This is a genomic window from Embleya sp. AB8 (assembly GCF_049739465.1).
Taxonomy (GTDB): Bacteria; Actinomycetota; Actinomycetes; order Streptomycetales; family Streptomycetaceae; genus Embleya.
The window spans coordinates 398,386-455,303 of sequence record NZ_JBMHHY010000002.1; the positions used below are offsets into that span (position 1 = coordinate 398,386).

The following is a 56,918-nucleotide window of genomic DNA, read 5'->3' on the forward strand; positions in this document are numbered from 1 at the left end:
TCGTCGAGCGGGGTGGTGCGCGACCCGGCTTCGCTCTTCGGCGTCGAGACCTCGATCACGGTCCCGTACTGAACGATTTGCTGGGACACCGTCAGCTCGGCGCGATCGAGATCGATGTCCGTCCAGGGCTGCCCGCACGCTTCGCCACGGCGAAGCCCTCGGAACGCGATCGTGTGGAACAAGGCGTACATGCGGTGCCCGGCCGCGTGATCGAGGAAGGCCCCGGGGACCATCCCCGCGTGCGCGGGGAGCAGCCGGAAGAGCTCGTCGAGACCAACACCCGCACGGGACCATCCCCGCGTGCGCGGGGAGCAGTCTCGATGACCTGCGGGTTTAGTTCCCGGGGAGTGCGGTTGCGACCAGTTTCATTGAATCGGTCATTAGCTCTTTTTCTCTTCTTTTAGTGCAAATGCGGCATGCGCGGTCATGCCCGCAGCATCCGCGTCGCCGGCAGCACTGACGGCCAAGGTTCAATGGACCCCGTGGTCGACCATCACGACCTTAGCTGCGGTCATGATCTCGCGACGATGTCGCTCGTCCAACTCGCTGCCGGCCAGTTTTCGCGATGGGCGTGTGATTACCCAGCGCCACCCGACGCCTCGTATCGCTTGAGTCCATCGGTGCGAAGCCCGTTTCCAGCCGGCACCCTACTCCGGGTGTGCCCGAGGTGTGCCCGGATGCTTGCGAACCGGGTCCCGGAGCTACGTACCGGACGTCATACGCACGTCCTCTGACCAGGGAAAAGGCGTACGGCGCGGCACCGTTGGGGCCGCGCCGTACCGTGCGTCACACGGGGGCTGAGACTTGAAAACTGCTAACAGGGGTGACTCTGTTCGTGGGTTCGAATCCCACGTCCTCCGCAGGGAGCGGTTGTGCGGTACGAGTACGCAGGTGGGCGGCGGTTCCCGGAGTGGTTCGGGGGCCGCCGTCCGGCTTTGTCGGGCTTGGGCGGGCGGGGCGGCGCGGGCTCAGAGGTGGGGTGGCTTCGGTTGGTGCTGTGCCTTGGTTCGGGCGGCTTGGGCGGCCTGGGTCCAGTGGGGGGAGTTCCACTTTCGGGCGATGTGTTCGGCGTGGGCGAAGTGCTCCTCGGCCTCCTCCGGGCGGTTCAGCAGGAGGGCCAGTTCGCCGAGGGACTGGGCCACTGGGCGCAGCGGGACCGAGAGGGTGATGGCGCCGGCCACGACGTCGCGGAGCGGGAGGAGTTGCCGGTACGTTTCGGCGGCGGCCTCGTGGTCGGCCAGGGCGACGGCCGCCATCGCGCGCAGGGCGGTGAAGTGGGAGAACATGAAGTCCCGGCGGATCGGGGCGCGTTCGGCGAACACCTCGCGGGCTCGGGCGGTTCGGCCGGCGGCGAGCAGGGTCAGGGTCAGCAGGTCGGCCGCCGTGGGCCGGTAGCGCTCCCACAGGGCCGACATCTGCGGCAACGCCTCGGCGAGTCGGCCCTGTTGCAGCCGCAGGCACAGGGTGAGGGCGACGCCGTTGTCCTCGGCCTGCAGGGTGCCCTGGCCGCGTAGCGCCTCGACGGCCTCGGCGAGTGCCTGTTCGGCGGCCGGGAAGCGGCCCTCGGCCATCGCGGTCATCGCGTGTCGGAAGCGGCCGATCGTACTCGCGCCGCCGAGCTCGTAGGTCTGTGCGAGCTCCTCCGCCCGGGCGCAGTGCTCGTGCAGCGCGGGCACGTCGTTGCGGGTGGCGGCCGCGGTCGCGGCGGTGTGGGCGGCCATCCACGCGTGCTCGGGCCAGTCGTGTTCCTCGGCGAGTGCAGCCAACTCGCGGCTGAGCTCCATCCGTTCGTCGTGCGCCTGCTCGAAGACGGTCAGCCGGGCCAGCGAGGCGAGGGTGAGCGCGAGCAGTTGCGGCTCGCCCACCTCGCGGGCCCGGGCCAACGCCCGGCGGGCGGTGTGTTCGGCGCGGCCGTCGGCGGTGTCCAGGGCGCCGGCGAGCTGGTCCAGGAGCAGACACCGGGTACGCGGGGCCAGGGACGGGAGCGCGAGCAGCCGGGTCAGATCGGCCTCGGCCACCGTGTCGGTGCTGCCGTACGGCCGGGTGATCCAGGGGGTCGGCTCGGTCCACGAGGTGTACGCCTCGATCATCAGGTCGTCGCGAGCGTAGGCCCGGGTCAGCTCGACCGCCCGGTGGCGGGCCCGCTGGGCGGCGCCGGTCGCGCCGAGCCGAATCCGGCAGTGCACCAGTCGGCCGAGCAGTGACACCTCCAGGCCGACCGGGTCCGTTCCGGTGAACGCGCCGCGATGCCGCTCCAGGCAGTCCAGGGCCTCGATCAGCAGGCGCTCCCCCACCTCCGGGGCATGTCGCCGGATGGCCTGTTCGGCCGCGCGACGCGCGTAGGCCACGGCGGACACCGCGTCGGTCGCGGAGACCGCGCACGCCTCCAGGAAGTGGTGGGCGATCGCGGCGACATCGCCGGCGCCGCCGGCCACCAGGCTGTGACCGAGCCGGGAGTGCATCCGGGCGCGGCGCAGCCGGGTCAGGTCCGCTTCGAGCGCGTCGCGGATCAGCGCGTGGCTGAACCGGACCAGGCCCGGGCGGGGTTCGCCGAGCAGGCCGGCCGCGAGCCCCGCGTCCAGCGCGTCCAGTACGCCGTCCTCGTCGGTGTCGGCGGCGGCGACCAGGACATCCACCGGGGTCTGCCGGCCGGATACCGCCATCAGGCGCAGTACCGCCGCGTGGGCCGGGTTCAGCCGGGCCAGCCGGCGCCGGACCACGTCCACCACGCCCTGCGGGACCTGGGCCAGCGCGGCCGCCTCGCCCTCCTCGGCCACCAGGCGGGAGATCTCGCGCAGATAGAAGGGGTTGCCCTCGGTGCGTTCGATCAGCGCGGCTGCGGTGTGCTCGCCGATCGGCATCGGGCAGGCCTCGGCCAACAGCCGCTCGGCATGTTCCGCGGCCAGGCCACGCAGGGCCAGCCGGGCCGGGTCCAGCCGGGCGAGGCGGGCCAGCGCGCCGGTCAGGTCGCCCTCGTCGGGGCGGTAGGCGGCGACCAGCAGCACGGGTGCGCGCCGCAGCCGCTCGGCGCACAGTACGAAGAGTTCGACGGTCTCCTGGTCCGCCCGATGCAGGTCGTCCAGGAGCAGGGCGAGCGGCCGTCCGGCGGCGATGGTCGCCAGCCAGGCGGGCAGCGCGCGGTGCAGCCGGAACCGACCGGTGTGGTCGGACCCGGAGTCCTCGGCGCCGGTCGACGGTTCGGCGCCCGCGGTCAGCAGCGGCGCGAGGTCGGCGGCGTACGGCCCGGGCGGCGCCGCGGCGGACAACGTGTGCACCAGGTCGAGCCAGGCCCAGCCCGGCGGGACACCATCCGTCTCCGGGCAGTGTCCGGTGGCCACCAACCAGCCCTGCTCCGGCAGTTGGCGCTCCAGCAGGTCCAGCACACTGGACTTGCCGATGCCCGCTTCGCCGGACAGGAGCAGTACGCGCGAGTGGCCGGCGCGTGCCCGGGCCACGGTGTCGGTCAGCGCCACCACCTCGGCCTGCCGACCGAGCAACGGGCCCGCGGTCAGCGTCAGCGTCATCGGCTCGGCCGGCCGACCCGGCAGCGGCCCGGCCGCCGGCGCGGTCCGCGCGAGTGCGGACGGGCCGGTGGGTGCGGACGGGCCGGTGGGCGTGCGCAGGTCGGCGGGCGCGGGCGGGCCGGCGGGCGCCGCCGGCAACTCCCGGTGCAGGACCTCGTGCCGCTGCCGCAGCACCGCCTGCTCCAACTCGGCGAGCCGAGGCCCCGGATCGATACCCAGTTCCTCGTTCAGCACGGATCGGGCCCGGCGCAGCGCGGCCAGCGCCTCGCCCGGCCGGCCGCCGCCCCACAGCGCCAGGGCCAACAGCCGCCAGCCCTCCTCGCGCAGCGGCTGCTCGCGGGTGAGCGCCTCGGCGTCCAGGGCCGCCGCGCCCGGATCGCCGCCGAGCAGTCGAGCGGAGGCCAGCATCTCCCGAGCGGTGTGCCGCAGTTCGCCGAGCCGGGCGCTCTCGTCGGCGGCCCACGACTCGTCGGTGAACTCGGCGTACGCGGCGCCCGACCAGTGCCGCAGTGCCGACTCGAGTCGCCGGGCGGCCTCGGCGGGGGCGGTGGGCAGGAGTTCCCGTAGGTACTCCACCTCGCGCTCGAACTGCCAGGCGTCGACGGTATGCTCCCCGGCCGCGAGGCGCAGCGCGTAGCCCGGCGGCGCGCTGACCAGCAGACGTGCGGGAGTACGCGGGGGGCGGTCGGGTTCCAGCACACGACGCAGCCGGGCGATGTAGGTCTGGAGGGAAGCGGTGGCCCGGGGCGGCGGGTCGCCCTGCCACAGCCGGTCGACGAGCCGCTCGGCGGGCACCACGTCGCCCCGCGCGAGCAACAGCAGGGCGAGCAACCGGCGGGCCAGCGGGCCGCCGACCTCCGCCTGCCGTGCCTCGACCTCGACGGTGAGTGGGCCCAGTACGCCGATCTTCACCATGATCGAGGCAGCCTAGCGCCGCGCCCTCGGCTCCCGCCGAGGTGCCGGTGGGCTCCCGCCGAGGTGCCCGTGAGGTGCCGATACGGTGCTCATGAGACCTGCAAGCAGATTGCAAGTGTGCTGCCGGCGCGGTGTGCAGACTCGGTGGTCCGGCGGCTGCGTCACTTCGAGGCCGCGACACCTGTCCGGAAAGAGCAAGGAACGTTTCGTGCGCATCGGTTTCGCAGTCCCCCAGTTCGGCGCGTTCGCCGATCCGGATCTCGTGCTCGACATCAGTCGTGCGCTCGAGGACCTGGGCTACGACAGTCTGTGGGTCGGGGACCGCATCCTCGGCCCGATCCGGCCCAGCGACCCCTATCCGGGCCGGGACGGGGTGATGCCCGAGCAGTTCGTCACCCACCTGGACCCGCTGCTCACCCTGACCCTGGCCGCGACCGCCACCGAACGGGTGCGGCTCGGCAGCAGCACCCTCAATGCGCTGTGGCAGCCACCCGTACTGCTCGCCCGCACGCTGACCACCCTGGACCTGCTCAGCCACGGGCGCCTGGATGTGGGCATCGGCCTCGGCTGGTTGCGCGACGAGTACACCGCGGTCGGCGTGCCGTGGGAGGACCGCGGCGGGCGTCTGGAGGAGACGCTCGACGTGCTGGAGGCGGTCTGGGGTTCGGATCCGGTGGCGCATCAGGGACGGTACTGGACGATTCCGCCGTCCCGGATCGGCCGCAAGCCGGTCCAGCGTCCGCGCCCGCCGCTGCTCCTGGGCGGCTTCAGCCCGGCGGCCCTGGAGCGGGTCGGGCGGCGCGCCGACGGCTGGTTGGCGGGGGCGATGCCGCTGCCGTACCTGACCGGCCTGTGGGGTCTGGCCACCAAGGCGGCGCAGGAGGCGGGGCGGGACCCGGGGCAACTGCGCCTGGTGGTCCGGGTGAACCCGACCGTCACCGCGTCCCGCACCGATCCGGCGCATGCGCACCAGCGCGGCACGGTCGGCCAGATCTGCGACTACCTGCGCTCCACCGAGGCGGCGGGGGCGGACGAGGTCTTCGTCGACGCCCAGCTGACCACCTCCTCGCCGGCCGAGTTCCTGGATCTGGCCGAGGAATTCATCACCACCCTGCGCGGCTGATCCGGGTTCGGGCCGCATCCCGGCGGCGTACGGCTTCGCGGCCCGACCCCGACCGTGCGGCCGAAAAAGTAGGCTGATCGGTATGCCCGAACGGCCGCAGCCCACCGATTCGTTCCGGGCCCGGACGCCGCACCGTGGTACATCCTGTTCTGGCTGCTGCTGGGCCTGGGCCCGATGGCCGTGGCCGGGAAAGGCGATCCCGGGGTGACCCGGCAGAGCGATCGGCGGGTACGCGCCCTGGACGGCGAACCGGAGAGCGCCCAGCGGCGGTTGGCCGAGGCCAATCAGCGCCGGGGTGCGGCGGCGGACAGGACCCGGACCCGCTGCGCGTGATCGTGGTGGACGACCACTCGGTGATGCGGGCCGGAGTGGTCGCGCTGCCGGCCTCGGAGCCCACCGTCGAGATCGTCGGCGAGGCGGGCGACGGCCTGGCCGCGGTCGAGCCGGTCGAGCGGTTGGCGGCCCGGGGGCAGACCGTCCCGGCCCCCAGGGTCGCGGAGCGGCTGGTCGCGAGGATGCGCCGACCCGCGCCGGTGGTGCCGACCACGCGTGAGGTGCAGGTGCCGGACGCGGTGGCCGACGGGCTCTCCAACGCGGATATCGGCAAGCGGCTGGTGATCGCCGAGGCGACGGTGAAGACGCACCTGCTGCGTGTGTTCGCGAAGTCGGATGTCAGCGATCGCACGCACGGCGTGGGCACCGCGAGCGAAAGTGGTCTGCTGCCTCGGGCCAAGGGCGGGCCGGGCAACTGATTCGCGACCGGCGCGTCGGACGCGCCGAGAGCGCTCTTGGCGCTCCTATATATAGGGGTGCGCGTGGAGGTGCGCCCGGGGATGCGCCGGGCGCGACTTTCGGCGCTCGGGAATCCGCTTTCCCGCTGCCACGCATCGTGATATCGGCGCGCTTTCCCGGTGGTCGGGCTTCCGGAACGCCGTCTTCCGGGTCGGTGTCGCCCGAAAGGGCGGCGAATAGCCCCACGCACGGGTGAAAGTGGCGCGGGTCACATGTTTCAAGGTGGCCGGGATCGCATTCGGCATACTTTTCCGGCCGGTGGCGGAGTGCTCTCGAAGAGTGAAAACACGCAGGCCGGCGCCGGTGTCCCGAGCGTTGTTCGGCCGGTTATACCCGGTGTGTATGCCGACTGTCATCGGCGAAATTGTGATGCCGCTCACCCCACACGTGTAAGCCGGACATAAAGGTACGTAAGGATCGGTGGAAATGCGGCCGCCGGGCCGGTGGTTCCGGTGAGCATCCGATCGCATCCGGTGATAATTCGACAGTGCGTCACGCGGCGATCGCAGATTGTGTAGAGCTGGGGGTCAAAAGGGGCAAAAGGTTCCCTGGTTTCGACCCCGGTAAACGCGAATCCGGCCCGGAAGGCGGCTCGGCGGGGTCGGCAGGGCATTTCTAATACCTATCCTGACCTGCGTAAATGCCCGAGCGGGTTGATAACGGCCGGATAACCTGTTTATGGTCCTGGCGTCGTGCAAATCGCACCTCCTGGGTTCCCGCCGGCAAGGCATGGCGGAACTCGCGGTCTGGGAGGGCCGCGGGGTAGCGGCATCGGACATCACGCTCAGGCGTGACCGTTCGGTTCCGGGCAGGGGTGATCCGCAAGGATCGCGCCGGTCCATCCGCCCCAGGGGAATTCCGAGAGGAATGTATGTCTCTCCGCAACGCTTTCGGTCGCAGCACCAACACGCACCGCGGCATGGGTCGGACCCAGCGTCGTCTGCGCACCGCGACCATCGTCGGCGTCGTCGCCGCCACCCCGCTCGTCGGGCTCGCGACCGCGACCTCGGCCGGCGCTGCCACGACTTCCACTTGGGACAAGGTCGCCGAGTGCGAGAGCGGCGGCAACTGGTCCATCAACACCGGCAACGGCTACTACGGCGGCCTGCAGTTCACGCAGAGCACGTGGCGCGCCAACGGCGGCACCGGTAGCCCGCAGGGCGCCTCGAAGGCGGAGCAGATCCGGGTCGCCGAGAACGTGCTCAAGACCCAGGGCCCGGGCGCCTGGCCGGTGTGCTCGAAGAAGGCCGGCCTGACCCGCGGCGGCGGCAGCCCGTCCGAGGACGCCGGCAGCACCACCCCGTCGAAGAAGGCTTCGACGCCCAAGAGCACCCCGAAGAAGGTCGACGCCACGCCGCAGAGCGAGACGCCGAAGAAGTCGGCCCCGGTCGCCAAGTCGGAGCCGCTGGCCAAGTCGGAGTCGGTGACCAAGTCGGAGTCGGCCACGACGGTGGAGACCACCTCGGTCGAGGGCACCTACGTGGTCAAGTCCGGCGACACGCTCAGCGGCATCGCCGCGGCGAGCCACGTGAGCGGTGGCTGGCAGTCGCTGTACGCGAAGAACCAGGGCGTGGTCGGCACCAACCCCGACCTGATCCTGCCGGGCCAGAAGCTGGTCCTGCGCTAGAACTCCCCCGGGACCCCTGCCGGTCCCGATGGTTCGGCGTACGCCGTGCGGTGCCCGCGACGCGGTGCACGGCGGTCGAGTGAACAGTGCGGACGCGGCGTGCTGCCGCGTGGATGTACCGCGCGCGGATGCATCGCGCGTCGACGGTCGGGGGCGGCCGTATCTCCTGTGCGAATACCGGGGGATGCGGTCGCTTTCGGCCGTTTTGTGGGTTCTGATGGCGAGTTGGCCGATCGGTCGACCGCAGTACCACGACGTGCCGTGGAGGGGACGGGGCGTCGCGTGGGGCCTGCCGGGCCCTACGAACGGCCCGGGTGGCACCGTCAGGTGCGGCTCGGGCCGCACTGCGTCGCGGCCGCCTCGGCGGCGCACAGCGACTCCAGGCGGCGGGCGATCGAGGCCGCGCGCTCGATCAGCAGCCGGGCACGCTCGTGCTCGACCTCGCTCCACTCGCCGGGGTCCGCGCGATTGGCGCCCGGATGATGACCGTTGTTGCCCATAACCGCTTGGTTCCCACCGGATGGGGGCGATCATTCACGATGTGCCGGTCCATCACTCGTGACGCCGATCACGTCCGGCGCCGGGCCGGCGCGTACATCTGTGCGGCAGGTCGTCGCTTCGGGCCACACTGACGACCATGACGACTCTGATCGCCGGGGCCAATGTCCCGGTTCCCGCGGGCCCGTTGACCCTGGTGCTCCGCCGCGCGGCCGAGGCGCCGAGCGCGGACGTCTCGGCGCTGCTGCTCGGATCGGACGGCAAGGTGCGCTCGGACGAGGACTTCGTGTTCTACAACCAGCCCGCCGCGGCGGGCGGCGCGGTACGGCACCTCGGCGCGGCGGCGGGCGGCGAGGCGGTCGTGGTCGACCCCGGCGCGCTGCCCGCCGACGTGGACCGGGTGGTGTTGGCCGCGTCGGTGCACGAGGGCACGTTCGCCTCGGTCGGCGGGTTGGCGCTGGCCATGTTGGACGCCGGGGGCGGTACGGCGGCCACCTTCGCGGTGCGGGCCGGCGCCGGCGGCGAGACCGTGCTGGTGCTCGGCGAGCTGTACCGGCGGCAGGGGATCTGGAAGTTGCGGGCGATCGGGCAGGGTTACGACACCGGGCTGGCCGGGCTCGCGACGGACTACGGCGTGGATGTGGGGGAGACGGATCAGGAGCCGGGCGCCGGGGCCGCTTCGTCCGCGTCGCGCGCTTCGTCCGTCGGTTCCGGGCTCCCCGCCGGGACGTTGCCGGTCGCACCGGTGGGTGCCACGCCCGGGTGGGCGCCGCCGCCGTACAGCGACGAGCCGACGATGCGGCTGCCCGCGCCTGCGGAGGACCCGCAACTGGCCGGTCTGCCGGCGGAGGTGGGCGCACGGATCTCGCTGCGCAAGGAGGCGGTGCGGATCACCCTGGAGAAGAAGGGCCTGCGCGACGTGGTCGCCCGGGTGGCGATCGTCCTCGACCGCTCCGGCTCGATGCGCGCGCAGTACGCCACCGGCGCGGTGGGTCGCCTGGTGGAGCGGATGGCGCCGATCGCGGCCCGCCTGGACGACGACGGCGAGTTGGACGCGTGGATCTTCGCCGACGAGTTCGCCCGGCTCGACCCGGTCCGGATCCCGCAACTGCCGGGCTGGATCGACGCCAACGTGTACATCGACGGCGGCGGTCGCAGGTCGCAGTCGCCGCCGCTGCCGAACGGGGCGCAGCGGGTGCCGGATCGGCTGTCCGGGGTGTTCGGCGGCAACAACGAACCGGCGGTGATCGAGGACATTGTCGAGCGCTACCGCCGCGAGCCGGGCGCGCCGGTGCTGGTGCTGTTCTTCTCGGACGGCGGGATCAACCGCAGCAAGCAGATCGAGCGGCTGTTGATCGACGCCGCGGGGTTGCCGATCTTCTGGCAGTTCGTCGGTCTGGGACAGTCGAACTACGGGATCCTGGAGCGGATCGACACGATGCCCGGGCGGCTGGTGGACAACGCCGGGTTCTTCCAGGTCGACGACATCGACCGGATCTCCGACGTCGAGTTGTACGACCGGATCCTGTCCGAGTTCCCGCAGTGGCTGACCGCGGCGCGGACGGCGGGCGTGCTGCGCTGATTCGCGGCGTTGTTTCTTCGTTGTTTCTTCGTTCGGATCCCCCACCTCCCGGTGATTGGGGGCTGACGCGACGTCACCAGGGCGGTCACAATGGGACATTGCGCCGTCCTTTCGCGCCACGTCGTCGGGCAGTCGAGGTACGGGGAGGGGTTCCATGCCGGTATCGGGCGAATTCGCCGATTGGGCCACTGAACTGACGTTGCGTCATATCCCGGTGACGGTACGGCGGGCGACCAATCGGCGGATCCTGACGGCGATCGCCGGCGGGGTCGGCGCGGCGCGCGTGGGCACCGTGGACTCGGCCGTGCATGTCGCGGTCGGGATCGGCGGCCCGCCCGAGGCCGAGCTGATCGGACACGCGGCGGGTCGACTCGGGGCGCCCGCCGCCGCGCTGGCGAACGGCATGCTGATCGGGGCGACGCGGGGCGGACTTGGCTCCGGGGCCGGGTCTGGTTCCGGCTTCGGGTCCGGCCCGGGTTTCGGTGCCGGTGCCGGCCCCGGTTTCGGGTCCGGTGCCGGTGTCGAACCGGATGGCGCCGGCGCGGCGATGGCCGTGGTGCTGCCGGCGGCGCTCGCGGTCGGCCAGGAGGTCAAGGCGCGCGGCGACGAGGTGTTGGTCGCGGTGATCGCCGGGCACGAGATGGCCTGTCGACTGGCCGGTTCGGCGGGCTCGCGCTCGGTCGGGGTGCTGGGCGCCACGCTGGCGGCGGCCCGATTGATGACGCTGGACCGGTCCCGGATCCGGGACGCGGTGGGCATCGCGGGGGAGTTCGTCGGCATCCCGATGGGCGCGGGCGGCGGCCTTGGGGTGGCCGAGGGGGTCGCGGCGGGCAACGCGATCATCGCGGCCCGACTGGCCGCGTCCGGCGCGAGCGGCCCACCCGGCGGCATCGACGAACTGTGCCGAACCGGACACCTGCGCCCGGAAGCGGTGCTCGACGGGTTGGCCGGCCTCGACGGCGAATGGGCCTGCGAGGCACCCCTGACCCCGGAGCTGACGGACTACCAATTCGACCTGGAAACCTGCGACCGCCTGGGCGGCACCCGCCGCGACGCCAGAGCCCTGGTGGCCGAAATCCGCGCCCTGGCCTTCGCCCCGTCCCTGGACTCGATCCTGGCCCTGACGGTAAAGGTCGCAGCGGGCACGTGAGCAGGGCGGGCCGAGCGCCCCCTCGCGAGCCGTCGCGCTCGCCCGGTGCGCTGCTACCGCCCGATCGGTCGCCGGTGCGACGCTGTCACGTACCGATCGCAATCGTCGTCAGGGAGCGTCATGGCCGAGGGATACACCACCGTTGTGCGCGGCGAGCGAATCGTATTGCCGAACACGCTTGCCAAGATCCGCGCGGCGTTGCCCGAAGAACGGCGCGCGGCGTTCGACGAGGAGATGTACTCGACGCCGCTCGATCAGATCCAGGCCCGAGCACTGCTCGGCTGGGCGCTGCCTCCGGAGGCCGACATCGAGGACGAGGAGAACGCTGCACGCGCCCGCGCCGGCGAGAAGTTCGGCTTCTTCGACAGCGAGGGCAAGCCACGCGAACTGGGGGACTGATGAGCTATCTCGTGCAGTACGCGGGCCTGGCGGAAGCCGAACTGGCCAAGCTGTCGGCCGCTCGACAGCGGGAAGTGCGAGCTGTGGTCGACGGTTCGATCGGCCGCGATCCGTATGGTTGCGGATCGGCGTCGGTCCGAGGTGATCGAGACCGACGTGAGGTAGCCGTGGCCAACGTGGTCCTGCGCTACGAAGTCAGCCCCGGAGTGCTCGTCGTCACAGTCCTGCGCCTGGCGGCTCCGTTCGGCTGAGCCTCGGAGATGGGCGCGAGATGGGCGTTCGAAGACGGAACGCAAAACAGGTCGGATGCCCTTTCGGGGATCCGACCTGTACTGGTGTCGCACTCCGGGTGCGCTCGGCAGGATTCGAACCTGCAACCTGTTGAGCGCCTACCGGTCGTCTACCACGCCCACCCCGCCGCCGCATGGCTCGCCTGCTCGATCAGCACGGCTTCGTCGTCGAGAGACGGTTCACGTCCGTCGACTCGCCCAACCTCGTTATCGCCGCCCGCAAACGCGACGGGTGAGGGTCCGGTCAGGACCCGGGAGGCCCACCAAGTGACGAGGGCGCCGCTCGTCGTGAGCGCTCCGAGAACCACGAACGCCGAGCGGGGCGCCCGCTCCACGAGCGCCGGCAGCACCAGCATCCCGGCCATGCACGCCGCGTGCAGCGCGGTCGACTGCACCGTGAACAACCTCAGGCGCTCCGCGCGCGCCGACACCCCGATCCGCGCTTGCAGAACGATCGACCCGACGGGCGACAATGCGCCCGCGACCACGCCCACCACGAGCAACCGAGTCAGGCTCCCCGCGACCGCGAACGCGGCGAGAGCCAACCCTCGGCCGATCCACACCGCGCAGTACAACTCGGCCCAGCGCGCACCGACGCGCACGTTCCCGGCCACCAGGTTCCCGAGCAGACCGCCGGCCGCCATCGCCGACACCACGAGCCCGTAGCCGCCCAACCCGGCATCCATGCGCGTGGTCAACAACACCATCACGCCCACGTTCAACGCACAGGCACAGAACTCGCCGAGCGTGGCCAGACCGATTGCCCAGCCCATGATCGGCTGTTTCGCCATCACGTGGCGCGCGGACAGGACTTCGACTTCGCCGCCGTCCGTCGACGCCTCGGCGGCACCCACGTCGGCCTTGCGGCCGTCCCCGGCGCGGCGACCGAGCAGCATGAACGCGGCGGCCGAGACCAGGAACGTCGCCGCGTCCACCAGGAAGAGCCCCGGAACGGACAGGACCGTCAACAACGCACCCGCCGACGCCGGACCCAGGATCCAGGTCAGCCGTCCGGTCAGGTTCACCAGACCCGTGACCGCCTGCACCCGGTCCTCCTCAACCAGGTCCGGGACCAGCGTGGACAAGGCCGGTTCGGTCACCGCGTCGGCGGTGCCGACCAACGCGATCACGATCATGATCCCCACGACGCCGAACGCGTTCCACAGCCAGGGCACCGAGGCCACCACGCCCACCTGTGCGACCTCGATCACCGCCAGGCGCCGCAGCCGCGTCGCCCACGCCACCAACCGTTGCCCGAAGGCACCGATCACCAGGTGCGGCACGCCCTCGACCATGACGACCAACCCCATGGCCACCGCGCCCGAGCGTTCCCACGCCAACCAGGCCAGGGCCAGCGTGAAGAACCGGTCCCCGAAGGCGCTCACGGTCTCGGCCAACCACAGGAGCAGGACGCGGCGTTGCCGCAGCAGTCGCAAATAGGCCACGACGCGCCACCCTACGAACCCGCGAGCGCGACCGACCGGCGAACCGCCGATGTCCGCTCGCCCGGATGAATCATCGATCGGGTACGCCCAGGTGGCGTTGCGTCGGGTGGTGGTTCCGGCCGGGCGGACGATGGCGGCTCAGGTGGCGGCGATCGGGCTGTCGTCGGTGGTGGTGTCGGTCATCGGCTGTCGTCGGGGATGTGGAGGCGGCGGGCGATGGCGCGGTCGGCGATGGCGGCGCGGGTGCGGGCGTCGTCGAGCCATCGGGTGAGGTGGTCGTGGAGTTGGGTGACCTGGTCGATGGTGAGTCCGGTGATGGGTGTCTGGTCGAGGCGGAGTCGGGGTTCGGGTGCGGTGGTGGTGGGGAGCAGGTCGGGGCGGTGCCGAGCGATGTCCTTGAGGAGGATCTCCCGGTGGTGTTCCTCGATGTGGACGACGGTGCGCGGTTCGGGGCGGTCGACTTCGTCGCCGTCGACGGAGTCGACGAAGACCCGCAGCCGCAGGCCGAATCCGTCGCGGATCAGCAGGGCCCGGCCCGGCGGCCGGTCCTGCGGACGCGGCGGGTGCAGCAGCGTCCCGGCGAAGATGCGGACATCGGTGTCGGTGAGGTGGAGGGCGACGCGCGGGTGTGCCGTGGGGGCGCTGTCGGAGGCGGAGGCGACGGCCAGGCGCCACGGCCGGGGGTGGTCGACGGGTTCGAGGTGGATGGTCCGGGCGGGCAGGACGACGGTCTCGGTGACCGCCTTGCTCTCGGTCACGAGGGCTCCAACGGGTATGTGAACGTGGGTGGTTGGCGCGGGGCTGGATCGGTCCCGCCATCGGGGCGGCACGGGGGCCAGCGGCAGGCGGGCCCTGCCGACCCCGCCCGTGCGGGACCGGAACCGGCGCCGCTTGGGGTCGGCGGCCCGTCCGAGAATCCGAGCCGTTCGGCGTGGGCCAACGCGCTGTTGTCGAGCGGCGGCGGTCTCGGCGGTGGAGCCGGGTCAGGTCCAGGCGGGCGCCTTGAGGATGTCGGCGATCCGGGACACGCTCACGGCGACGAGGTTCGCCATCTCGGCCCTGGAGAGTCCGTCGGTGCGGCCTTCGATCACGGCCTTACGGACGGCGGCGTCGGCGGCCTGGAGTTGGCGGCGGGCCTCGCGCTGCGCGTAGGTGCCGGGTGGGCTCTGGTGGTAGGTCGATCGGACCGTCGCGCGTACGAGTACGGCCCGCTTCAGACGCTGCCGCGCCGCGTCCTTCGTGTCGTCATTCATGAAACTTCCTTGACTATCCGGGGTGTTCGTCACCAGATCCGGGCGACGCCGCCGTACATGTCCACTTCGTGCGAGGTGCGCCGGTATGCCGGTGAGCCGGCGGGGCGCCATCGGGAGACCTCGACCATGCCGGGCTCGACGAGGTCCATCGGGGCGAGGAAGCCGTCGACCTCGCGGCGCTCGCGCACGCGTCCCCATGCGCCGCCGGTGGCCGTGGTCATGTGGTGGGTGTAGCGGCGGCGCAGGGTTGCGTCGTCGGCGACGAGGTGGCTTACGGCGACGAAGCTGCCCGGGACCAGACGCCTGGTGACGGCGTGGATCAGTGTGGTGGGGTCGGCCGAGTCCGGGACGCAGTGCAGGACCGCGAGCAGGAGCACGGCCACGGGGCGTTCGAGGTCGAGGAGGCGGGTGGTCTGCGGATCGGTGAACACGGCGTCGAGGTCGGTCAGGTCGGCGAGGACGACGCCCACGCCGTCACCGTCGTCGAGGACGAACCTGGCGTGGCCCCAGACCTGCGGGTCCCGGTCGACGTAGACGGTTCGGGAACCGGGATGGACGTCGCGGGCGATCTCGTGGACGTGCCGGAAGCGACGCCCCTCCCGGGCGGCCGGGGTGGGCAGGCCGCACCCCAGATCGAGGAACTGCCGTACACCGCAACGCCCGGCGAGGAAGTGCACGACGCGCTCCAGGAAGCGCCGGTTCTCCTGGGCGAGTTGGGGCAGGTCGGGGACGAGGTCGTGCAGCGGCCCGAGGGCGGCGAGGTCGGCGGCGTACGAGTCGGTGCCACCGAGGGCCCAGTCGTACATACGCGCGTCGGCCGCCACGCTCACGTCGATGATCGGCATGCGAGGGCCGTCCGAATCGGACATGGGGTTGCTCCAGGCAAAGAGAGAGCCCGGCCGGGCGCGTGGCGTGTATGACGGCACAGCGTGCGCACCCGGCCAGGCGGCCGAGGGTAACTACGCTTCGGCGGCCAGCGGTTCGGTCGCGAGCGTCGCCACTGGGCCCAGGCTCTCGGCGGGGCTGGGGATCGCGGGTTCGGCGGGTGCGTCGAGCATTTCGGCGGTGAGCAAGTTCTCGTCGCGGTGGCCGCGTAGGGGTATGAGGTGCATGGCGATGGTGCCGGTGACGAGGTCGGGGTGGACGCCGCTGGCGAGGAACCAGGATGTCGGGCCGCCGGTGCCCGGTAGCCATCCGCACTCGCCGCCGGGCCAACCGGCCACGACCTGGGCGACGATGCCGAGCCCCTGGCCCCGAACGAATCGCCGGGCGGGTAGGAGGGGTTGGACGTATCCGTACGGGGACCACGTCGCCCGGGGTACGACCTCCTGTACGCCGACCAGCAGCACGTGGGTGAGGCCGTCGCCGGTGTCGAGCATGGCGTACATGGTCCTGACGTCGACGGTCAGCCAGTCGACGGTGGAGTGCAGCGTCGCGTCGGTGGCCAGCTCGGAGAGCATGAGGATCACGTCCTCGCGCCATTCGCCGGTGAGTTCGATCTCGTCGCAGATCCGACGCATGGTCGCCCGCGCCAGGCCGGCGGATTCGGCGGCACGCGGGAAGCTCTTGCGGACGGCGATCTCGGTCATGGTGCGCACCCCTTCGGGTCTTCGCCGTCGAGTGCGCGGGACAGGCCCGCGTACAGCAACTCGGCGCTGGAGCCGTCGAGCAGCAGGTTCAGCCGACCCACGGGCGCGGCCTGTGCGTCGCGCATCGTCAGAGGGACGGTGATGAGGCCGGTCGCGGAGTCGCGAACGATCGGAAGTCCGCGATCGGCAGTGGTGAAACGGATGGTCGGCAGGTCGTCGCGCATGACTGTCTCCCTTGGAGCGCGCGAAAGATGATCACTCACCCGACTTGAACCATCACGGGAGGTGACCTAATCGAGCGTACGCAGCTCGTGAGGAAATGCAACTTGAACATCTGAATGCATAGTTGCGTTCCCTGGTACGCCCGATCACACTGTCGCTACAGTCCGTGATACGACGTCCTGGGATCCGCACACGAAGGCAGGTATCCGATGGTCACCGAGCAGACCCCGACCGTGCGGAGGCGCCGGCTGGGCGAATCGCTGCGCGAACTCCGAGTGCAGGCAGGGCTGCGCGTGGAGGATGCCGCCCTCCGTCTGCAGTGCCACAAGGCGAAGATCAGCCGCATCGAAACCGGACGCAGCGGAGTACGAACGCGCGACGTCCGCGAACTCCTCGACCTCTACGGCGTACTCGACCCGGATACGCGCCTGGTACTGGAAGCGCATGCTCGCGCTGGTGCCCAGCGCGGCTGGTGGCAGGACTACGGAGACGCGATTCCTCCCCCGTACGCCGACTACATCGGCTTGGAGGCCGCCGCAACGTACATCCGCGTGTGGCAACAGAGTTTGGTTCCGGGCCTCTTGCAGACGGAGGACTACACGCGTGCAGTGCACTCCGCCTTGCCCGCTGCGACCACTGCGCCGTCCAAGCTGGAGACTTTCCTCAAGGTTCGAGCCGAGCGTCAGAACATCCTGCGACTGACGCCGGACGTTCGGTTCTCGGCGATCCTGTGGGAACCCGTCATCCGCACGCCAGTCGGCGGCTCCGACGTGATGCGCAAGCAACTCCTGCACCTGCTTGCGGCAGCCGAGCGACCGAACCTGACGGTCCAGATACTCCCGCAGCGCGAAGGCGCCAACGCGGGCATGTCCGGCGCGTTCGTGATCCTCGGCTACCCGCTGCCGCCGGATCCCGATGTGGTGTTCCTGGAGAACCTGACGAGTACGCTCTACGTCGAACAGCAGCACCAGACCGACCACTACACACTGGTGTACGACGAGCTGAGATCATCGGCCCTGAGTCCGGAGGACTCGGCAACGGTGATTCGCGAGGCCGTCTCCGAAGTGTAGGTACGAGGCGAGGAGAGACACATGCAGTCGTTCGATGTGAACGCAACGCCGTGGCGCAAGTCGACGTACTCGGGCGGGACCAGCGAGTGTGTCGAGTCGGCGGTCATGCTGTCCGGCCGCGCCGGCGTGCGCGACTCGAAGTGCCCTACGGCCCCTGGGATCGCGTTCCAAGCACAAGCGTGGGCAAGCTTCCTCAGCGCTCAGCGCTGAGCACGACGAAAGCCGCCCCGCCCGGGTGGGTGAGGCGGCCTCGTCGATTCGTGAGCTCCCGAAGTTCAACGCCGGAGAAGACCGGACTTGCGCACCGCCCTCGAAGCACACGGCGGCCATGGGGGCCGCGAAGACGCGAGCGAGGAGACATGCAATGACTCCCGACACGCCAACTCCGACCCCGTGGCGCACGTCTTCGTACTCCGGAGGCACCGCCCAGTGTGTAATGGCGGCTGCTCTCACCGACGCCGGCGCAGGGGTCCGCGACTCGAAAGCGGAGCCCACGGCGGCTGGTCGCACGTTCCACATCGGCACGTGGTCCACCTTCCTCGACCAGGTACGCCGGCTACCGACGCAGCCAGAGCACATCGACCTGGCCGCACCGTTTCGCAAGTCGTCGCGTAGCGGCCCGACCAATGACTGTGTCGAGGTTGCGCCGACTCTCCTTCATGGAGCGGCAATCCGTGACAGCAAGGACTCCGGCGTCGGCACAGTCCGCGCCGGCCAGGGGTCCTGGGTGATACTCCTCGCCGAACTCAATCGCGCCTGAAGCAGGCAAAAACGGCCGCCCCGCCCATGAGGAGCGAGGCGGCCTTGTGCCACGGCGAGTATGAAGGTGGCTACGTGCGGAAGTGAGCTTGTGGTGGACGGCTCGTCGTCCGTGCACGGAGACCGCGACCGACGCGAAGCCACCCCGGCCGACGCGATGGTCTCCTGGACAGAAGCCCGAGGGTCGCTACCGTGACTGTGCCGTACGGCTGACCGTGCTGGGTTGCTGCTGGTCGGACTCGGAGTGCACCCGTGCTTCGTGATGGAGATCATGCAGCGCACGTGGATCGCGATCGCGATCTACAGCCGTGTCGAGTGCGGACACGCCGGCGGTACTCAAGCAGTTGGGCGACAGCCCGGCCGGCGTTGCTGTACTCCGCTGCTACAACCGGTATGTCAAAGGCCCTCTCCGATTCCCCGGAGAGGGCCTTTGACCTGCTGTGCGCTCGGCAGGATTCGAACCTGCAACCTTCTGATCCGTAGTCAGATGCTCTATCCGTTGAGCTACGAGCGCTTGGTCGCTTTGACCGAGGTCAACAATACATGCTCCCCGGCCGGGGGTGAAATCCATTGTTCGAGGGTGGTGCATACCCTGGCAATTGGTGAGCAAAGGGCTTCATTTCGGTGGGGGTTGGGCCGCCGGATGGGTGATGGTCGAGTGGGTGGTCGGGGGCGCGACGCGCGCGGGGGTGGGGGTGGAGTGTTCGCTGTGAGCTGAAATGGGCTTTGCGGACATTGTGGACAGTCGGGGGATCGGCGGGTGTTCGTGGGTCGTGCCGAGGTGTGACTTGCGCGGTGGGAAGTGGGGTGGGGCGCGGGGGTGTGGGGTGGTGGGACGCGGCTTTGGCGGGTCGCTCGAAGAAGAGGTTTATATCGGACATCGTGCCCTGTGTCGTGACCCCGGGTCGTCGGGTGATCACCGAGACGGCATGTCGTGGACGCGAAACAGCCCGTCTGGTGGGACCAGACGGGCTGTTCGGGGAGCGGAGGCTCCGGGATTTGAACCCGGGATGGGGATGAACCCAAACCGCATTAGCAGTGCGGCGCCATAGACCGGACTAGGCGAAGCCTCCATCGGTGTTTGCCGACGAGGAACAGATTACTAGGCTCGTCAACGTGACTGCAAAAACAATGGGATAGTCGGTCGTGACATGCCCCGGCGGCGACGGGCAAGATGGCCGTCGCGCAGTCCGAGGACCGGAGGAGGTACGCGCTTCGTGAGCAGCAGGCCATCCCGAGGCGCTGCTCGCCTCGCCGCCATACTCGACGCCCTGCCGGATGCTCTCCTGCTGGTGAATCGCAACGGCACCGTCGTCAACGCGAACGCCATGGCACTTGAGGTCCTGGAGGCGCCGGGCACTCCCGTGGTCGGGCGCGGTCTCCTCGACCTGTTGCCCTCGTTCGACCATCGCCGGATCCCGGGTTCGGTCCGTGCCAACGACTCGCGCGACACCCGGACCAAGCCGACCCGGATGTCCGCGCATCGCACCGACGGCGGCGTCTTCCCGGTCGAGGTGACCAGCGCGAACCTGCCCGCCGGTTACGACGACGAGTTGCTGATGATCGTCGTCCGCGACCTCACCGGCAAGATCGACGTCGAGGCCGAACTCGCCCGCCAGCAACGGCAGACCGAGATGATCCTGCGCGCGGCGAGCGAGGGCATCATCGGCATCGACACCGAGGGCCACATCGTGTTGGCCAACCCGGCCGCCGCCCGGATCCTGCGCCTGAGGGCCGGCGACCTCGGCGGGAAGAGCGTGCACGAACTGCTCATGCACGCACGGGCCGACGGCACACCGCTGCCTGCCGAGGAGTGCCCGCCGCTGGTCACCCTGGGCAACGGCCGCCGGCAGCGGCTGCGCGACCAGGTGTTGTGGCGCGGCGACGAGGGCTACGTCACGGTCGACATGATCACCGCGCCGATCCTGCTCGGCGGTGCCGTGGTCGGCGCCGTGATGACCTTCAGCGACACCGGGCGCGAGAAGCTGCTCGGTGAACGGCGGGCCCAGCTCGCCGAGTTGGTGGACGCCGAGATACTGGGCCGGCTTGCGGCGGTGCGCGGTCGACTGAAGAAGGTGGCCGACGGCGCGGCCGGCGAGGTCGGCCACGGCGCCCGGCGGATGGTGCGTCAGGTCGCAGGCGAGCTGGAGAGCCTGGAGGAACTCGCGGGCGAGGTACTCGCACACCAGGCCGCCGGTACCGAACCGGACAACGCCGACCCCGCGACCGGGCCGGACGCCGAGCCCGAGCGGGTGCCGACCACCGTGGACGATCTCGTCGATCGCGCCATGGAGACGGTGACCTACCTCGCGCGCGGCGCGGGTGTGGAGTTCGCGGTCAACGCGTCCCCGGTCGGGGTGCGCGTCGACGTCGACGCGATGACCCGCGCGCTCGGCCACCTGCTCGCCGACGTCGTCGCGGCCGGTCCCGAGGGCTCCACCGTCGTGGTCGCGGCGGCCCAGCGCGGCAGCGTCGCCCGGATCGAGGTGCGCGGCCCGGAGAGCCGGGGCAGCACGGTCCGGGTCCCGCTGGCCCGCGCCGTGGTCGAGGCGCACGGCGGCACGATCGAATCGCACACCGTGGCCGGCCGAGGCAGTACATACGTGGTCGAACTGCCCGCCGACGCGGAGGCCGCCGAACAGGTCGAAAGCTCCGGCGAACACCGAGCGGCCAAGGGCCGCCGAGCCCGCCAGACCGGCCGCCCGGACCCGACCTCCGACAAGACCGATAAGACGGACAAGTCTGATAAGACCGACGGCAAAGCCGAGGTGGACAAGGCAGGCAAGGCGGTCAAGAGCCCCAAGGCCGCGAAGGCCGCCGGCGGAGCAAACGCGAAGACCGACCAGGACGAAAGCGGCGCAGGCGACGAAGGCCACGAAGGCGAGGGCACCGCCGCACCGGGCGACCCCGCCGACGCCGGAACCGACACCGGTGCCGAAGCCGATGCCGAGACCGCCGTCGCCTCCACCTCCGCCGACCCCAAGCGCCGCCCCGGCCAAGCCGTCGCCCGCAGGTCGCCCCGCGACGAGGCGACCCCCGCCAAGCAGCCCGCCCCCGGCAGCGGCGTCGAACTCGCCGTCCGCGGCCGTGGTGCGCAGCCCCCCCGGGCCCGTCTGGAACCCGCCGGTTCGTCCACCCCGCCGGTACCCGCCCCGCCCCCGCCCGGTTCGGTCGCCGCCGCGCCGCAGGGCCCGTTCGCGCTGCCCCCCGGCACGGGCGCGTCCGTACCGCCGGCGCCCGCGAATGCGGCGTCGGACGACGGTCGGCACGAGCGGCCGGACACCGACGCGTACGATGAGGCCGAGGAGGCCGCGCGCAACAACAGCGGTGCGTTCGAGGCGGTATACCCGCCGCGCTCCCGGCGCGGCCGGCCCTCGCGGGACACCCACGAGGCCGCCGAAGCCGCCGCCGGCCCGTCCGGTTCGCATCGCGGCGTGGCCCACCAGGCCGCACTCGAAGCGCCCGAAGCAGCCGACCCGGGCAACGCGACCGCCCCGATCGACCCGACCGCCCTGCCCCAACGACCGGCAGCCGCAGCCACGATCCCGCCCCCCACCGGCCGGCTCAACGGCACGCACACCCCGCAGGGCGCCCAGGCCCGCCGCCGGCTGTCCACGCCCCCGGCCCCGATCCCGGCGCAGAATCGTGATGGCTCGGGACGAACCACCAGCGTGCGGGACCGCCCCGGCCGACCCGCCGCCGACGACATGCCCACCGAGGTGCTGCCGCCCATCCCGGCCGCGCCCGATCAGCCGATTCCGGTCCACGGTCGGCGGCCCGGCTACCCGGCCGAGCCGCCCGGTGACGGCGAACCGAGGTACGGCGAGCCGATGTCCGGCGCCGATCTGCCGACCATGGTCACCCCCGCGCCCGACGGGCAACCACGTCGGCTGCTGGTCTGGCCCGAGCCGGACACCGCCACCGCGGGTGCGCTGACCGCACGCGGGTGGAGTCCGCTCCTGGTGCGCTCGCGCGAGGAGGTCGACGCGAGCGTCCCGGTCCAGCCGGCCGCGCTGTTCGTGGATCCGCTGACCGGTCCGATCACCCGTACCGCGCTCCAGTCGCTGCGCACCGCCGCGACCGCCGCGCAGATCCCGGTACTGGTCACCGCCGGGTTGATGCAGGCCACCCGCGATGCCGCGTTCGGCGCCGACCCGGCCGTACTGCTGCGCTCCCTGGCGCCGGCGGACAGTGCCGGGCACGCCTCGCGCGTACTGCTCGTGGAGGGCAATCCGGACATCGCGGCGGCGTTCACCGCGTCCCTGGAACGGCGCGGGATGGACGTGGTGCACGCGGCCTCGGAGAGCGAGGCGGTGTCCAAGGCGTCCAGCGTCGAGCCCAACCTCGTGGTGCTGGACCTGATGTTGGTCCGCCGGCGGCGGATGGGCGTGGTCGACTGGCTGCGCAACAACACCCGCCTGCACTCGACGCCGATCGTCGTCTACACCACGCTCGACCTGGTCGAACACGACCTGCACCGGTTGCAGACCGGCGAGACGGTGCTGTTCCTGGCCGAACGCTCGACCCGCGAGGACGTACAACAGCGCATCGTCGACCTGCTCGGCAAGATCGCGTCACCCAAGTAGTCGCGTCACCCAAGTAGTCGGTCGCGTCACGCAAGTAGTCGCGTCACCCAAGTAGTTGCGTCACCCCAGTAATCGCGTTACCCCAGTAGTCGCGTCACTCGAGTGGGTGACCAAGGCACGCCCCGACCTACCGACACCGCTCACCCACAACACCGACGCCGCGGCCCCGTCCGACACCGCGGAATCGCGCACGCCCGCACCCGAACCGCCGGCACCCGGGGGCCGCACGGCACCCGCCGTATCCGCACCGACCCGCACCGCCTCACCATGCCGCCGGCCCCCGGGCGTGCAGTCGGCGGCTCATCTCGCCGACGGTCAGGGCCAGTTCGGTGCCGAGGTCGATCGCCTGGGGGTGGTCGTGGTGTTCGCGCATCCACCAACACATGACCTGCACGATAGGCCCGGCGGACTCCGGATGTCCGATGATCGCGGTCCGCGCGCACAACGGCCGCGGCGGCCCGTCGTTGCCGAGCCGGAACCAGTAGCCGTCCCGGAAGCCGAGCACGGGATGACCCAACGCGTCCGGCAGCACGACGTCGTACGGTCGGTGCGGTTCGGATCGCACCTCCAACGGGTACATGGGTGGCCCTCCAGGGGGAAGTCGAGGGCTCGCCGGTCCCCCTCCGGAAGAGCGGAAAAGCAGGAATCACGGAACGCGCGCGCGGCGTTCCGCCGACAACGATGTGCCGGACGTCGTGCCGGTCGGAGCGACCGGGACACCGTCGCATTCTTGCGCCCGGCTAGCCCGATCGGCCGATCGCCACGCCCGGTTCACCCGTATGGGCGCGCGGCAGCGCATCGCGGGCGGGCCCGGCGGCGCGTGGCCCGGGGACGAAACCCGTCGCCCCGGGGGCTGACAACGACCCGATTGGCGAGACAGAATCCCCTACACCTCGACCGGTCCCCGTCCGGCGAATGCAGGGAGGCCACACAGTGCTGAGCACGATGCAGGACGTGCCCTTGACGATCGCTCGCATCATGCGACACGGCACCACCGTGCACGGCGGTGCGGAGGTGGTGACCTGGACCGGCGGCGCGCCCCGGCGAACCACCTATGCCGAGGTGGGGCGGCGCTCGGCACAACTCGCGCACGCGCTGCGCGAGCTCGGCGTCACCGGGGACGAGCGGGTCGCCACGTTCCTGTGGAACAACCAGGAGCACCTGGAGTGCTACCTGGCGATCCCGTCGATGGGCGCGGTGCTGCACACGCTCAACCTGCGGCTGCCTCCCGAGCAGTTGATCTACATCGCGAACCACGCCGAGGATCGGGTCCTGGTCCTGGACGGCTCGCTGGCCGCGCTCGCCGCGCCGCTGCTGACCCACCTGGCCACCGTCGAGCACGTCGTGGTCACCGGTGCGGACACCGACCTGGCCCCGTTCGCGGACTGCGGCAAGCAGGTCCACCGCTACGACGAGCTGCTCGCCGGCCGGCCGACCGAGTTCGACTGGGCCGAGGACATCGACGAACGCCAGGGCGCCGCGATGTGTTACACCTCCGGCACCACCGGCAACCCCAAGGGCGTCGTCTACAGCCACCGCTCGACCTATCTGCACAGCATGCAGGTGTGCACGATGGAAGGCTTCGGCCTGGGCACCGCGGACCTGGTGCTGCCGGTGGTGCCGATGTTCCACGTCAACGCGTGGGGCCTGCCCTACGCGGCGATGTTGTGCGGTGCCTCGATCCTGATGCCCGACCGGTTCCTCCAGCCCGAGCCACTGGCCGCGATGATCGCCGCCGAGCGGCCGACGTTCGCCGCCGCGGTGCCGACCATCTGGACCGGACTGCTCGACTACCTGGACGTACACCGCACCGATGTGACCTCGCTGAAGGAGGTCGTGGTCGGCGGTTCGGCCTGCCCGCCCGGGCTGATGCACGCGTTCGAGGAGCGGCACGGGGTGCGCATCGTGCACGCGTGGGGGATGACCGAGACCTCGCCGCTGGGTTCGGTGGCCCGCCCGCCGGCCGGGCTCACCGGCGACGAGGCGTTCCCGTACCGCATCTCGCAGGGTCGGTTGCCCGCCTCGGTGCAGGCCCGGCTGGTCGGCCCCGACGGGGTCGACGTTGCGCTGGACGGCGAGTCGGTGGGCGAACTGCTGGTGCGCGGGCCGTGGATCGCGGGCGCGTACATCGGCGACGAGGGCTCGGCGGACGCGAGCGGCGGCGGCCGGTTCCGGGACGGCTGGTTGTGTACCGGCGACGTCGGCACGATCACCCCCGACGGCTTCCTGCGGTTGACCGATCGGGCCAAGGACGTGATCAAGTCGGGCGGCGAGTGGATCTCCTCGGTCGAACTGGAGAACACCCTGATGGGCCACGAGGACGTGGTCGAGGCGGCCGTGGTGGGCGTGCCCGACGACAAGTGGGGCGAGCGCCCGCTGGCCACGATCGTGCTGCGCGAGGGCGCGGAGAGCACGGTCGAGCAACTGCGCGACTACCTCGCGGGCAAGGTGGCCCGCTGGCAGGTGCCCGAGCGGTGGAGCCTGATCGCCGCCGTGCCCAAGACCAGCGTGGGCAAGTTCGACAAGAAGGTGATCCGGCGGCAGTACGCCGAGGGCACGCTCGAGGTCAGCGAACTCGACCGGGGCTGACCCGATCGGCCGGCCGGTCGGCGTCAGAACACGCCGACCGGTCCGTCCACCGCGTTGCGGTCGATGTCGATCCGCCGGCCGCCGTGGGTCTCGGCGACGTTCCCGGTGTACTGGTGCACCCGCTTGCCGTGCCAATACCCGTCCGGCAGCGCGCCGTCGCCGCCGGCGTCCGCCCGGTCGTTCCAGTGTGCGTACCAGATCGCGTCCGGGATCGAGCGGTTGCCGACCGCCTTGACCAGGTCGGCGACGCCGGAGTCGAGGCTGCTGTAGTAGCCGGCCACGAAGCCGCGCTCGCGGACCCGGTCGGACCACGCGGAGACGAAGTCCAGGACGGCGGTCCGGCAGCCGGCGTCGGTGGTGTCGTAGGCCTCCATGTCGAACCAGAGCGCGCTGCCCGGCTTGAACCCGAGCGCGCCGGCGCGGTCCACCACGTCGTTCGCCTCGGCGATGCCCTGCCGCGCGGCCCGCGCCGGGTCGATCCGGCCCGGCTTGTCCGACTGCGTGCACGGCGCCTGGAGCCCGACCTGGATGGGCAGGAAGTCCCAGCCCTGACGGTGTACGGCGGTCACCCAATCGCGGGTCAACCGGGGGCTCGCGCAGGCCCGGTTGGCGCCCGCGACGTAGATCCCGACCACCTTGTACGGCGACTCCCGCCAGGCCCGCATGGTCTCCACGGTGGGCGCCTCGCACGTGTCGAAGCCCAGTCCGGTGACGAAGAACGAGCGGCCGAATCGGGCCGTGGCGGCGTCGGCGAGCCCGGCCGGCAGCAGGCCGAGCACGGCGGTGAGCAACACGGTCGAGGCGATCCGACGAGTGGGCAGCGGACGCACGATTCCTCCTGGCGGGCGGGATGCGGACGTCCCACCACGCTGCGCACCCCGTCCGGGCAAACCGCCGGACCGTCCGGACGACGCGCCCAAGCGTCACCCGAACGGCCCAGGGAATTACCGCGACCGCAGTACGCCGACCGCAGTACGCCAACCGCAGTACGCCGACCGAAGGACGCCGCCCGCAGCGCACCGACTGCGATGCGTACGCCTACTCGACGCCCAACACCAGACCCGAGGTCGGCACCCCGGTACCGGCGGTGACCAGCACGTTGTGCACGTTCTCGACCTGGTTGACCGAGCTGCCGCGGATCTGCCGGACGCCCTCGGCGATGCCGTTCATCCCGTGCAGGTACGCCTCGCCCAACTGGCCGCCGTGGGTGTTCGTGGGCAACTTGCCGCCCAGCTCCAGGCCGCCGTTCGCGACGAAGGCCGGTGCCTCGCCGCGCCCGCAGAACCCGAACTCCTCCAGCTGCATCAGCACGAAGGGGGTGAAGTGGTCGTAGAGCACGGCCGTTTGGATGTCGTCGGGGGTCAGCCCGGACGTCTGCCACAACTGCTTGGCGACCACGCCCATCTCGGCGAGACCGGTCATCTCGTCCCGGTAGAAGCTGGTCATCTGGTCCTGCAACCGGCCCGCGCCCTGTGCCGCCGCGTTGATGATCGCGGGCTTTTGCTTCAGGTCCTTGGCCCGCTCGGCGCTCACCACCACGATCGCCTGCGCGCCGTCGGTCTCCTGGCAGCAGTCGAGCAGCCGCATCGGCTCGACGATCCAGCGCGAGTCCTGGTGCTCGTCCAGGGTGATCGGCTTGCCGTGGAAGTACGCCTTCGGGTTGTTCGCCGCATGCTTGCGGTCGGCGACCGCGACATGCCCGAACGCCTCGGTGGTCGCGCCGTATACGTGCAGGTAGCGCTGCGCGAACATGGCCACCCACGAGGCCGGGGTGAGCAGGCCGTGCGGCATGTTCCAGCCCAGGCCGACTCCCTCGGCGGTGGGGTCGCGCTGGAGTACGCCGGAGCCGAACCGGCGGCCGGAGCGTTCGTTGAACGCGCGGTAGCAGACCACCACGTCGGCGACGCCGCTCGCGACGGCCATCGCGGCCTGGGCGACGGTGGCGCAGGCCGCGCCGCCGCCGTAGTGGATCCGGCTGAAGAAGGTCAGCTCGCCGATCCCGGCCGCGGCGGCGACCGCGATCTCCGGGTTGGTGTCCATCGTGAAGCTGACCAGGCCGTCCACCTCGGACGGCGCGATGCCGGCGTCGGCCAGTGCGGCACCGACCGCCTCGACGGCCAGGCGCAGTTCGCTGCGGCCGGACTCCTTGGAGAACTCGGTCGCGCCGATGCCGACGATGGCGGCCCGGCCGCGCAGCTTGTCGGCGTGCTTGAGGCTCACGCTTCGGCTCCTTCCGGCAGCTTCACCGTGACCGTGCCGGTGACGTGGTTGCCGAGCCCGTTGGCGCCGACCACGGCGATCTCCACGAGCGCAGTGCCGTCCTCGGCGGTGGTCTTGGCGGTCACCGTGCCGGTCAGGGTCATGGTGTCGCCGGGGTAGTTCGGCGCGCCGAGCCGGATCGCCACCTTGCGCAGCTCGGTCTCGGGGCCCGCCCAGTCGGTGATGTAGCGGCCGACCAGGCCGTTGCTGGTCAGGATGTTCATGAAGATGTCCGGCGAGCCCTTGTCCGCGGCCAGCCGCGGATCGTGGTGCACGTCCTGGAAGTCGCGGGTGGCCAGCGCGGTCGCCACGATCAGCGTGCGGGTGAGCGGGATGGCCAGCGGCGGCAGTTCGTCGCCGACGGACACCTCCGCGTGGGTCCGGCTCCGCAGTTCCGCGGTGGTCATCGGCTGCCTCCCTGGGCGGGCACGTGGGCGAGCAGTCGGCCGAGTTCGGCGAGCTGCTGGATGCCACTGCCCAGGGTCACGTCGAGCTGACGGCCCCACAGGAAGTGGCGATGGATGGGGTGGTCGATGTCGGATCCGGTGCCGCCGTGCAGGTGCTGGCAGGCGTGCACCACCCGCTTGCCCGCCTCGGAGGCGAACCAGCGGGCGACCAGGGCCTGTTCGGTGGCCGCCTCGCCCTGGTCCAGCCGCCACGCGGCTTCCAGGGTGGTGACCCGGATGACCTCGGTGTCCATGTACGCGTCGGCGGCGCGCAACATCACGCCCTGCTTGGTGGCCAGCGGCTTGCCGAACTGCTCGCGGGCGTTCACGTGTTCGACCGTGCGGGCCAGGCCGCGCGCGCATACGCCGACCTGCTGGGCGGCCAGCGCGACCCGGGCGCGGTCGACGATCCACGCGGCGACGGAGGCACCGGTTTCGGCGCCGCCGACCAGCCGGGCGGGCGCGTCGGTCAGGTCGAGGTTGCCCGAGGCCCACGGCGCGGTGGTCGGCGCCGCCTCGATCGCCACGCCGGGCGCGTCGGCGGCCACCGTGAATACGGCGAGCGCGCCGTCCAGGGACGCGGTGACCAGGACCCGGTGGGCGACGGTAAGCCAGGCCACCGCCCGCTTCGCGCCGGTCAGCCGGTAGTCGGCGCCGGCGCGCCGCGCGGTGGTCTTCGGCACGGCGGGCAATCCCGCGCCGACCTCGGCGAGCCCGCCGGCCACGATCGTCGACCCGGCCAGCAGCGCGGGCAGTTCCGCCTCGACCTGCTCCGGCGTACCGAACCGCAACAGCGGCAGCACCCCGTAGACGATGGTGTCCAGGAGCGGGATCTGCGCGGTGAACCGGCCCTGCTGCTCAAGCAGCAAGGCGAGTCCGACCAGGCCCAGTTCGCCGCCGCCGTGCTCCTCTGCGAGCAGCGCGCCGACCAGGCCGGCCTCGGCGACCTTGCCCCACAGCTCGGTGTCCAGGTCCGCGCCGGACTGGGCGAGCTTCTTCAGCCGCTCGTCGGTGGACTGGTCGGCGAAGATCCGCTCGGCCAGCGAGGCCAGCGCCTGCTGGTCCTCGGTGAGGTTGAAGTCCATCAGTTCTCCCCGACCACTCGGAACGCGGGCACGGTCAGTTCGGCGTCGTGGGTGACGAACTCCAGTTCGACCGGCAGGCCGATCCGCACCTCGTCGGGCGGCACGCCGAGCACGTTGCCGAGCATCCGCACACCCTCGTCGAGCTCGATCAACCCGACCGCGTACGGCATGTCGAACGCCGGGAACTTCGGGTGGTGCATGGTGACGTGCGAGTACACGACGCCGCTGCCGGCCGACCCGACGGTCACCCACTCGAGCGACGCGCAGGTGTTGCAGCCGGGCGCGAACGGGAAGCGCGGCGTGCCGCAGTCGACGCACTTCTGGAACAGCAGCTTCCCGTCGGCCACCCCGTCCCAGTAGGCCTGGTTGTCCTTGTTGACCACCTTGCGCGGACGCAGCGGCCGCTCGGCGGGCGGCGCGGCCTTCGGCTTTCGCTGGTGCGGCGTGTAGCGCAGGATCCGGAACCGGTGCGTGCCGATCAACTCGCGACCGCCCTCGCCCTCGCCCTCGCCCGCCCCCGCTCCCGCGACGTAGATGTTGGTCAGCGTGGTGATGAAGTGGCCGACGCCCAGGCCGGTGGTCTTCTCCTCGGACACCGTCTCGATCAGTTGGTCGTACTGCACCACCTCGCCGAGCCGCAGCGGCCGTACGTACTCCTGCTCGCAGTTGGTCGCCACCACCGAGCCGAAGCCATTGTCGGTGAAGTGCTTGTACAACTCGCCGGTCACCGAGTTCACCGTCGCGCCGGCGTCCATCCCGCGCATGATCCACACCTGGAGCATGGTCGCGGGCGCGACCACCTCGCCGAAGTGGGTGCGGGCGGCGGCCTCGGGGTCGGTGTAGACCGGATTCGTGTCGCCCATGGCCTCGGCCCAGTGCCGGATCATCGGCCCGTTGACCGGATCGAGCGCGAGCACGCCCGACTGGTCGTGCACACCCTCGTACTTCCTGACGACCGCGAGGAAGGCGGCCTTGTCCTGCGTTTCCTGGCTGGTGGGGTCGGTCATGTCGTCCTTCACCGCTTCACTCGGGTCATGCCAAGGCGGACCATGGCGACGATCTCCCGCTGGACCTCGCTGACACCGCCGCCGAACGTGTTGATCTGCGCGCGGCGGTTCATCGCCTCCAGGAGGCCGTCGCTGAACGCGCCGGGCGACCTGGGCCGCAGCGTCGCGTCCGGGCCGACGATCTCCATCAGGTTGCGATACACCTCGATGGCACCCTCGGTGCCGAAGAACTTCACCCCCGACGCGTCACCCGCGTTGAGCGTGTTGTTGCCGACGTCGTGCACGAGCCGCCAGCTGAACATCCGTACGGCGGACAACCGCGCGTAGGTCTCGGCCAGTTTGAGCTGGACCCAGGGCTGATCGACGACCTTGACACCCGGCTCGATCTCGGTCTCCCGTGCCCAGGCCAGCACTTCGGCGAAGAAGTCCTCGGCCTGCATGCCCAGCGCGGCGAGCGCGACCCGCTCGTGGTTGAGCTGGTTGGTGAGCAGCTTCCAGCCCGAGTTCTCCTCGAACACCAGGTTGTCGTAGGGCACCCGGATGTCGTCGTAGTAGGTCGCGGTCGTGGTCATCCCGCCGACCGTGACGATCGGGGTCCAGGAGAAGCCCGGGTCCGTGGTCGGCACCAGGATCATCGTGATGCCCTGGTGCTTGGGGGCGTCCACGTCGGTGCGACAGGCCAGCCAGATCCAGTCGGCGCCCTGGGCGGTGGAGGTGAAGATCTTCTGCCCGTTGATCACCCACTCGTCGCCCTCGCGCACCGCGCGGGTGCGCAGCGAGGCCAGGTCGGTGCCGGCCGAGGGTTCGCTGTAGCCGATCGCGAAGATGATCTCGCCGGCCAGGATCCTCGGCAGGTAGTAGCTCTTCTGCGCCTCGGTGCCGAACTTCATCAGGGTCGGGCCGACGGTGTTCAGGGTGACCATCGAGACCGGCGCGCCGGCGCGGTACGCCTCGTCGAAGAAGATGAACTGCATCTCCGGGCCCCTGCCCCGACCGCCGTACTCGACCGGCCAGCCGATGCCGAGCCAGCCGTCGGTGCCCAGTTGCCGGCGCACCCGTCGGGTGGTGGGACCGCCGGCCTCGCCCTCGCGGTCGAGTTCCGCGCGGACGTCGGGGGTGATCAGCCGGGTGAAATAGTCCCGCAGCTCTGCCCGCAGAGCGTCCTGCGCCGGGGTCGGGGCGAGATGCACGTCGCTGCTCCTTCACGTGCGTGGATCGCGTGGATCGCGACGCGGGTCGCCGCCCGCCGGGCACGGAAGGGTCGCGGTCGGGGCCGCCCCGCGTTGCACATCGAGATGGACCGGGAACGCGTGTCGCCCGGCAACATCGAATCTCTCCGACTCGGGATCGCTTGTCAATATCAAGCATTTTTGGATCGGGCCCCGAGCGCCGAAAACGGGTGGTTCGGTGCGGTCGGCACCGACACACTGCGGGGATGGAAATACCGAACCGGCAGATTCGCGCGGTTTATTGCGATGAGACCGTCACCGTGTACCAGGCGTACAAACCGCAGATCGCCGACGCGGCGGTGCGGGACCAGCGATTTCCGGCCACCTGGAGCCGGGAGCGGATGACCTGGGTCAAGCCGAGTTTCACGTGGATGATGTACCGCTGCGGGTGGGCGACCAAGCCGCGGCAGGAGCGGGTGCCGGCCCTGGAGATCAGCCGCGAGGGCTTCGAGGCGGCGCTCGCGGGTGCGTGCCTGAGCCACTACGAGTCGAAGACCTACCGGGACCGCGACGAGTGGGGCCGACGGCTGCACGCGACCACCGTGCGGATCCAGTGGGACCCCGAACGTGACCTGGGCTTGCGGCCGTTGGCCCATCGGTCAGTGCAGCTCGGGCTCGCCGGGTGGGCCACGCGCGCCTACGCCGACGAGTGGACGCGCCGGATCACCGACGTGACGGCGCTCGCGCATCGTACGCACGACCTGGTCCGCGCCGGCGATCTGGACGCGGCGCGCGCACTGCTCCCGGTCGAGCGGGTGTATCCGCTGCCGGCCGAGCTGGTCCCGGTGATCGGCGCCACACCGGTCGGCTGAGCGCGGGCCGGCCGGATTTCGCCGCCCACCGCCCGCCGCCCTTGCTCGGTCGCCCGGTCGCCCCGGTCAGTGCACGGTCAGCCCGCCGTCGATGCTGACGATCTGGCCGGTCATGAAGCTGCCCGCGTCGGATGCGAGCAGCAGCGCCAGGCCGGTCATCTCCTCCGGCGCGGCGATCCGGTTCAGCGGCGCGGCGCCGCGCATCCGGGCCATCGCCTCCGGACCGGTCTTGCGGACCATGTCGGTGGCCACGGCGCCCGGGGCCATCGCGTTGACCCGGATGCCGTGCTCGGCCAACTCGCCCGCCATGGTCCGGGTGAACGCGACCAGCGCGGCCTTGCCCGCCGCGTAGAGCCCCTTGCCCTCGGCGCGGGTGAACACCGCCGCGCTGACCACGTTGAGCACGGACGCGTGCCCCGAGGCGATCAGGTGCGGGAGCGCGTACTGGACCAGGAACACCGGGCCGCGCAGGTTGACCGCGAACGACTTGTCCCACGCGGCCGGGGTGATGTGACCCACCGGCTGGGCGAGTTCGTTGGCCGCGTTGTTGACCACGATGTCGATGCCGCCGAAGTGCGCGACGGTCGTGTCCACCAGTGCGGCCAGTCGGTCGAGTTCGCCGCAGTGTGTGGGCACCGCGAGCGCCCGGCCGCCGGCCTCGGTGATCTCCTTCGCCACCGCGTCGCACGCGTCGGCCTTGCGGCTGGCGATCACCACCGAGGCACCCGCCGCGGCGTACGCGTGCGCGATCGCCCGGCCGATGCCTCGGCTGCCACCGGTCACGATCGCGACCCGGCCGGTCAGCTCGAACATCGTGTTCGCGTCCCGTACTTCGCCCGCACCGCTGATCATCGGCCACCTCGTCGTCTCGAACGCCGCGCGGGTCCGTCGGCGCGACACATGTGAGATTTGTATTGCACAGTCAACTACTTCGGTGCAAGGTGTCGGGCGACGCAACGACCGGCGGAAGGTGGGCAGATGAGCGGGACGCGCCCCTGGTGGATCGTGGCCCCGAGAGTCGCGCCGAGGTCCGGGCGCTCTATCGTGCCGTGGTCGAGCCGGACTGTGGCCGACCGGCCCACCACATCGACCGGTTGACGGTGGATCAGGACACCGGGCCGGCCCGGGGATCCGGCGGATCGCCGACCCGGGTCGGGTGTCGGTCGGGCTGGGGCGGCCGGGGGTCTGACGGCGTGTCACCGGGGCGCCGGGGGTAACGCCCGCTCACCATGGGACGGGGTTGGGCCCGTTGCTTGGCCCAGGCTTGTCCACAGGGAAGTGTCGTGATCCCCCGAAACTTTCCACAGCCTGTGGACAACTTATGCACATCTCCTCTCGAGCGTGTGGCGATCAAGTGTCGATTCGACCCAATCTGCCCGCTATGCGAACTCGATCAAGCGGAATCTGCCGAGAATGGCAGGAATCCATCCATGGTTGGCGTTTCCGCCACTCACTCTGATAGGGCGATACCGAGCAGAATCGGTGTCGAGCCGGAAGCCCCGCTCACATCCCGGGCCCCCCAAGACCCTCCCGGGACGTGACGCACGCCGAAGGTCGCTCGATCCCGTCGGTCACGGGGGCCGATGGGCACGAGCCGCAACGGGGATGGGCCTTGCGAGCCCGGCCGCGGCCCGGATCCGATCCCGCGGGATCAGGTCCGGGCCGCGGAGGCTCCGAGATCGACCGGGGATAGGTTGCCGCCATGCGTCGCGTGGGGATTCTGTTGTCCGACCCGGTGCGGGTCTTCGAGTACGCGGTGGCCTTCGAGGTCTGGGGCGTCGATCGCACCGACCGGGGCGTACCCGAGTTCGAGGTACGCGTATGTGGTCCGCGCCGCGCCGGTGTGCATCTGGGCGCGGGGGTGATCTGCGTACCGGACCACGACCTCGACGGGCTCGACACGTGTGACCTCGTGATCGTCCCGGGCAACGAACACCGCACCGAACCCCGCCGGGAGGAGTACCCGGACGACATGCTGGCGGCGCTGCGCCGGGCCCATGACCGGGGCGCGACCATCGCGTCCCTGTGCTCCGGCGCCTTCGTGCTGGCCGCCGCCGGACTCCTGGACGGGCGGCGGGCGACGGCGCATTGGCTGGACACCGACGATCTCGCCCGCGACTACCCGAACGTCGAGGTGGACGCCAATGTGCTCTTCGTCGGCGACGGCTCGATCTGGACCTCGGCCGGCTCCGCGGCCGGCATCGACCTGTGCCTGCACCTGGTCCGCCTCGACCACGGCGCCGCCGTCGCGACGGAGATCGCCCGCACGATGGTGACCGCGCCGTTTCGCCCCGGCGGCCAGGCCCAGTTCATCGGCAACCCGGTCCCGGCCTCGCCCGCCGACCCGGGCGACACCCTCGGCCGGCTGCGCGGGCGCGTCCTCGACGACCTGCGTCACCCGTGGACCGTGGCCGAACTGGCCGCCCTGGCGGGCATGTCCGAACGCAGCTTCGCCCGCCACTTCGTCCGCAGCACCGGCACGTCCCCCCGGCAATGGTTGTCCACGCAGCGGGTCCTGGCCGCCCAACGCCTGCTGGAGATGGGCGACCTGTCCATCGCCGCCATCGCCCGCCACTGCGGCTTCGGCACCGCCCTGACCCTCCGTCAACACTTCACCCGCCAGGTAGGCGTGGCGCCAAGGGACTACCGGGCGGCCTTCCGCGGCGCCAATCCGCGCATTCCCGGCACGGCCGCGCGCCGGGAGTGAAGCCCCGGTGGCCGCCGGGCCGAATGGCTGAATCACCGTTCGCGCACCGCGCCCGGGGGCACCCCTCCCTCTCAGGTCATGTTCTCCAGGGAGGCCGGATTGCCCGCCAGCCATGCCGTACCCCGGTCGCGCCGGGGAGTGCTGCGGACGAAACCCGTGGACGCGATCCTCGCGGAGAGTGCCGGCGGCGAGGGCGGTGGGCTGCGGCGCACGATGGGACTCCTCGAACTGACCTTCTTCAGCGTCGGCGCGACCCTGGGCACCGGCATCTTCGTGATCCTGGCCGAGGCGGTGCCCAAGGCGGGCCCGGCCGTGGTGCTCTCCTTCGTGGTCGCCGCGATCACCGCGCTGTTCTCCGCGCTCTCCTACGCCGAACTGGCCGGGACCATCCCGGTGTCCGGCTCGTCCTACTCCTACGCCTACGCCACCCTCGGCGAAGGCATCGCGTGGGTGTGCGGGTGGTGTCTGCTCCTGGAGTACGGCGTGTCCATCTCCGCCGTCGCGGTCGGCTGGGGGCAGTACGTCAACGAACTGCTCGACTCCGCCTTCGGGGTCAGCCTGCCCGCCGCGATCAGCCAACCGCCCGGCCACGGCGGCACGTTCAACATCCCGGCGGTGATCGTCGTACTGCTCGCGGTGATCCTGCTCGTGCGCGGGGTCTCGGAGAGCGCCGTGGCCAACACGATCATGGTCTTCATCAAGCTGCTCACCCTCGCCTTCTTCTGCGCCATCGCGTTCACCGCGTTCAAGCACGGCAACCTGTCGCCGTTCACGCCGCTCGGCGTGGCCGGGATCAGTGCCGGTGCCTCCCAGGTGTTCTTCTCCTACATCGGCTTCGACGCCGCCTCCACCGCCGGCGAGGAGGCCAAGAACCCGCGCCGGGACCTGCCGCTCGCGATCCTGATCTCGCTCGCGATCGTCACCGTCGTCTATGTCGCGGTCGCCCTCGCCGCGCTCGGCGCGTTGCCCTGGCGGCAGTTCGCGGGCAGCGAGGCCACCCTCGCGAAGATCGTCACGGATGTTACGCACGGCTCGTGGGCCGCGACGATCCTCTCCGCCGGCGCGATCATCTCGATCGCCAGCGTGGTGCTGACCGTGCTCTACGGACAGACCCGGATCCTGTTCGCGATGTCGCGCGACGGCCTGATCCCGCCGATCTTCGCGAAGGTGGACCGACGTACCCAGAGCCCGGTGGCGAACACACTGATCACCGGCACGTGGGTGGCCGTGCTCGCCGCGCTTGTCCCGCTCGGCCAACTCACCGAGGCGACCAGCATCGGCACCCTGTTCGCCTTCACCCTGGTCAACATCGGGGTGATCGTGCTGCGTCGGACCCGTCCGGACCTGCCACGCGGCTTCACCGCCCCGTTCTTCCCGATCACCCCGCTGTGCGGCGTGGGCTTCTGTATCTATCTGATGGCCACCCTCTCCGGGATCACCTGGGTGGTCTTCCTGTTCTGGATGGCGGCCGGCGTGACCATCTACTTCCTGTACGGCTACCGCCACTCGCGCTGGCGGGCCGAGGCCGTCGCCGAGGTGGGCCGGTGAGCGGGGACGGCGCGCGGATGCGGATCGTGGTGGGCTGTCAGCCGGAGCCGCGCGGGCAGGACGCCCTCGCGCTGGGCATGGTGCTGGCCCGGCAACTGGGCGCGGGTGTCCTGCTCGCACACGTACGCCCGCCCGCCTCGCCGGGCGCGGGGGTCGGGGCGGTGGACGCGGAGTGGCGGGCGTTCCTGCGCGAGCAGGCCCATCGGCTGCTCGACGATGCCGAGGCCCGACTGTGCGGCTGGGCGCCGGACCTGCCGGTGGAACGGGCGATCACGAGCAATCGGGGCAGCGGTCGGGGACTGGCCCGGATCGCCGAGAAACACGGCGCCGCGCTCGTGGTGCTCGGCCCGGCCCCGGGCGGCCGGGCCGCGCGCGTGGCCGTGGGCAGCACCGCCGATCAACTCCTGCACGGCTCGCCGGTCCCGGTGGCGCTGGCCCCGCGCGGCTTCGCCGACCACCCGCCGGCCCGGATCGCCCGGTGCACGATCGCCTGGCAACGTGACCCGAACACGAGCGGAGTCCTGGGCTGCGGCGCCGAGTTCGCCCGCCGACTGGACGCCGACCTACGGCTGCTGACCCTGGTGCTGCGCCCGGTCCGGCTCTACTCGGGCAAGCAGCACCAGGCGGCCGAGCACCAGGTGTTGCGGGCCGCCCGCGAGCAGGCCCGGCAGGACCTGGGGGCGGCGATCGCCGACCTCGACGTGTCCGTGGACGGCGAGACCGCCGAGGGCGACGACGTACGAACCGCCCTGGACACCGTCACCTGGGCCGACGACCTGCTGATCTGCGCATCCAGCACGGTCGGCCCGGTCAAGCGGGTGTTCGTCGGCGACGTCTCACACAAAATCGTCCGCAACGCCCGCACCCCGGTAATGGTCCTGCCGAGGGGTGTTCGGGCCACGATCTGGAACGGGGCTTGAATGGGCGGTTCGCCACCGCCGGCTCGCGAGTGCGGGCGTGCCGCGAAGCCGCGTCGCGAGCGGAGCGAGCGGGGTGGGCCAGAGTCGGTTCGGGAGCGTTGCTGCTTGTTGGGCGGCTTCGCCGCCGGCTCGCGAGGTGCCGCTTTTTTGCTCCCCCGCTTCGCTCCTCCGCAAAAAAGCGGCACCTCGCTCGGGACGGCGTGTCCCTCCGCTTCGCTCCGGGCCACGCCGTCCAACCTTGCGGCTCCGCCGCTCTCCGCGCTTCGCACGTCGATCACTTGGGGCGGCCACGGTCGTGGGCGCTGACGCGCCCGGGATGGGCGCACGCGGGTCAGCCCGGGCCGTAGGCGCAGACGCGCCGGGGACCTGCCCCTCGGATCGACCGACCCTCGCGGACGCCCCACACCTGCCACTCCAGGACACCGACCCAACCAACTCCAGCCGGTCCGGCGTTCGAGGGCAAAGGTCGTCACGCGCCCGCGACTCGGGGGCATCAACCCAGCCAATTCCAGCCCGGTCCGGCGGTTCAGGGCAAAGTTTGTGTCGCACCCGCGACTCCAGGGCGCCGGTCCAGCTAATTTCAGCCCGTCCGGCGTTTGAGGACGAGCGGGCCGCAGGCCGGTCAATTCCAGCCGGTCCGGCGTTTGAGGGCAAAGGTCGTCTCGCGCCCGCGACTCCGGGGCATCGACTCAGCCAATTCCAGCCGGTCCGGCGTTTGAGGACATAGGTCGTCCCGCGCCCGCGACTCCGGGGCGCCGGCCCAGCCAATTTCAGCCCGTCCGGCGTTTGAGGACAAAGCGGGCCGCAGGCCGGTCAATTCCAGCCGGTCCGGCGCTTGAGGACAAGGACGTCCCGCGCCCGGGACCCCGGGGCGCCCACCCAACCAACTCCAGCCCGTCCGGCGCTTGAGGACAAAGCGGGCCGCAGGCCGGCCAATCCCAGCCCGTCCGGCGCCTGAGGACAGACAAAGGACGTCCCGCGCCCGCCTCCCCGCCCCCGCCAAGCCTCAGGCCGCCGACCCAGCCCCCACCGAAGACCCCACCGACGACACCCGCACCACATCCCCCTCGCCCGCGGCCCACCGCTCCGCCCCCGCCGCCACCTCGCGCCACCACGGTTCCACCTCCGAGCCGTCCACCAGCGCCGGTTCGAACAGTGCGCCGGGACGCGGGATCACCAGGTCGGTGCCCAGTGCCCGGGCCGCCGCGACCGAGCGCTCGGCCGGTTCCTCCCACGCGTGCGGCGCCAGGTCGAACGTGCCCCAGTGGATCGGCAACATCAACCGACCGGCCAGGTCCGCATGCGCCTGCACCGCGCCCTCCGGGTGCAGATGCACCTCCGGCCACGCCTCCGCGTACGCACCCGCCTGAATCATCGTCAGATCGAACGGCCCATGCTCGCGCCCGATGTCCGCGAAGCCCGGGAAGTAGCCGCTGTCCCCGCTGTGGAACACCCGGTGCCGAGGCCCGGCGACCACCCACGACGCCCACAACACCGTGCCGAGCACCCGCGCGCCGCGATTGCAGTAGTGCCGCGCCGGCGTCGCGGTGAAGGTCAGCCCGGCCACCTCGCCCGCCTCGTGCCAGTCCAACTCGGTGATCCGCTCCTCGGCGATGCCCCACCGCTCCAGATGCGCGCCGATCCCCAGCGGCACCACGAACGCCGTGTCCCGCCCGGCCAGTGCCCGGATGCTGGCCATGTCGAGGTGGTCGTAGTGGTCGTGCGAGATCACCACCACATCCGGATCGGGCAACTCGGCGAAGCGCACCGGCACCGCGTGCAGCCGAGCCGGCCCGAACGCCGCCGACGGCGAACACCGCGTGCTCCACACCGGGTCGAACAACACCCGCACACCGTCCACCTCGACCAGCACGGTCGCGTGCCCGAGCCAACACGCGCGCAGTCCGGTCACCGCCGGCCGGGCGAAGTCCGCCGCGGTCGCCGGGACCAGCGGAATCGCCCGCGCCGGCCGGCGCAGCCCGGACGCGGCCTTCTGCGCGCGCAACATCTTGCCGATCGCCCCGGGGCTGCCCCGCCGCGTCGGCACCGGATTTCGAAACGCGCCGTCGTGGAAGTGCGGGGATCTGCGCACCCGCTCCAGGCGCTCGCCGACCGGTCTGGCGCCGAACGCCGCAGGAGCCAGAGTCGTGATGATGTGCCCGGCCACATGGACTCCTCGGGCAAGCGGGGTCTTCGGACCGACCGTGCTGGGGTCGGACCGGCGACCGGTGATCGGGACGAGTGGAGATTAACCCGGTGCCGGAGGCTGAAACGTCGTCCACGGGGAGGGGTCGCGCCCACCATGATCCTCCCCGCGGAGTAGGGGCCGGGCGGACCGCGGAGCACTTTGCCCGACAACCGACCCCTCGGTCCCGGGATGCGCCGTCCGGGTGATCGAATCGTTCTTTCACAGGCCGCACCGCTGTCGGCTCGCGTGAGTAGGGTCGGACCATCGCCGCAGGGGACGACGGGGCGCCGATCCCCTCGTCCGGCACGGTATTCCCCACCCCGTCGCGGAAGTTCGCAACAACCACCGGACCAGCGGAGCCGAGGAGTCGTCATGCCCGAGAGCCGTACCTACCTTGAGTTGTCCGAAGAGGGCGACGGGGCGCACAAGTACTACGAGGTCGTCGTCGACGGGCTCGACGTCACCGTCACGTACGGGCGGATCGGCGCCAAGGGGCAGACCGGCACGACGACCCACGCGAGCCCGGAGAAGGCCGAGGCGGACGCCAAGAAGAAGATCGCCGCCAAACTCCGCAAGGGCTACGAGCGCGCCGTACAGGGCGTGCGCCAACCGCGTTCGATCACCCGCCGCGAGATCGTGTCCCGCCCGACCACCGCCCGCAACTCCGCGCCGGTGTTGTGGCGCTACCGCACCGGCTCCTCGGCGTTCGGGATCTTCGTGGACGCCGAGCGGGTGCTGGTCGGCAACCAGCGCGGCGACGTGTGGTTCCTCGACCACACCGGCGAGGTGACCGGCCGCTACCAACTGCCCAACGGCGTCAAGTGCATCGTCGCGGACGACTCGTGGATCTACGCCGGCTGCGACAACGGCAACGTCTACGACATCGGCGGCAAGGCCCCGCGCGTGGCCTACGAGATCACCGACAACATCGACATCTACTGGCTCGACATCCACGACGGCGTGCTGGGCGTGTCCGACTCCAACGGCGGCTGCACCACCATCGACCACGAGGACGAGTCGTTGTGGGCCGAGGCCACGAACGGCACCGGCGCGTGGATGGTGCGCTGCGACGAGAACGCGATCTACCACGGACACAGCGCCGGCGTACAGGCGTTCGCCGCCGCCGACGGCAAGGAGCTGTGGCGGGCCAAGACCAGGGGCGGGGTGCTCTTCGGCTGGCAGGAGCGGGACGACGTCTACGCCGGCACCTCCGGCAACAAGGTGCACCGGATCGCCAAGTCCGACGGCACCATCCGTACCACCTACGACTGCGACGCGTCGGTGTTCTCCTGCGCGACCGCCGAGAATGGCAAGTACGTCTTCGCCGGCGACAGTTCCTCGACGGTCTACTGCTTCACCGAGGACGGCAAGCGGCTGTGGAAGCTGGGCACCACGTGCGGCTCGGCGTTCTCGATGCAGTACCACGACGAGAAGTTGTACATCGTCACCACCGACGGCTCGCTGGCCTGCATCGACGTGAGCGAGGCGGCGATCGAGGCGGCCCGGGGCGGCACCGTGCCGCAGGTGCGCGACGTCAAGGCGGCGGCGATCGAGGCGGTGGTACCGACCACCGAGGTGGCCACCACCACCGACGCGGGCACCGGCGTGCTGGTCGAGTGTGTCGACCAGGGCGGCGGCCGGCTGCGGGTGCACGTGGTCAGCGCGGGCTACGAGAGCGGCTGGAACGTGCAGTTCCCGAAGAACGTCCGGGTGGCCGGCGCGCGCTACGTGGTGGACGCGGTACACCCGGCCGAGCGCGGCGGCTTCTACCGGGTGCGCGGCGAGATCCGCCGCCTGGTCTGAGCCGGCACCGAAGCCCGAAGGGCGGCACCCCCATCGGGGATGCCGCCCTTCGGCCTGCCGCGACCGCCCGCTCAGGGCTGCTTGTGCTCCGCCGGCTCGCGCTGCTCGGCCGTCCAGCCGGCCGGCGGCGGGGTCGACTCGGCGGCCTTGCGCTTGGTCATCGAGGCCACCCGCTGCTCGTGCCGGGCGCCGAACAGCTGGGGCAGCGTGGGCGTGGTCAGGAAGCCCTCGGCCCGGGCCCCCGCGATGCCGATCCGGGGCAACTCGCTGGCCTTGCGGAAGCAGATGTAGCGGGGCTCCCAGATCGGCCGGTACTTCTCGTTGGCCCGGTACAACGACTCGATCTGCCACCAGCGCGAGAAGAACACCAGGACCGCGCGCCACAGTCGCAACACCGGACCCGCGCCCAGCTTGTTGCCGCGCTCGAAGACCGAGCGGAACATCGCGAAGTTGAGCGAGATCCGCTCGATGTCGATCGGCGAGGACGGCTCGGGAGTCGCCTCGGCCTCCGGTTCGGCCGGCCGCGGCTTGCCCTTGCCCTTGGCGGGCTTCGCGTGCGCCGCGGCATAGGCCTTGGCGCCCTCTATGACGTCGAGCACCATGAACTCGATCAGGCCGTTGTCCGACTCCCGGTCGCGGCGCATCAGGTCGAGCGAGACGCCCTTGCGGCCCCACGGCACGAAGCTGAGCACCGCGCGCAGTCGGCCCTCCTCGTCCATGCACTCGACCATCAGGCAGCGCCCGTCGTCCGGGTCGCCCAGCCGGCCCAGCGCCATCGAGAAGCCGCGTTCGGTCTGCCCGTCCCGCCAGTGGTCGGCCAGGTCCAGCAGTTCGCGCATCTCGTTCTCGGGGATGTCCTCGTGCCGGCGCACCCGGGTGGTGTATCCGGCCCGCTTGACCCGGTTGTACGCCTGCCGGACACCGCGCATCGCGCGGCCTTCGAGGCTGAACTCGGCCACCTCGACGATCGCCTCGTCGCCCAGCTCCAACGCGTCCAGACCGTGCCGCGCGAAGATCGTGCCGGCCTCCTCGCTGGCCCCCATCACGGCAGGCACCCAGGCCTGCTCCTCGGCCTCGGCGAGCCAGCGGTCGATCGCGCCGGGCCACGCCTCGGGATCGCCGATCGGGTCGCCGGAGGCGAGCGAGACGCCGCCCACGACCCGGTAGGCGACCGCCGCCTTGCCACTGGGCGACCACATCACCGCCTTGTCCCGGCGCAGCGCGAAGTAGCCGAGCGAGTCCCGCTCGCCTTGCTTGTCGAGCAGCTCGCGCAACATCACCTCGTCGTCGGGGGTGAGCAACTCGCGGCCCTTGGGCGCCCGGAAGAGCACGAACAGCACGAGCAGGAACAGGATCACGCCGGCCACGTTGATCACCACGTCGACCCAGCGGGGCACCGACACCGAGCCCAGATCGCTGTCCGGGGCCAGGGTGAAGATCCGCAACACCGCGTAGAGGATCCGGTCGCCCATGCTCGACTCGGGGATCCGGTCGGTGGCGCTGACCAGGGTCGAGCCGAGCACCACGCCGACCACCGCGCCGCCGGCGAGCACCAGGCCCGCCTTGAGCACGTTGCCCCGGTCACCCTTGGCGCCGAACTCGGCGAAGCTGAGCAGCAACGCGACGCAGACCAGGAAGGTGATCAGCGTCGAGGACCAGTTGAACGGGTGTTGGCGCAGGTCGTCGAACCACAGTGCCCAGATGTAGACCGCGGTGGAGGGGACGAGCAGGATCGCCGTGAACGCCCAGGCGGCCCGCTTGCGGCGGCCGAGCATGATGGCCAGGAAGGCGGCGAGCGCGGCCGAGGTGAAGCTGGCCGTGACCAGGAAGGGGGTGTAGTACTCGCCCGTGTCGTGGTGTCGCACCCGGTCGCGCAGCGGCACCGAGATCGCGGCCACCAGGTCGAGAGCCGCCACGATCCGCAGATACCAGATCAGCACCCCCGCCGAGATCCCGCGCACGCGCTCGGCAGCCGGGGTGCCGGTGCCGTTCTTGTTGTGGCCGTTCGCGGCGGCCCGCGTCGTGGCAGACACCGTGCTCCTCGATTGTGGGGTGGTTGAAGAGTCCCCTGTGTCTTATGTCCAGGATTGCGACTCTTCGTAACGCTCGCAGAACAGCGTAGACACCCACGAAGTAATTTGGATGCGCACGACGGCCCTTTGTACGTCATCCCACGGAGGGATACCCAATCGTTTGCTAGTCCCCACGGGGGACAGGCGCGGATCGGACGCACGGCGGGGCCGGTGCGGCATCAATGGACACGCCGCACCGGCCCCGCCGGTTTCACTCGGATTCCGACCGGTCGAATCAGTGACCGAGGGCGAGCCCGCCGAGGGAGGGTGCGGCGGGCAGGGCGGGCGCGGCGGGGACGCCGCCGCCGGCCAACTGACCGGCCGCGGGGGTCGCCTGACCGACCGTCCGACCCGCGGCGGGGGCCGCCGCCGCGGCGCTTTCGCCGACCGTCTTGTTCGCGTTGGACGCGGTGGTGCCGGCCGTCTGACCTGCGGTCTTGGCGGCTGCGGGGACGGTCTTGGCGGCTGTGCCGCCGGCCGCGTCGCCCGCGCCCTCGGAGGCCGCGGGGATCTTCTCGGCGAGGCCGCCGACGTCCGGCTGGGTCAGCGTGCCGAGGCCACCCGTGGGCAGTTCCGCCGCGTGTGCGGCGGTCGCGCCCAGGATCGGCGCGGCGCCCGCGGCGATGAGCAGGGCGGCCTGGGCTACGCGGCGCGAGATGTGCGTCATGGTGCTCCTCGAGGTGTCACTGGGAGGCCGGGCCCCTCCGGCGCCGGCCACAGTGACTACCGCTCGAAGCACGATCGGGTTGCGGGGTTCGTTGGCAAAGTGTTGGTAATGAGGAGGCGTGTCGTCACGTTTTGCGGTCGACCGGCTGTTTGTCGGGATCGTCGCGTGGACCTGGAACATCCCGCTTTGCCTCCGACGAACGAGTGATCACCGACGACTCGCCGGCCTGACGCGGCACCGGTGTGCTAATCGCGTCGGCGGACCGGATTTCGCCGGCCCCTGCCACCTCTGCGGCGGGCACGGCGGCCGGTTCGACCGCGAACGCCGAGCGTCCGGTGAGCAGGTACTGCACCGCGAAGCCGAGGGTGACCACCGCGGCGCCGCCGACCGCGTCCATGATCCAGTGGTTGGCGGTGCCCATCACCACCATCGTGGTCGACAGCGGGTAGAGCAGACCCAGCCAGCGCCAGCCCTTGGGCGCGATGGCCAGGATCATCAGCCCGCACCACAACGACCAGCCCACGTGCAGCGAGGGCATCGCCGCGTACTGGTTGGAGATCTTGGTCAGCGCGCCGAAGCTGGGGTTGTTCAGGTCCTGCACGCCGTGCACGGTGTCGATGTAGTCGTAGCCGGGCATCAGCCGCGGCGGCGCGAGCGGGTAGAGCCAAAAGCCGACCAGGCCGGTGATGGTGGCCACGCTCAGCACGGTGCGCGCCGAGCGGTACGCGGCGGGCTTGCGGACGTAGAGGATGCCCAGGATCACCACCGGCACGATGAAGTGGAACGTCTCGTAGAAGAAGTTCATCCCGTTCTCGAGCCAACCGACCTTGGCCACGAAGTGGTTCAGGCTCCGCTCGACGTCGACGTGCAGGAACTTCTCCAGGTCGATGATCTGCTGCCCGTGCGTCTCGGCGACCTGGCGCTGATCCGGCACCGAGGCCCGGATGAACGAGTAGATCTGGTAGCCGACCCGGATCATCAGCAGTTCGAGCAGCAGGTTCGGCCGGGACAGCGGTCGCCAGCCGAACGGCAGGGCCGGGATCCAGGGGAACCGACCGGACGCGGCGGCCCCCTGCGGCACCGCCTGCGGGGTCCACTTGGCCGATGCCTTGGTGATGAACGGGATCACACACGCCGACGCGACGGCCAGGAGCAGCGGCCCGTTGTCGGCGACCACCCGGACCGCGGACAACTTGCCCCAGATCAGCGTCTTGCTGTCGAAGGTCATGATCATGAACACCGCGACCGGCCACACCATGCGGTCGGTCTGCCGGGCGCCCAGCCGACCGGCGGCGGCGAGCAGGATCCACAACTGCTGGTGCTGCCAGGACACCGGGGCCACCGCGACCATCACACAGCCGGCCAGTGCGACGCCGAGCAGCGCCTGTCCGTCCTTGGCGTAGGCCACCGCGCGCGGCAGGCCGAACCACAACACCGCCGCGGACAGCAGCACCACCAGGGTGATCTCCAGCGGCCCGGAGAGTCCGATCCGCAACAGCAGGCCGTGCAGCGACTGGTTGGACAGCGCCGAGGCGTCCCCGCCCAGGCCGACGCCCGCGACGTGGTGCACCCAGTACGTGTACGAGTCGCGCGGCATGGTCACCCACGCCAGCGCGGTGCAGGCCAGGAAGGTGGCGCCGGCGTTCGCCGCGGCGCGCTGCTTGCCGGTCAGCCACAGGTAGACCGCGAACAACAACATCGCCGGGTGCAGCGTGGCACCGATGCCGGCGGCGATCGCGGCGGGTTTCCCGGGCGCGGGCCTGAGCATCGCGGGCAACACGAGCAGTACCGGGAGCAGGCTGAGCTGGCCGAGCGAGAGGTTGCCGCGCACCGGCAGCGACAACACCAGGAGGCTGATGATCAGCGGCGCCGCGAGCAGCCGCGCCCGGCGGGTACGAAAAGCCGGCAGGGCGTGCGCGACGAGCACCCCGATCGCGGCCACGATCAGCAGCGTGGCCACCGTCCAGGCGACCCCGAGGCCGTGCTCCGCGGCCCGGGTGAGCGGACGCAGCAGCCAACCCGCGAACGGTGTCCCACTGAACGTGGCGCCGCGCGCGTCGGAGTCGTACAACGAGCCGGGCAGGTGCAGCACACCCTCCGGACCCAGCCACGCGTCCAGATCGGGCAGTCTGCGGTCCTGGGGTCGGTCGAGTACCTCGTTGGCCTGTCGGACGGCGACGCATGCGGCGAGCAGCCACAGACCCACCAGAGCCAGGGAGATCCTGGTCCTTCGTATGTCCAGCAGCCGGCGAACGCCTGCCCTCACCATGTGCGGCATCTCCCGTTTATCTGTCTCTTGTCGCCCGATGGCCCTCGATCCATGGCGAGGCCATCCGGTTGCCACGCTCCGGACACCTTGTCATCGCCCGACCGCCACCGAAAGCGCAGGCCCCTCGCGGGGACCCACGCCGTACGCTCGGGGGCGGCATGGAACACATTGCCGAATCGACGAGGGGCGAGAAACAACCATGGTGCCGCAGGAAGCGTCGACCCGGACGCAGGAGTCCCCCGAGGGGGTCGTCTCCGTCTCCTTCCGACAGGCCGAATCGGCCGACATACCCGCCCTGGTGGAGCTGATCGAATCCGCCTATCGCGGCGAGGAGAGCCGCCGGGGCTGGACCACCGAGGCCGAACTGCTGGCCGGGCGGCGCACCGACGCCGAGGCCGTCGCGGAGGTGGTCGACGGCGCGGACAGTGTGATGTGGATCGCCGAGCGGGACGGCGTACTGCTCGGTTGTTGCCAGTTGGCGCGGCACGCGGACGACGTCGTCTACTTCGGGATGTTCGCGATCCGACCGGTCCGGCAGGGCGGCGGTCTGGGCCGGTTGTTGCTCGCCGAGGCCGAGCGGGTCGCGGTGCGGCGGTGGGGCGCCGAGCGGATGCGGATGACCGTCATCCGCCAACGCGCGGAACTGATCGCCTGGTACGAACGACGCGGCTTCACCCGCACCGGCGTGCGCTCCCCGTTCCCCTACGGCAACGAGCGCTTCGGCAAGCCGCTGCGCGAGGACCTGGAGTTCGAGGAACTGACCAAGGACCTCTGAGCCCGAGGCGGGCGGGATCTCCCTCGACTTCGGCAGACCGGCACCCGCGCACCCCGATCGTGCCAGCATGGATGTTCGGGGATATTTCGGCCCCGGCACCGGTCGCTTGGGGGAGTGGAAACCGTGTCGTATCAGGACCCGCCGCCGCCGTACCCACAACAACCCCGGCAGCCGCCGCCGGAACCGCAACGCGGCGCCCGGCGCGGCAACCCGCTGCTGGTCCTGGTACTCGCCCTCGTGGTGGTGGCGGGCGTGGTCACCGGCGTCATCCTGATCACCCGCGACAGCGGCGGCGACGGCCCGGCCAAGTCACCGTCCACCCAGGCCCCCAAACAACCGGCCGGCCTTCCCCCGGGCATCCCGACGGGCCTCCTCCCCAGCGGCCTGCTCCCTTCGGGACTCACCATCCCCTCCGGCCTGTTGCCCGACCTCGGGTAGGGCGATCTCCGGGTCCCGCCGGGCCCGCCGTGCCGGCCCGGTCCGTCGAGAGGCCGAGAACCGCCCGCCGCAGGCGCACGCGGCCACGCGGGTGATTCACCGGCCTGCCCCCGGTTCGGTCACCGAAATCGGGGTGTTCGGTGCCTACTGTCGGCTGACATGGCCAAGCAGATCATGCGATCGTCCGCGTTTCTCGTACTCGCCGGTGCCATGGGTGCCGGCCTGATCGTGGCGTCGCCGGCCGCGCAGGCCCTCGGGCCGGCCGCGGACGTGGTCGACGACGGCGTCTGGGACCGCCTCGCCGACTGCGAGAGCAGTGGGCGGTGGAACCTGGACTCCGGGAACGGCTACTACGGCGGGCTGCAGATCCTGCCGAGCACCTGGGACGAGGCGGGCGGACAGGACTACGCCACCCGCCCGGACCGGGCCACGCGCGGCGAACAGATCACCGTCGCCGAGCAGATCCTGGGCATGCAGGGTTGGGAGGCGTGGCCGCAATGCGCCCGGCAGATCGGCCTGCTCGGCGCGCGGTACACGGTCAAGGAGGGCGACACACTCTCCTCGGTCGCGCGCGACCTCGGCGTGATCGGCGGCTGGCAGGCGCTCTACGACGCCAACCGCGACGTGATCGGCCCGGATCCGGATCGACTGCTGCCGGGTACGGTCCTGAACGTGCCGAAGGCCGCTCGACGGAGCGGCCCTCGATTGATCCGGGTCATCGAATGACCCGACGGTGCTCACGACTGGGATCGAACCAGTGACTTCCTCGGTGTGAACGAGGCGCTCTCCCGCTGAGCTACGCGAGCCTGCGTAGTTGCGTGCACATCTTAACCAGTAGTGCGTGAGTGGGTCGCCCCCTCCCCGTGACGGGGCGACCCGCCCATGCCTACCGCCGTTCGGCGGAGTCTTCAGGGTGCGGTCTCTCCCGTGGCGGGTTCAACCGGTTTTTCCCGCTCGGCCCGCCGCGCAGCGCCACCAGCAGCCCGGACAACCCGAACACCAGGGTGGCCACCGGCGCGGGCCGGCGCAGCAGCCCGAGCACCCCCAGGTCGGCGGCGAAGCCGGACCGGTGGGCCACCGCCAGACACAGGATCGCGCCCGCGACCGCGCAGACCGCGCAGGCCGCCAGCGGCGCCGAGATCGGGTGCCTCCGGTCGGTGGGTCGAGCTGCCACGGTGAACTCCCGGACGGGCTTGAAGCGTTTCCTCAAGCCTGGCCGGACCGGCGGGCACGAACCAGGTAGGTGCCTGGCGGATCGAGGGTGGGGCCAGCCCCACCCTTTGTCCGGCCCGCCGGAAAGCCCTGCCGTGTCGGTGCCGTGTGCCTATCCTGGCTGCCCTGTGATCGCCGACCGGAGGCGCCCCGCTTCATGAAGCTGCTGCACGCCGCCGACCTGCACATCGACAGCCCGCTGCGGGGGCTTTCCGGCTACGAGGGGGCGCCGGTCGAGGAGATCCGCAGCGCCGCGCGGCGGGCCGTGGCCAACCTGGTGGACCTGGCCCGGGCCGAGGCGGTCGACGCCGTGCTGCTCGCCGGCGACATCTACGACGGCGACTGGAAGGACTACCACACCGGGTTGTTCTTCACCGTACAGATGCGCCGCCTGGCCGACGCCGGCATCCCGGTGCTGCTGGTCGCGGGCAACCACGACGCGGACAGCCGGATCACCCGCGAACTGCGGCTGCCGCCCAACGTGCACCGGTTCTCCACCGACCAACCCGAGACCGTCGCGTTCGAGGACCTGGGCCTGGCCGTGCACGGCCAGGGCTTCGGCGTCCGGGACGTCACCGACAACCTCGCGGTCACTTATCCCGCGCCGCGCGGCGGGATGTTCAACGTCGGACTCCTGCACACCGCGCTGACCGGCCGCGACGGGCACGACAACTACGCGCCGTGCAGCGTCGGCGACCTGGTCTCGCGCGGCTACGACTACTGGGCGCTCGGCCACGTGCACGCGCGCGAGGTGGTGCACGAGGCCGAGCCGTGGATCGTCTTCCCGGGCAACATCCAGGGCCGGCACGCCCGCGAGACCGGCCCCAAGGGCGCCACGCTGATCACCGTCGACGAGCCCGGCCGGGTTGCGATCGAACACCGCGACCTCGACGTGGTGCGCTGGGCCCGACTCGACGTCGACGCCTCGACCGCCACCGATGTGGACGACGTGCTCGACCTGGTCCGGCGCCGCATCGCCGAGGCACGGGCGTCGGCCGGCGACCGACTGCTGGCCGGCCGGGTGCGGATCACCGGGGCCGGCGACGTGCACGAGGCGTTGTGGCGGGACGAGCGCCGGTTCGTGTTCGAGACCCGGGCGCTGGCCGCCGAGTTCTCCGGGGTATGGCTGGAGAAGGTCCGACTGGCCACCCGCCATGCCGAACTCGCCGACGCCGGCGCCGAATTGCCCGCCCTGGTGGCGGATCTGGCGCGCACCGCCCAGGCCTTGCGCGCCGACCCGAGCGCACTGGAGCAGCTGGTCCGCGGCATACCGGGGCTCAAGACACTCGATGCCAGGGTGGCCGAGGAGGGCATCGCGCCCGCCGACCCGGCCTGGCGCGCGGACCTCTTCGACCAGGCGGTGGACCTGCTCACCGCGCTGGTCACCGGGACCGACGGGGAGCCCGGATGAGGATCGATCGGCTCGACCTGATCGCGTTCGGCTGCTTCACCGATCGCCACATCGAACTCGGCGCCCCCGGCGTCCATGTGATCAGCGGCCCGAACGAGGCGGGCAAGTCCACCGTGCGACACGCCCTCGACCAACTCCTCTACGGGATGGACCGGCAGACCTCGTACGACTTCGTCCACGCGATGCGCGACCTGCGGATCGGCGCGCTGGTGCGCGACGAGCACGGGACGGTGCTGGACGTGGTGCGGCACAAGCGCGACCGCAACCCGCTCACCCGCGCGGACGGTTCGGTGCTCGCCGAGGCCGAGCTGACCCGGCTGCTCGCGGGCGTGGGCCGAGACGACTTCCGGCAGGTGTTCGCGCTGGACCACGCCGGGTTGCGGGCGGGCGGGGCCGAACTGCTCAGGGGCGAGGGGGACGTCGGACGGGCCCTGTTCGAATCACGTTCCTCGGCCCGGCTCGGCGCGGTGCTCGCCCGACTCGAGGAACGCGCCGGGGAGTTGTACAAGACGCGCGGGAAGAATCAGCGGATCAACGCGGCGCTGACCGAGCTGGGCCGGCTGCGCAGGCGGGTCCAGGACGACGGACTGGCCCCGGCGGTGTTCGGCGAGGCGGTCAAGGAGGGCCGCCGGGTCGAGGAGGACCGCGACCGGCTCGGCCGCGACCGCAGCGAGGCGCGCGCCCGACTCGACCGGCTCACCCGGGCCCGCCAGGCGCAACCCGTACTGGCCCAGCAGAGCGCGCTGGACGCCGAGCGGGCCGAACTGGTCGGCCGCGGACCACTGCCCGCCGCCGAGGTCGCGACCGAGCTGGCCGCCCTGGACCAACGCGCGGCCGAGTCGGCGGCCCGGAGCGAGCGGGCCGGCGCCGAACTTGCCGAGGCCCGCCGCGAATGGGCCGACCGCACGGTGGACCACGCCCTGCTCGCCCGGGCCGCCGCGGTGGACGCGCTGCACGCCGACGCGGCGGCCGTCCGAGACGCCGTCGAGCTGGCCGCCGACGCCGAGGACGAGGCGTCGCAGGCCTGCTCCACCGCCGCCGAACTGCTCGCCCGAGTGCGCCCGGACCGCGCCCTCGACGACCCCACCGCCTACGAGTTGCCCCCCGGCGTCGCCGAGCGGGTCACCGCGCTGCGCGACGAACTCAACGTGTGCGAGACCCGGCTCGCCGCCGCCGCCGAACAGGTCGCGTACCGCCGCGCCCGGCTCGACGCGGCCGAGGCGGCCTGCGCGGCGCGGCCGGTGCCCGCCGACCCGGCCGCGCTGCGCGCGCTGCTGCGCTCGGTGCCGGGCCACCCGGTCGAGGACCTGGCCGGCGACGAGCAGCGGCTGGCCGAGCTCGAACAGGCCGCACTCGACCTGCGCGCCCGGCACGACCTGGCCGACCTGGACGTGCTCGCCGCCGACCATCCGGCCCGACTGCGGCTGCCCGGTCGCGCACGGGTCGTCGACCACGTCGGACAACTGGCCGCGGCGCGCGCCGACTTGGCCGAGACGGTGGCGGCCGAGGATGCCCTGCTGACCGAGCACGACGCGCGCCGCCGCGAGTCGGCCGTGTTGTCCCTGGCCGATCCGCCGCCCACGCCCGCCGATTGGGCCGCCGCCCGGGCCGAGCGCGACCGGCTGTGGACGCTGATCTGCGCGAGCCCGCCGCTGACCGACGACCGGATCGACGCATACGAGCGGGCGGTCGCGGCGGCCGACGAGATCGCCGAACACATCGCCCGCCGGGCCGAGGACGCGGTCCGGCACGGCCGACTACAGGTCGACATCGCGCACGACGAGCGCACCCTGGCCCGACTCGCCGCCCGCCGGGTGGCCGCGACCGAGCGGCAGGCGCAGCTGACCGAGGCATGGGCACGGGCCTGGGCGCCGAGCGGCCTGCCCACGCCGGACCCGCATGACGCCGCCACGTTCCTGGACACGATCCGCGACCTGGCCGCCGTCGAGGTCGAGGCCCGCACGGTGCGCGCCCGCCTGACCGCGGGACGCGCCCGCGCCGCCGAGCTGGCCGCCGAATTCGCCGCCGCGCTGGCCGCGTCCGGCGCGCCGGCCGGCCCGACCAGCCTGCCCGCGCTGATCGAGGCCGCCGACGCCCGCCGTGACGCGCTCGTCGACGCGATGCGCGAACACGAGAGCCGGGTCGCCGCCGTGCGTGAGGCCGAGGCCGAACTGGCCGAGGCGACGGCCGAATCGGACCGGGCCCTGGGTGCACGCGCCGGATGGGAGCGCCGCCGGCACGACCTGGCCCGCACCCTGGACCTGCCCGACGGCGGCCCGGACGCGGTGGCCGCCGCGGTGGGCACGCTGGCCGAGGTGGCGGCGACCCTCGCGCGCGCGGCCGAGGCCGACCACCGCCGGGCCCGCGCGGCGGACCGGATCGCCGACTTCACCGCCCGCGCGGCCGAGATCTCCACCGCCTGCGCCCGCCCGATCCCGACCGGGCTCGACGGCCGCCCGCCGTTCGCCGCCGTACTCGCCCTGCATGCCGAACTCACCCGCACCCGCAGCGCCGACGAGGCCCGCACCCGACTCGCCGAACGCATCACCCGACTCGACCACAAGATCGCCGCCGATCGCACCGAGGGCGAGCGGATCGCGGCCGAGCTGGGCGCCCTGGTGGCCGGTGCCGGTGTGCGCGACGTCGGCGAACTGCGGGCCGCGGTGGCCCGATCCGCCCGGGTGGGCGAGCTGGACGAGGCGCTCGCCGGACACCGCGCGCTGCTGTCGCCCGAGCTCGAACGTGAGGCCGCTCGCTACGCCCCCGAGGAACTCGACGTCGAACTCGAGGACGCCGCACGCCGCGCCGAGGAGGCCGACGCGGCCTATGCCGCGGCGGGCGAGGCGCTGGGCCGGCATCGGCAGATCGTGCTCGACCTGGAGCGCGAGTCGAGCGCCGCCGCCCGGGCGCACGAGGAGGCGGCCGGCACGGTGGCCGCGATTGCCGAGGACACCGAGGAGTTCGTCCGCCTGCGGCTGGCCCGCGAGGTGCTGCTGCGCTGTATGGAGGACTACCGCAAGCAGAATCAGGCCCCGGTGCTGGCCCGTGCGGAGGAGGTGTTCACCACGCTGACCGCCGGCCGCTTCGATCGGCTGCTCGTGGAGACCGAAGGCCGCAAGGGCGCCCCCGTGTTGCGTGCGCGGCGGGCGGGCGGCGCCGGGTCGGTCGGGGTGGAGGAGATGAGCGAGGGCACCCGCGACCAGCTCTATCTGGCCCTGCGGTTGGCCTCGTTGGACGTCTACGCCGACGCGGGCCGGGCGATGCCGATCGTGCTCGACGACGTCGCGATGACCTTCGACGACGGGCGCACGCGCGCGCTGTTGGCGGTGCTCGACGCGATGGCCGACCGGTTCCAGGTGGTGCTGTTCACCCATCACCCGCACCTGGGCCGGCTGGCCGTGGACACGCTCGCGCCCGGTCGCGCACACGTGCACGAACTGCCCGTCTACGCCGCGCCGTCGGCGGGTGTCGCGGCGCGGGAGTGAGCCGGGCGGGCAGCCTCAGGCGGTCATCGCGAGCCGGAAGCGCACACACTTCCCACCGGGCTCGGGGACCGACTCCCAGCCGTCGGACAACGATTCGACCAGCAACAGGCCACGCCCGGTGGTGTCGTCGTCGCTCGCCTGGACCACCTGGGGCACCCGGGTGTCGGTGTCGTGCACCTCGATCCAGACGCAGGCGCCGCCGTCGGGGGCACGATCGCGGCGGACCACGACGCTGAACGGGCGTCCGAGGCCCGCGTGGCGGACCGCGTTGGTCGCCAGTTCGGAGGCGAGAAGTACGGCGATGTCGGACAACGATTCGAGGTCCCAGACCGTCAGCGCCACGCGGACATGCTCCCGCACGGCGGACACGCACGCGGGCATCGCCGGCAGCGTGATGGTCGGGCTGATCTCGTCCTCTGCGTCCGCCACTTCCGGATCGGCCAGGGTGGTCATGCAGCTACCTCCTGTTGCGTGGGCTGCGTTTGCCCCCGCAAGCGGCCCCGCCCCGTCCCGTCGCTTTAAGTGATCTTGTCAGCGCGTAAAGTGAGGGTGCTCGGTAGGATGCTCCACGAAACCCGGTGGTGCAACTCTCGCCGCCACTTCGGTGTCCGCGTGTACACGGTTCACCCGATCGGGCGATGTCCCCGGCCCTCACATGGGGGAAGCGGGTTCGGCTCGCCCGCCGGGAGGCCTCGACGAATCAGGGGTGACGGGCCGATGGCGACCTGGTCGCGGGACAGCCACGCGCCGGCATGGCGACGCAGCTCGTACAGCAGCGTGCACGGCAACTGCGTCGAGGTGGTGAACCGGCGGCCCTTCGAAGTGGTCGTCCGCGATTCCAAGCAACGCGCCTGCGTGGTCCTCAGATTCACCGATCGAGAATGGACGCACCTGTTGGTTGCCCTTGTCGGGCCGCGGAATTGACGATCAGTCAGTTCTACTCGCGGGGATCGCCGGCACCTCGCTCCAGCGAAAGACGTGGGCGAGCGCCGACTCCACGATCGACCCGGGGACTTCGCCGTCGAACCAGCGGTCCACATGCGCCCAGTGGTAGGGGTTCAGCAGGTACTCCCCGGTCAACCCCTCGACATCGGCGAACTCCTGCTCCCATACATGTGTCCACCGCGACGCGGGCCCGCGCGGATCCACCCGGGACAACGCCCACGAGGCGATCGTGGGGATGTGCTCGGGCATCGCCACCAGATCCGACTCGAACTCCGCGCGCACCGCGTCCGATGTACCGCTACGCACGGTCAACAGCAGGGTGCGTTTGACCCGGCGCCCGGTCAGCGGCACGAACCCGGCGCGCACCGGCAGCAGGGCCACCGCGTCGGCACCCGCGGGCAATTCGGGCGACGTGTCGGCGACCAGATCCCACGAACAGCCGTGCCCACCGACGCTGCCCGGCAGGTCCGGCCCCGCCGAGACCACCGACGTTCCCGGCGCGGGCATCGTGGCGGCCAGCACCACCCACCGTGTCATGCGTACGCTCCCGGGTGTCGTGCGGTCGCCGGTTGCAGCGCCCGGCGTTGCCGATCCAGCGCGTAGCCGTCGGTGGCCGCCCAGAACGCGGCGACCCGCGGATCGGCGGCGGCCCCTGCGCGCATCGCGTAGAACGCGCGAATCCCCGGCAGGATCCACAGGATGTGCACGGTGGTCGCATCGCGGCCGGCCGGCGAGCGCCAGACCCGCTCCAGACGCATCCCGCGCCGCTGTGCGCCGGGCAGGTAACGATCATGGAACTGGCCCAACCACAGCGCGACCTGATCGTTCGTCAGAGTGACGTGGTCGAGGATGTTCACCTCGTCGGACGCCGGCGCCGAGCCGCCGGTCACAGCTTGTCCAACACGGTCTCGCGGTATCGGGCGATCCGCTCGCGCAGCGTGTCCAGCCCACGGGGGCCGGCAAGTTCGGCCGGATTCGGCGCGAACACCAGGCGGCTCGCGCCCGCGGCGGTGAACCGGCGTACCCAGTCCGGCTCGTGTTGCCGGTCCCGGTCGCAGGAACCGGGCCACGCGGTGATCTCCACGGCGTCCGCCGCCCGCCCGGCCGCTCGGCTCGACGCGCGCAACAACTCGACCCGCGTCTCGAACTCGTCGGGGGTGATCGTGTACGGGAACCAGCCGTCGCCGATCCGCCCCGCCCGCCGTACCGCCGGTTCGCTGTTGCCGCCCAGGACCACCGGCACCGCACCCCGCTCCGGGCGCGGCAGGCAGTGCACCCGCTCGAACGAGGTGAACCGGCCCCGGAAGGTGGCGGGCGCGGTTGCCCACAGCGCGCGCATCGCCCCGACGCACTCCTCCAGTCGGGCGCCGCGCTCGGCGAAGGCGGCGCCGACCGCGGCGTACTCCTCCCGCTGCCAGCCGATGCCCAGACCGAGCGACAACCGCCCGTCCGAGTGCCGATCGATGGTGGCGGCCCGCTTGGCCAGCACCACCGGGCTGTGCAGCGGCGCGACCACCATCGCGGTGCCGAAACGCAGTGTGCGGGTGGCGCCGGCGAGGAAGGCGATGGTCTCCAGCGGATCGGGCATCGGCACCACGCCGGCGGCGCTCGGCGTACGACCCGATGCCGAGTACGGGTAGCGGGGTTCGTAGTCCTCGGCGACCACGACGTGTTCGACGGTCCACACGGACTCGACGCCGCACTCCTCCAACGTCCCGGCGAAGTCGCGCAGGAACCCGCCGGAGGTGATCAACCCGTCCGCGAAGGGCGCCATCACGCCCAGCTTGATCGTCATTCTGACGCCCTTTCAGATCCCGTGTTCGCACCCTGCCTCGGCAGGCGTGCGAGCGCAAGACCCGACCGACGGTGTCGTTGGACACCCGGTCGCGGGGCCGTTCGAGGCGGTGAACCGGTCCACCGCATACCGCGTGCGCCCGCCATCGGGGCGCGGGCGCACGCGGGCTGTGCGGGCAGGGGTCGAGCGGTGGTCCGGGACGGAAACGGGCCTACGACAGCTCGATCAGCTCGTCGTGGCGATACAGCGGGCGCAGGCCGTCCGCGAAGCGCACCGAATACCACTGGTACGGGGACAGCGGCGGCCGGTGCGCGTCGGCGAACACCTCGCAGACCTCGCCGATGTGGCCGGTGCTCAGGCCCACCTGTACTCGTACGCGGGTGCCGACCTCGAATCCCTGCCAGCGGGTGGCCCCGCCGCGAACATGCTCCT

At 71.5% G+C, this 56,918-nt stretch carries 50 protein-coding genes and 3 tRNA genes (1 of these 53 running past the window's edge); 24 read left to right on the forward strand and 29 right to left on the reverse strand.

Annotated features, from left to right (window positions below; all coding sequences use genetic code 11):
- Positions 1–968 precede the first annotated feature (968 nt).
- Positions 969–4,439, reverse strand: coding sequence for a BTAD domain-containing putative transcriptional regulator (locus ABIA38_RS04795; protein ID WP_424637114.1), 3,471 nt, complete (start codon positions 4,437–4,439; stop codon positions 969–971).
- Between the two features lie 208 nt (positions 4,440–4,647).
- Here ABIA38_RS04795 and ABIA38_RS04800 point away from each other — a divergent pair, with 208 nt between their 5' ends.
- The 4 genes from ABIA38_RS04800 (at position 4,648) to ABIA38_RS04815 (ending at position 7,981) form a co-directional block, all read left to right on the forward strand.
- Entirely contained in the window at positions 4,648–5,562 is a 915-nt protein-coding gene (locus ABIA38_RS04800) for a TIGR03619 family F420-dependent LLM class oxidoreductase (RefSeq protein ID WP_424637115.1), read from the forward strand.
- 204 nt (positions 5,563–5,766) lie between these two features.
- Positions 5,767–5,895, forward strand: coding sequence for a hypothetical protein (locus ABIA38_RS04805; RefSeq protein ID WP_424637116.1), 129 nt, complete (start codon positions 5,767–5,769; stop codon positions 5,893–5,895).
- Between the two features lie 23 nt (positions 5,896–5,918).
- Entirely contained in the window at positions 5,919–6,314 is a 396-nt protein-coding gene (locus ABIA38_RS04810) for a response regulator transcription factor (RefSeq protein ID WP_424637187.1), read from the forward strand.
- A gap of 959 nt (positions 6,315–7,273) precedes the next feature.
- Positions 7,274–7,981 carry a transglycosylase family protein gene (locus tag ABIA38_RS04815; protein ID WP_424637117.1) on the forward strand — a complete coding sequence of 236 codons (708 nt, stop codon included), beginning with the start codon at positions 7,274–7,276 and terminating at the stop codon, positions 7,979–7,981.
- A gap of 323 nt (positions 7,982–8,304) precedes the next feature.
- Here the strand turns inward: ABIA38_RS04815 and ABIA38_RS04820 are convergent, their stop codons facing one another.
- On the reverse strand, positions 8,305–8,481 hold the full coding sequence (locus ABIA38_RS04820; RefSeq protein WP_424637118.1) for a hypothetical protein: 177 nt from the start codon (positions 8,479–8,481) through the stop codon (positions 8,305–8,307).
- A gap of 137 nt (positions 8,482–8,618) precedes the next feature.
- Here ABIA38_RS04820 and ABIA38_RS04825 point away from each other — a divergent pair, with 137 nt between their 5' ends.
- The 4 genes from ABIA38_RS04825 (at position 8,619) to ABIA38_RS04840 (ending at position 11,861) form a co-directional block, all read left to right on the forward strand.
- Entirely contained in the window at positions 8,619–10,061 is a 1,443-nt protein-coding gene (locus ABIA38_RS04825) for a VWA domain-containing protein (RefSeq protein WP_424637119.1), read from the forward strand.
- A gap of 154 nt (positions 10,062–10,215) precedes the next feature.
- A complete protein-coding gene (locus tag ABIA38_RS04830; protein ID WP_424637120.1) occupies positions 10,216–11,211 on the forward strand; it encodes an MmgE/PrpD family protein in 996 nt (331 codons plus the stop codon).
- Positions 11,212–11,331: 120 nt separating this feature from the next.
- Positions 11,332–11,610, forward strand: coding sequence for a hypothetical protein (locus ABIA38_RS04835; RefSeq protein WP_424637121.1), 279 nt, complete (start codon positions 11,332–11,334; stop codon positions 11,608–11,610).
- Positions 11,610–11,861: a hypothetical protein gene (locus tag ABIA38_RS04840; RefSeq protein WP_424637122.1), complete on the forward strand. Its 252-nt coding sequence runs from the start codon at positions 11,610–11,612 to the stop codon at positions 11,859–11,861. Before ABIA38_RS04835 ends, ABIA38_RS04840 begins: the two co-directional genes overlap by 1 nt.
- A gap of 149 nt (positions 11,862–12,010) precedes the next feature.
- On the opposite strand, the gene ABIA38_RS04845 is transcribed toward ABIA38_RS04840, so the two are convergent.
- From ABIA38_RS04845 to ABIA38_RS04870, 6 genes are all read right to left on the reverse strand, one after another.
- On the reverse strand, positions 12,011–13,345 hold the full coding sequence (locus tag ABIA38_RS04845; RefSeq protein ID WP_424637123.1) for an MFS transporter: 1,335 nt from the start codon (positions 13,343–13,345) through the stop codon (positions 12,011–12,013).
- A 179-nt stretch (positions 13,346–13,524) separates the two neighbouring features.
- Positions 13,525–14,103 carry a hypothetical protein gene (locus tag ABIA38_RS04850; RefSeq protein ID WP_424637124.1) on the reverse strand — a complete coding sequence of 193 codons (579 nt, stop codon included), beginning with the start codon at positions 14,101–14,103 and terminating at the stop codon, positions 13,525–13,527.
- 225 nt (positions 14,104–14,328) lie between these two features.
- Entirely contained in the window at positions 14,329–14,598 is a 270-nt protein-coding gene (locus ABIA38_RS04855; RefSeq protein ID WP_424637125.1) for a hypothetical protein, read from the reverse strand.
- Between the two features lie 29 nt (positions 14,599–14,627).
- Positions 14,628–15,467, reverse strand: a complete 840-nt coding sequence (locus ABIA38_RS04860) for an SAM-dependent methyltransferase (RefSeq protein WP_424637126.1) — start codon at positions 15,465–15,467, stop codon at positions 14,628–14,630.
- Between the two features lie 90 nt (positions 15,468–15,557).
- A complete protein-coding gene (locus ABIA38_RS04865; RefSeq protein WP_424637127.1) occupies positions 15,558–16,187 on the reverse strand; it encodes a hypothetical protein in 630 nt (209 codons plus the stop codon).
- Positions 16,184–16,411: a hypothetical protein gene (locus tag ABIA38_RS04870; protein ID WP_424637128.1), complete on the reverse strand. Its 228-nt coding sequence runs from the start codon at positions 16,409–16,411 to the stop codon at positions 16,184–16,186. Before ABIA38_RS04870 ends, ABIA38_RS04865 begins: the two co-directional genes overlap by 4 nt.
- Before the next feature lie 207 nt (positions 16,412–16,618).
- Here ABIA38_RS04870 and ABIA38_RS04875 point away from each other — a divergent pair, with 207 nt between their 5' ends.
- The 3 genes from ABIA38_RS04875 to ABIA38_RS04885 all read left to right on the forward strand — a co-directional run bounded on the left by ABIA38_RS04875 (position 16,619) and on the right by ABIA38_RS04885 (position 18,239).
- Positions 16,619–17,479: a helix-turn-helix domain-containing protein gene (locus ABIA38_RS04875; protein ID WP_424637129.1), complete on the forward strand. Its 861-nt coding sequence runs from the start codon at positions 16,619–16,621 to the stop codon at positions 17,477–17,479.
- A 21-nt stretch (positions 17,480–17,500) separates the two neighbouring features.
- Complete coding sequence (locus ABIA38_RS04880; RefSeq protein ID WP_424637130.1) at positions 17,501–17,689, forward strand: DUF397 domain-containing protein; 189 nt, start codon at positions 17,501–17,503, stop codon at positions 17,687–17,689.
- Between the two features lie 154 nt (positions 17,690–17,843).
- Positions 17,844–18,239 carry a DUF397 domain-containing protein gene (locus tag ABIA38_RS04885; protein WP_424637131.1) on the forward strand — a complete coding sequence of 132 codons (396 nt, stop codon included), beginning with the start codon at positions 17,844–17,846 and terminating at the stop codon, positions 18,237–18,239.
- Between the two features lie 440 nt (positions 18,240–18,679).
- Here the strand turns inward: ABIA38_RS04885 and ABIA38_RS04890 are convergent.
- Positions 18,680–18,752 (reverse strand) — tRNA-Arg (locus ABIA38_RS04890).
- A gap of 470 nt (positions 18,753–19,222) precedes the next feature.
- Positions 19,223–19,311, reverse strand: a tRNA-Ser gene (locus tag ABIA38_RS04895).
- 144 nt (positions 19,312–19,455) lie between these two features.
- Between ABIA38_RS04895 and ABIA38_RS04900 the strand changes: the two genes are divergently transcribed.
- Positions 19,456–22,824, forward strand: a complete 3,369-nt coding sequence (locus tag ABIA38_RS04900; protein ID WP_424637132.1) for a PAS domain-containing protein — start codon at positions 19,456–19,458, stop codon at positions 22,822–22,824.
- A gap of 262 nt (positions 22,825–23,086) precedes the next feature.
- On the opposite strand, the gene ABIA38_RS04905 is transcribed toward ABIA38_RS04900, so the two are convergent.
- Positions 23,087–23,404 carry a hypothetical protein gene (locus ABIA38_RS04905; protein WP_424637133.1) on the reverse strand — a complete coding sequence of 106 codons (318 nt, stop codon included), beginning with the start codon at positions 23,402–23,404 and terminating at the stop codon, positions 23,087–23,089.
- Between the two features lie 353 nt (positions 23,405–23,757).
- Between ABIA38_RS04905 and ABIA38_RS04910 the strand changes: the two genes are divergently transcribed.
- Positions 23,758–25,413, forward strand: coding sequence for a long-chain fatty acid--CoA ligase (locus ABIA38_RS04910; protein WP_424637134.1), 1,656 nt, complete (start codon positions 23,758–23,760; stop codon positions 25,411–25,413).
- A gap of 23 nt (positions 25,414–25,436) precedes the next feature.
- Here ABIA38_RS04910 and ABIA38_RS04915 read toward each other — a convergent pair whose 3' ends face one another.
- The 6 genes from ABIA38_RS04915 to ABIA38_RS04940 all read right to left on the reverse strand — a co-directional run bounded on the left by ABIA38_RS04915 (position 25,437) and on the right by ABIA38_RS04940 (position 31,400).
- A complete protein-coding gene (locus ABIA38_RS04915; protein ID WP_424637135.1) occupies positions 25,437–26,243 on the reverse strand; it encodes a DUF1906 domain-containing protein in 807 nt (268 codons plus the stop codon).
- Positions 26,244–26,451: 208 nt separating this feature from the next.
- Positions 26,452–27,633, reverse strand: coding sequence for a lipid-transfer protein (locus tag ABIA38_RS04920; protein WP_424637136.1), 1,182 nt, complete (start codon positions 27,631–27,633; stop codon positions 26,452–26,454).
- A complete protein-coding gene (locus ABIA38_RS04925) occupies positions 27,630–28,079 on the reverse strand; it encodes a MaoC family dehydratase (RefSeq protein ID WP_424637137.1) in 450 nt (149 codons plus the stop codon). The genes ABIA38_RS04920 and ABIA38_RS04925 overlap by 4 nt, the downstream gene beginning before the upstream one ends.
- Complete coding sequence (locus ABIA38_RS04930; protein WP_424637138.1) at positions 28,076–29,203, reverse strand: acyl-CoA dehydrogenase family protein; 1,128 nt, start codon at positions 29,201–29,203, stop codon at positions 28,076–28,078. Before ABIA38_RS04930 ends, ABIA38_RS04925 begins: the two co-directional genes overlap by 4 nt.
- Positions 29,203–30,210 carry a bifunctional MaoC family dehydratase N-terminal/OB-fold nucleic acid binding domain-containing protein gene (locus ABIA38_RS04935; protein ID WP_424637139.1) on the reverse strand — a complete coding sequence of 336 codons (1,008 nt, stop codon included), beginning with the start codon at positions 30,208–30,210 and terminating at the stop codon, positions 29,203–29,205. The genes ABIA38_RS04930 and ABIA38_RS04935 overlap by 1 nt, the downstream gene beginning before the upstream one ends.
- Positions 30,211–30,218: 8 nt before the next feature.
- Positions 30,219–31,400 (reverse strand): acyl-CoA dehydrogenase family protein, encoded by a 1,182-nt coding sequence (locus ABIA38_RS04940; RefSeq protein WP_424637140.1) that lies wholly within the window; start codon positions 31,398–31,400, stop codon positions 30,219–30,221.
- Positions 31,401–31,645: 245 nt separating this feature from the next.
- Between ABIA38_RS04940 and ABIA38_RS04945 the strand changes: the two genes are divergently transcribed.
- Positions 31,646–32,251 (forward strand): DUF4291 domain-containing protein, encoded by a 606-nt coding sequence (locus ABIA38_RS04945; RefSeq protein WP_424637141.1) that lies wholly within the window; start codon positions 31,646–31,648, stop codon positions 32,249–32,251.
- Between the two features lie 66 nt (positions 32,252–32,317).
- Here the strand turns inward: ABIA38_RS04945 and ABIA38_RS04950 are convergent, their stop codons facing one another.
- A complete protein-coding gene (locus ABIA38_RS04950) occupies positions 32,318–33,103 on the reverse strand; it encodes an SDR family NAD(P)-dependent oxidoreductase (RefSeq protein ID WP_424637142.1) in 786 nt (261 codons plus the stop codon).
- 850 nt (positions 33,104–33,953) lie between these two features.
- Here ABIA38_RS04950 and ABIA38_RS04955 point away from each other — a divergent pair.
- The 3 genes from ABIA38_RS04955 (at position 33,954) to ABIA38_RS04965 (ending at position 37,426) form a co-directional block, all read left to right on the forward strand.
- Positions 33,954–34,958, forward strand: a complete 1,005-nt coding sequence (locus tag ABIA38_RS04955; RefSeq protein ID WP_424637143.1) for a GlxA family transcriptional regulator — start codon at positions 33,954–33,956, stop codon at positions 34,956–34,958.
- Positions 34,959–35,036: 78 nt separating this feature from the next.
- Complete coding sequence (locus ABIA38_RS04960; RefSeq protein ID WP_424637144.1) at positions 35,037–36,506, forward strand: amino acid permease; 1,470 nt, start codon at positions 35,037–35,039, stop codon at positions 36,504–36,506.
- Positions 36,503–37,426 carry a universal stress protein gene (locus tag ABIA38_RS04965; protein WP_424637145.1) on the forward strand — a complete coding sequence of 308 codons (924 nt, stop codon included), beginning with the start codon at positions 36,503–36,505 and terminating at the stop codon, positions 37,424–37,426. Before ABIA38_RS04960 ends, ABIA38_RS04965 begins: the two co-directional genes overlap by 4 nt.
- Before the next feature lie 1,006 nt (positions 37,427–38,432).
- On the opposite strand, the gene ABIA38_RS04970 is transcribed toward ABIA38_RS04965, so the two are convergent.
- Positions 38,433–39,593 carry an MBL fold metallo-hydrolase gene (locus ABIA38_RS04970; RefSeq protein WP_424637146.1) on the reverse strand — a complete coding sequence of 387 codons (1,161 nt, stop codon included), beginning with the start codon at positions 39,591–39,593 and terminating at the stop codon, positions 38,433–38,435.
- 393 nt (positions 39,594–39,986) lie between these two features.
- Between ABIA38_RS04970 and ABIA38_RS04975 the strand changes: the two genes are divergently transcribed.
- Complete coding sequence (locus ABIA38_RS04975) at positions 39,987–41,417, forward strand: PQQ-binding-like beta-propeller repeat protein (RefSeq protein ID WP_424637147.1); 1,431 nt, start codon at positions 39,987–39,989, stop codon at positions 41,415–41,417.
- 71 nt (positions 41,418–41,488) lie between these two features.
- Here the strand turns inward: ABIA38_RS04975 and ABIA38_RS04980 are convergent, their stop codons facing one another.
- From ABIA38_RS04980 to ABIA38_RS04990, 3 genes are all read right to left on the reverse strand, one after another.
- Positions 41,489–43,450 (reverse strand): phosphatidylglycerol lysyltransferase domain-containing protein, encoded by a 1,962-nt coding sequence (locus ABIA38_RS04980; protein ID WP_424637148.1) that lies wholly within the window; start codon positions 43,448–43,450, stop codon positions 41,489–41,491.
- A gap of 274 nt (positions 43,451–43,724) precedes the next feature.
- Complete coding sequence (locus ABIA38_RS04985; protein ID WP_424637149.1) at positions 43,725–44,156, reverse strand: ATP-binding protein; 432 nt, start codon at positions 44,154–44,156, stop codon at positions 43,725–43,727.
- A gap of 124 nt (positions 44,157–44,280) precedes the next feature.
- Positions 44,281–46,425, reverse strand: coding sequence for a bifunctional glycosyltransferase 87/phosphatase PAP2 family protein (locus ABIA38_RS04990; protein WP_424637150.1), 2,145 nt, complete (start codon positions 46,423–46,425; stop codon positions 44,281–44,283).
- 199 nt (positions 46,426–46,624) lie between these two features.
- Between ABIA38_RS04990 and ABIA38_RS04995 the strand changes: the two genes are divergently transcribed.
- The 3 genes from ABIA38_RS04995 (at position 46,625) to ABIA38_RS05005 (ending at position 48,364) form a co-directional block, all read left to right on the forward strand.
- Positions 46,625–47,200, forward strand: a complete 576-nt coding sequence (locus ABIA38_RS04995) for a GNAT family N-acetyltransferase (protein ID WP_424637151.1) — start codon at positions 46,625–46,627, stop codon at positions 47,198–47,200.
- Between the two features lie 123 nt (positions 47,201–47,323).
- Complete coding sequence (locus ABIA38_RS05000) at positions 47,324–47,638, forward strand: hypothetical protein (protein WP_424637152.1); 315 nt, start codon at positions 47,324–47,326, stop codon at positions 47,636–47,638.
- Between the two features lie 159 nt (positions 47,639–47,797).
- Complete coding sequence (locus ABIA38_RS05005) at positions 47,798–48,364, forward strand: transglycosylase family protein (protein ID WP_424637153.1); 567 nt, start codon at positions 47,798–47,800, stop codon at positions 48,362–48,364.
- Between the two features lie 8 nt (positions 48,365–48,372).
- Here ABIA38_RS05005 and ABIA38_RS05010 read toward each other — a convergent pair.
- Both ABIA38_RS05010 and ABIA38_RS05015 read right to left on the reverse strand, forming a co-directional pair.
- Positions 48,373–48,444: transfer RNA gene (locus ABIA38_RS05010), tRNA-Val, on the reverse strand.
- Positions 48,445–48,524: 80 nt separating this feature from the next.
- Positions 48,525–48,812, reverse strand: a complete 288-nt coding sequence (locus ABIA38_RS05015; RefSeq protein WP_424637154.1) for a hypothetical protein — start codon at positions 48,810–48,812, stop codon at positions 48,525–48,527.
- A gap of 195 nt (positions 48,813–49,007) precedes the next feature.
- On the opposite strand from ABIA38_RS05015, the gene ABIA38_RS05020 reads away from it, so the two are divergent.
- Together ABIA38_RS05020 and ABIA38_RS05025 are read left to right on the forward strand one after the other, a co-directional pair.
- On the forward strand, positions 49,008–50,261 hold the full coding sequence (locus tag ABIA38_RS05020; protein ID WP_424637155.1) for a metallophosphoesterase family protein: 1,254 nt from the start codon (positions 49,008–49,010) through the stop codon (positions 50,259–50,261).
- Positions 50,258–53,746 (forward strand): AAA family ATPase, encoded by a 3,489-nt coding sequence (locus tag ABIA38_RS05025; protein ID WP_424637156.1) that lies wholly within the window; start codon positions 50,258–50,260, stop codon positions 53,744–53,746. The genes ABIA38_RS05020 and ABIA38_RS05025 overlap by 4 nt, the downstream gene beginning before the upstream one ends.
- Positions 53,747–53,761: 15 nt before the next feature.
- Here the strand turns inward: ABIA38_RS05025 and ABIA38_RS05030 are convergent, their stop codons facing one another.
- The gene (locus tag ABIA38_RS05030) at positions 53,762–54,199 is read right to left on the reverse strand and encodes an ATP-binding protein (protein WP_424637157.1); all 438 of its coding nucleotides are present in this window, start codon (positions 54,197–54,199) and stop codon (positions 53,762–53,764) included.
- A 264-nt stretch (positions 54,200–54,463) separates the two neighbouring features.
- Here ABIA38_RS05030 and ABIA38_RS05035 point away from each other — a divergent pair, with 264 nt between their 5' ends.
- On the forward strand, positions 54,464–54,670 hold the full coding sequence (locus ABIA38_RS05035; RefSeq protein WP_424637158.1) for a DUF397 domain-containing protein: 207 nt from the start codon (positions 54,464–54,466) through the stop codon (positions 54,668–54,670).
- 3 nt (positions 54,671–54,673) lie between these two features.
- On the opposite strand, the gene ABIA38_RS05040 is transcribed toward ABIA38_RS05035, so the two are convergent.
- From ABIA38_RS05040 to ABIA38_RS05055, 4 genes are all read right to left on the reverse strand, one after another.
- Entirely contained in the window at positions 54,674–55,228 is a 555-nt protein-coding gene (locus ABIA38_RS05040; RefSeq protein WP_424637159.1) for a Dabb family protein, read from the reverse strand.
- Positions 55,225–55,581, reverse strand: a complete 357-nt coding sequence (locus ABIA38_RS05045; protein ID WP_424637160.1) for an NIPSNAP family protein — start codon at positions 55,579–55,581, stop codon at positions 55,225–55,227. Before ABIA38_RS05045 ends, ABIA38_RS05040 begins: the two co-directional genes overlap by 4 nt.
- The gene (locus ABIA38_RS05050; protein ID WP_424637161.1) at positions 55,578–56,486 is read right to left on the reverse strand and encodes an LLM class F420-dependent oxidoreductase; all 909 of its coding nucleotides are present in this window, start codon (positions 56,484–56,486) and stop codon (positions 55,578–55,580) included. The genes ABIA38_RS05045 and ABIA38_RS05050 overlap by 4 nt, the downstream gene beginning before the upstream one ends.
- Positions 56,487–56,697: 211 nt before the next feature.
- On the reverse strand, positions 56,698–56,918 hold the 3' portion of the coding sequence (locus ABIA38_RS05055; protein ID WP_424637162.1) for a hypothetical protein. 25 nt of this gene lie beyond the right edge of the window; the window shows 221 of its 246 coding nt (coding positions 26–246); its start codon lies beyond the right edge, outside the window; it ends in the stop codon at positions 56,698–56,700.

Bases quoted from the DNA above. Each gene is read 5' to 3' on its own strand.
- ABIA38_RS04795 (WP_424637114.1), bottom strand. From the start codon at position 4,439: ATGGTGAAGATCGGCGTACTGGGCCCACTCACCGTCGAGGTCGAGGCA.
- ABIA38_RS04810 (WP_424637187.1), top strand. From the start codon at position 5,919: ATGCGGGCCGGAGTGGTCGCGCTGCCGGCCTCGGAGCCCACCGTCGAG.
- ABIA38_RS04815 (WP_424637117.1), top strand. From the start codon at position 7,274: ATGGGTCGGACCCAGCGTCGTCTGCGCACCGCGACCATCGTCGGCGTC.
- ABIA38_RS04820 (WP_424637118.1), bottom strand. From the start codon at position 8,481: ATGGGCAACAACGGTCATCATCCGGGCGCCAATCGCGCGGACCCCGGC.
- ABIA38_RS04825 (WP_424637119.1), top strand. From the start codon at position 8,619: ATGACGACTCTGATCGCCGGGGCCAATGTCCCGGTTCCCGCGGGCCCG.
- ABIA38_RS04830 (WP_424637120.1), top strand. From the start codon at position 10,216: ATGCCGGTATCGGGCGAATTCGCCGATTGGGCCACTGAACTGACGTTG.
- ABIA38_RS04835 (WP_424637121.1), top strand. From the start codon at position 11,332: ATGGCCGAGGGATACACCACCGTTGTGCGCGGCGAGCGAATCGTATTG.
- ABIA38_RS04840 (WP_424637122.1), top strand. From the start codon at position 11,610: ATGAGCTATCTCGTGCAGTACGCGGGCCTGGCGGAAGCCGAACTGGCC.
- ABIA38_RS04855 (WP_424637125.1), bottom strand. From the start codon at position 14,598: ATGAATGACGACACGAAGGACGCGGCGCGGCAGCGTCTGAAGCGGGCC.
- ABIA38_RS04860 (WP_424637126.1), bottom strand. From the start codon at position 15,467: ATGTCCGATTCGGACGGCCCTCGCATGCCGATCATCGACGTGAGCGTG.
- ABIA38_RS04865 (WP_424637127.1), bottom strand. From the start codon at position 16,187: ATGACCGAGATCGCCGTCCGCAAGAGCTTCCCGCGTGCCGCCGAATCC.
- ABIA38_RS04870 (WP_424637128.1), bottom strand. From the start codon at position 16,411: ATGCGCGACGACCTGCCGACCATCCGTTTCACCACTGCCGATCGCGGA.
- ABIA38_RS04875 (WP_424637129.1), top strand. From the start codon at position 16,619: ATGGTCACCGAGCAGACCCCGACCGTGCGGAGGCGCCGGCTGGGCGAA.
- ABIA38_RS04880 (WP_424637130.1), top strand. From the start codon at position 17,501: ATGCAGTCGTTCGATGTGAACGCAACGCCGTGGCGCAAGTCGACGTAC.
- ABIA38_RS04885 (WP_424637131.1), top strand. From the start codon at position 17,844: ATGACTCCCGACACGCCAACTCCGACCCCGTGGCGCACGTCTTCGTAC.
- ABIA38_RS04905 (WP_424637133.1), bottom strand. From the start codon at position 23,404: ATGTACCCGTTGGAGGTGCGATCCGAACCGCACCGACCGTACGACGTC.
- ABIA38_RS04925 (WP_424637137.1), bottom strand. From the start codon at position 28,079: ATGACCACCGCGGAACTGCGGAGCCGGACCCACGCGGAGGTGTCCGTC.
- ABIA38_RS04930 (WP_424637138.1), bottom strand. From the start codon at position 29,203: ATGGACTTCAACCTCACCGAGGACCAGCAGGCGCTGGCCTCGCTGGCC.
- ABIA38_RS04935 (WP_424637139.1), bottom strand. From the start codon at position 30,210: ATGACCGACCCCACCAGCCAGGAAACGCAGGACAAGGCCGCCTTCCTC.
- ABIA38_RS04945 (WP_424637141.1), top strand. From the start codon at position 31,646: ATGGAAATACCGAACCGGCAGATTCGCGCGGTTTATTGCGATGAGACC.
- ABIA38_RS04950 (WP_424637142.1), bottom strand. From the start codon at position 33,103: ATGATCAGCGGTGCGGGCGAAGTACGGGACGCGAACACGATGTTCGAG.
- ABIA38_RS04955 (WP_424637143.1), top strand. From the start codon at position 33,954: ATGCGTCGCGTGGGGATTCTGTTGTCCGACCCGGTGCGGGTCTTCGAG.
- ABIA38_RS04960 (WP_424637144.1), top strand. From the start codon at position 35,037: ATGTTCTCCAGGGAGGCCGGATTGCCCGCCAGCCATGCCGTACCCCGG.
- ABIA38_RS04975 (WP_424637147.1), top strand. From the start codon at position 39,987: ATGCCCGAGAGCCGTACCTACCTTGAGTTGTCCGAAGAGGGCGACGGG.
- ABIA38_RS04985 (WP_424637149.1), bottom strand. From the start codon at position 44,156: ATGACGCACATCTCGCGCCGCGTAGCCCAGGCCGCCCTGCTCATCGCC.
- ABIA38_RS04990 (WP_424637150.1), bottom strand. From the start codon at position 46,425: ATGGTGAGGGCAGGCGTTCGCCGGCTGCTGGACATACGAAGGACCAGG.
- ABIA38_RS04995 (WP_424637151.1), top strand. From the start codon at position 46,625: ATGGTGCCGCAGGAAGCGTCGACCCGGACGCAGGAGTCCCCCGAGGGG.
- ABIA38_RS05005 (WP_424637153.1), top strand. From the start codon at position 47,798: ATGGCCAAGCAGATCATGCGATCGTCCGCGTTTCTCGTACTCGCCGGT.
- ABIA38_RS05020 (WP_424637155.1), top strand. From the start codon at position 49,008: ATGAAGCTGCTGCACGCCGCCGACCTGCACATCGACAGCCCGCTGCGG.
- ABIA38_RS05025 (WP_424637156.1), top strand. From the start codon at position 50,258: ATGAGGATCGATCGGCTCGACCTGATCGCGTTCGGCTGCTTCACCGAT.
- ABIA38_RS05030 (WP_424637157.1), bottom strand. From the start codon at position 54,199: ATGACCACCCTGGCCGATCCGGAAGTGGCGGACGCAGAGGACGAGATC.
- ABIA38_RS05035 (WP_424637158.1), top strand. From the start codon at position 54,464: ATGGCGACCTGGTCGCGGGACAGCCACGCGCCGGCATGGCGACGCAGC.
- ABIA38_RS05040 (WP_424637159.1), bottom strand. From the start codon at position 55,228: ATGACACGGTGGGTGGTGCTGGCCGCCACGATGCCCGCGCCGGGAACG.
- ABIA38_RS05050 (WP_424637161.1), bottom strand. From the start codon at position 56,486: ATGACGATCAAGCTGGGCGTGATGGCGCCCTTCGCGGACGGGTTGATC.